This window comes from Nostoc sp. DSM 114167 (genome assembly GCF_052692655.1).
In genome coordinates this window covers 1,148,014-1,205,684 of sequence record NZ_CP195116.1, presented here as the reverse complement: position 1 = coordinate 1,205,684, position 57,671 = coordinate 1,148,014, and the positions used below count along the sequence as shown (strand labels likewise).

At 41.1% G+C, this 57,671-nt stretch carries 50 protein-coding genes and 5 pseudogenes (1 of these 55 running past the window's edge); 30 read left to right on the top strand and 25 right to left on the bottom strand.

Annotated elements, in window-relative coordinates; translation table 11 throughout:
* On the top strand, positions 1-988 hold the 3' portion of the coding sequence (locus NSTC731_RS05010; protein ID WP_445629877.1) for an aldo/keto reductase. The gene continues 194 nt to the left of window position 1, outside the view; the window shows 988 of its 1,182 coding nt (coding positions 195-1,182); its start codon lies off the left edge, out of view; the stop codon is at positions 986-988.
* Between the two features lie 102 nt (positions 989-1,090).
* Here NSTC731_RS05010 and NSTC731_RS05005 read toward each other — a convergent pair whose 3' ends face one another.
* The gene (locus NSTC731_RS05005) at positions 1,091-2,419 is read right to left on the bottom strand and encodes a hemolysin family protein (protein WP_445629876.1); all 1,329 of its coding nucleotides are present in this window, start codon (positions 2,417-2,419) and stop codon (positions 1,091-1,093) included.
* Positions 2,420-2,659: 240 nt separating this feature from the next.
* On the opposite strand from NSTC731_RS05005, the gene mfd reads away from it, so the two are divergent.
* Complete coding sequence (mfd, locus tag NSTC731_RS05000; RefSeq protein WP_445629875.1) at positions 2,660-6,265, top strand: transcription-repair coupling factor; 3,606 nt, start codon at positions 2,660-2,662, stop codon at positions 6,263-6,265.
* A 297-nt stretch (positions 6,266-6,562) separates the two neighbouring features.
* Complete coding sequence (locus NSTC731_RS04995) at positions 6,563-7,705, top strand: IS4 family transposase (protein ID WP_445629874.1); 1,143 nt, start codon at positions 6,563-6,565, stop codon at positions 7,703-7,705.
* Between the two features lie 40 nt (positions 7,706-7,745).
* On the opposite strand, the gene NSTC731_RS04990 is transcribed toward NSTC731_RS04995, so the two are convergent.
* Complete coding sequence (locus NSTC731_RS04990; protein ID WP_445629873.1) at positions 7,746-8,657, bottom strand: AIPR family protein; 912 nt, start codon at positions 8,655-8,657, stop codon at positions 7,746-7,748.
* 209 nt (positions 8,658-8,866) lie between these two features.
* On the opposite strand from NSTC731_RS04990, the gene NSTC731_RS04985 reads away from it, so the two are divergent.
* From NSTC731_RS04985 to NSTC731_RS04975, 3 genes and pseudogenes are all read left to right on the top strand, one after another.
* The gene (locus tag NSTC731_RS04985; RefSeq protein ID WP_445629872.1) at positions 8,867-9,085 is read left to right on the top strand and encodes a hypothetical protein; all 219 of its coding nucleotides are present in this window, start codon (positions 8,867-8,869) and stop codon (positions 9,083-9,085) included.
* Complete coding sequence (locus NSTC731_RS04980) at positions 9,082-9,351, top strand: ParE family toxin-like protein (RefSeq protein WP_292817369.1); 270 nt, start codon at positions 9,082-9,084, stop codon at positions 9,349-9,351. The genes NSTC731_RS04985 and NSTC731_RS04980 overlap by 4 nt, the downstream gene beginning before the upstream one ends.
* A 60-nt stretch (positions 9,352-9,411) precedes the next feature.
* Positions 9,412-9,792: pseudogene (locus NSTC731_RS04975) on the top strand (type II toxin-antitoxin system HicB family antitoxin).
* A 37-nt stretch (positions 9,793-9,829) separates the two neighbouring features.
* On the opposite strand, the gene NSTC731_RS04970 reads toward NSTC731_RS04975, so the two are convergent.
* From NSTC731_RS04970 to NSTC731_RS04960, 3 genes are all read right to left on the bottom strand, one after another.
* A complete protein-coding gene (locus NSTC731_RS04970) occupies positions 9,830-10,261 on the bottom strand; it encodes an NUDIX hydrolase (RefSeq protein WP_445629871.1) in 432 nt (143 codons plus the stop codon).
* Positions 10,262-10,269: 8 nt separating this feature from the next.
* A complete protein-coding gene (locus NSTC731_RS04965) occupies positions 10,270-10,722 on the bottom strand; it encodes a DUF3531 family protein (protein WP_445629870.1) in 453 nt (150 codons plus the stop codon).
* Positions 10,723-10,820: 98 nt separating this feature from the next.
* On the bottom strand, positions 10,821-11,777 hold the full coding sequence (locus NSTC731_RS04960) for a Sll0314/Alr1548 family TPR repeat-containing protein (protein ID WP_445629869.1): 957 nt from the start codon (positions 11,775-11,777) through the stop codon (positions 10,821-10,823).
* 306 nt (positions 11,778-12,083) lie between these two features.
* Here NSTC731_RS04960 and NSTC731_RS04955 point away from each other — a divergent pair, with 306 nt between their 5' ends.
* On the top strand, positions 12,084-12,758 hold the full coding sequence (locus tag NSTC731_RS04955) for an ABC transporter ATP-binding protein (protein WP_445629868.1): 675 nt from the start codon (positions 12,084-12,086) through the stop codon (positions 12,756-12,758).
* A 66-nt stretch (positions 12,759-12,824) separates the two neighbouring features.
* Complete coding sequence (gene rsmG, locus NSTC731_RS04950) at positions 12,825-13,559, top strand: 16S rRNA (guanine(527)-N(7))-methyltransferase RsmG (protein WP_445629867.1); 735 nt, start codon at positions 12,825-12,827, stop codon at positions 13,557-13,559.
* Positions 13,560-13,594: 35 nt separating this feature from the next.
* On the opposite strand, the gene NSTC731_RS04945 is transcribed toward rsmG, so the two are convergent.
* From NSTC731_RS04945 to NSTC731_RS04920, 6 genes and pseudogenes are all read right to left on the bottom strand, one after another.
* Entirely contained in the window at positions 13,595-14,476 is an 882-nt protein-coding gene (locus NSTC731_RS04945) for an FG-GAP-like repeat-containing protein (protein ID WP_445629866.1), read from the bottom strand.
* A gap of 376 nt (positions 14,477-14,852) precedes the next feature.
* On the bottom strand, positions 14,853-15,632 hold the full coding sequence (locus tag NSTC731_RS04940) for a superoxide dismutase (protein WP_445629865.1): 780 nt from the start codon (positions 15,630-15,632) through the stop codon (positions 14,853-14,855).
* A 111-nt stretch (positions 15,633-15,743) separates the two neighbouring features.
* Complete coding sequence (locus NSTC731_RS04935; RefSeq protein WP_445629864.1) at positions 15,744-16,865, bottom strand: ABC transporter ATP-binding protein; 1,122 nt, start codon at positions 16,863-16,865, stop codon at positions 15,744-15,746.
* A 52-nt stretch (positions 16,866-16,917) separates the two neighbouring features.
* A pseudogene (locus NSTC731_RS04930) lies at positions 16,918-17,144 on the bottom strand (type II toxin-antitoxin system HicA family toxin).
* Positions 17,144-17,362 (bottom strand): type II toxin-antitoxin system HicB family antitoxin, encoded by a 219-nt coding sequence (locus NSTC731_RS04925; RefSeq protein WP_445629863.1) that lies wholly within the window; start codon positions 17,360-17,362, stop codon positions 17,144-17,146. The pseudogene NSTC731_RS04930 and the gene NSTC731_RS04925 overlap by 1 nt, the downstream one beginning before the upstream one ends.
* 25 nt (positions 17,363-17,387) lie before the next feature.
* Positions 17,388-18,116: a GUN4 N-terminal ARM-like repeat domain-containing protein gene (locus tag NSTC731_RS04920; protein WP_445629862.1), complete on the bottom strand. Its 729-nt coding sequence runs from the start codon at positions 18,114-18,116 to the stop codon at positions 17,388-17,390.
* 274 nt (positions 18,117-18,390) lie between these two features.
* Between NSTC731_RS04920 and NSTC731_RS04915 the strand changes: the two genes are divergently transcribed.
* Both NSTC731_RS04915 and NSTC731_RS04910 read left to right on the top strand, forming a co-directional pair.
* Positions 18,391-19,812 carry an NADP-dependent isocitrate dehydrogenase gene (locus tag NSTC731_RS04915; protein ID WP_445629861.1) on the top strand — a complete coding sequence of 474 codons (1,422 nt, stop codon included), beginning with the start codon at positions 18,391-18,393 and terminating at the stop codon, positions 19,810-19,812.
* Between the two features lie 465 nt (positions 19,813-20,277).
* Entirely contained in the window at positions 20,278-20,538 is a 261-nt protein-coding gene (locus NSTC731_RS04910) for a hypothetical protein (protein ID WP_445629860.1), read from the top strand.
* 244 nt (positions 20,539-20,782) lie between these two features.
* Here NSTC731_RS04910 and mtnA read toward each other — a convergent pair whose 3' ends face one another.
* Together mtnA and NSTC731_RS04900 are read right to left on the bottom strand one after the other, a co-directional pair.
* Positions 20,783-21,862, bottom strand: coding sequence for an S-methyl-5-thioribose-1-phosphate isomerase (gene mtnA, locus NSTC731_RS04905; protein WP_445629859.1), 1,080 nt, complete (start codon positions 21,860-21,862; stop codon positions 20,783-20,785).
* A 386-nt stretch (positions 21,863-22,248) separates the two neighbouring features.
* A complete protein-coding gene (locus tag NSTC731_RS04900) occupies positions 22,249-23,433 on the bottom strand; it encodes a photosynthetic/respiratory NAD(P)H-quinone oxidoreductase subunit H (protein WP_445629858.1) in 1,185 nt (394 codons plus the stop codon).
* Positions 23,434-23,763: 330 nt separating this feature from the next.
* Here NSTC731_RS04900 and NSTC731_RS04895 point away from each other — a divergent pair, with 330 nt between their 5' ends.
* Positions 23,764-25,680 carry a M48 family metalloprotease gene (locus tag NSTC731_RS04895; protein WP_445629857.1) on the top strand — a complete coding sequence of 639 codons (1,917 nt, stop codon included), beginning with the start codon at positions 23,764-23,766 and terminating at the stop codon, positions 25,678-25,680.
* Positions 25,681-25,851: 171 nt separating this feature from the next.
* Positions 25,852-26,736: a 16S rRNA (cytosine(1402)-N(4))-methyltransferase RsmH gene (rsmH, locus tag NSTC731_RS04890; protein ID WP_445629856.1), complete on the top strand. Its 885-nt coding sequence runs from the start codon at positions 25,852-25,854 to the stop codon at positions 26,734-26,736.
* Between the two features lie 3 nt (positions 26,737-26,739).
* Here rsmH and NSTC731_RS04885 read toward each other — a convergent pair whose 3' ends face one another.
* Together NSTC731_RS04885 and NSTC731_RS04880 are read right to left on the bottom strand one after the other, a co-directional pair.
* A complete protein-coding gene (locus NSTC731_RS04885) occupies positions 26,740-26,964 on the bottom strand; it encodes a DUF6887 family protein (RefSeq protein WP_322639032.1) in 225 nt (74 codons plus the stop codon).
* Entirely contained in the window at positions 26,961-27,137 is a 177-nt protein-coding gene (locus NSTC731_RS04880; RefSeq protein ID WP_445632019.1) for a DUF6888 family protein, read from the bottom strand. Before NSTC731_RS04880 ends, NSTC731_RS04885 begins: the two co-directional genes overlap by 4 nt.
* A gap of 264 nt (positions 27,138-27,401) precedes the next feature.
* Here NSTC731_RS04880 and NSTC731_RS04875 point away from each other — a divergent pair, with 264 nt between their 5' ends.
* The 4 genes and pseudogenes from NSTC731_RS04875 (at position 27,402) to NSTC731_RS04860 (ending at position 31,095) form a co-directional block, all read left to right on the top strand.
* A complete protein-coding gene (locus NSTC731_RS04875; RefSeq protein WP_445629855.1) occupies positions 27,402-28,055 on the top strand; it encodes a MotA/TolQ/ExbB proton channel family protein in 654 nt (217 codons plus the stop codon).
* A gap of 147 nt (positions 28,056-28,202) precedes the next feature.
* Entirely contained in the window at positions 28,203-28,409 is a 207-nt protein-coding gene (locus tag NSTC731_RS04870) for a glycogen debranching protein (protein WP_194046500.1), read from the top strand.
* Between the two features lie 382 nt (positions 28,410-28,791).
* Positions 28,792-29,351 (top strand): annotated as a pseudogene (locus tag NSTC731_RS04865) (methylmalonic aciduria and homocystinuria type D protein).
* Positions 29,352-29,976: 625 nt separating this feature from the next.
* A complete protein-coding gene (locus NSTC731_RS04860; protein WP_445629854.1) occupies positions 29,977-31,095 on the top strand; it encodes a glycosyltransferase family 4 protein in 1,119 nt (372 codons plus the stop codon).
* A gap of 351 nt (positions 31,096-31,446) precedes the next feature.
* Here the strand turns inward: NSTC731_RS04860 and NSTC731_RS04855 are convergent, their stop codons facing one another.
* A complete protein-coding gene (locus NSTC731_RS04855; protein WP_322694563.1) occupies positions 31,447-31,719 on the bottom strand; it encodes a DUF3143 domain-containing protein in 273 nt (90 codons plus the stop codon).
* A gap of 31 nt (positions 31,720-31,750) precedes the next feature.
* Positions 31,751-32,275 carry a J domain-containing protein gene (locus NSTC731_RS04850; protein ID WP_445632018.1) on the bottom strand — a complete coding sequence of 175 codons (525 nt, stop codon included), beginning with the start codon at positions 32,273-32,275 and terminating at the stop codon, positions 31,751-31,753.
* 139 nt (positions 32,276-32,414) lie between these two features.
* On the opposite strand from NSTC731_RS04850, the gene NSTC731_RS04845 reads away from it, so the two are divergent.
* Positions 32,415-32,717 carry a type II toxin-antitoxin system prevent-host-death family antitoxin gene (locus NSTC731_RS04845; RefSeq protein ID WP_445629853.1) on the top strand — a complete coding sequence of 101 codons (303 nt, stop codon included), beginning with the start codon at positions 32,415-32,417 and terminating at the stop codon, positions 32,715-32,717.
* Here the strand turns inward: NSTC731_RS04845 and NSTC731_RS04840 are convergent.
* Together NSTC731_RS04840 and dnaK are read right to left on the bottom strand one after the other, a co-directional pair.
* A complete protein-coding gene (locus NSTC731_RS04840; RefSeq protein ID WP_445629852.1) occupies positions 32,706-33,701 on the bottom strand; it encodes a DnaJ C-terminal domain-containing protein in 996 nt (331 codons plus the stop codon). The two genes, NSTC731_RS04845 and NSTC731_RS04840, sit on opposite strands and share 12 nt — an antisense overlap.
* Before the next feature lie 141 nt (positions 33,702-33,842).
* The gene (gene dnaK, locus NSTC731_RS04835; RefSeq protein WP_445629851.1) at positions 33,843-35,912 is read right to left on the bottom strand and encodes a molecular chaperone DnaK; all 2,070 of its coding nucleotides are present in this window, start codon (positions 35,910-35,912) and stop codon (positions 33,843-33,845) included.
* Positions 35,913-36,238: 326 nt separating this feature from the next.
* Here dnaK and NSTC731_RS04830 point away from each other — a divergent pair, with 326 nt between their 5' ends.
* From NSTC731_RS04830 to NSTC731_RS04820, 3 genes are all read left to right on the top strand, one after another.
* The gene (locus NSTC731_RS04830; protein ID WP_445629850.1) at positions 36,239-37,087 is read left to right on the top strand and encodes a M28 family peptidase; all 849 of its coding nucleotides are present in this window, start codon (positions 36,239-36,241) and stop codon (positions 37,085-37,087) included.
* A 96-nt stretch (positions 37,088-37,183) separates the two neighbouring features.
* Positions 37,184-38,632, top strand: a complete 1,449-nt coding sequence (locus NSTC731_RS04825) for a site-specific DNA-methyltransferase (protein WP_445629849.1) — start codon at positions 37,184-37,186, stop codon at positions 38,630-38,632.
* Between the two features lie 5 nt (positions 38,633-38,637).
* Positions 38,638-39,681, top strand: a complete 1,044-nt coding sequence (locus tag NSTC731_RS04820; RefSeq protein WP_445629848.1) for an XcyI family restriction endonuclease — start codon at positions 38,638-38,640, stop codon at positions 39,679-39,681.
* 19 nt (positions 39,682-39,700) lie between these two features.
* Here NSTC731_RS04820 and NSTC731_RS04815 read toward each other — a convergent pair whose 3' ends face one another.
* The 5 genes from NSTC731_RS04815 to NSTC731_RS04795 form a co-directional block, all read right to left on the bottom strand.
* Positions 39,701-40,606, bottom strand: a complete 906-nt coding sequence (locus NSTC731_RS04815; RefSeq protein WP_445629847.1) for a bestrophin family protein — start codon at positions 40,604-40,606, stop codon at positions 39,701-39,703.
* 448 nt (positions 40,607-41,054) lie between these two features.
* A complete protein-coding gene (locus tag NSTC731_RS04810; protein WP_445629846.1) occupies positions 41,055-41,462 on the bottom strand; it encodes a VOC family protein in 408 nt (135 codons plus the stop codon).
* Between the two features lie 687 nt (positions 41,463-42,149).
* Entirely contained in the window at positions 42,150-42,971 is an 822-nt protein-coding gene (locus tag NSTC731_RS04805; protein ID WP_445629845.1) for an SIMPL domain-containing protein, read from the bottom strand.
* A gap of 175 nt (positions 42,972-43,146) precedes the next feature.
* The gene (locus NSTC731_RS04800) at positions 43,147-43,521 is read right to left on the bottom strand and encodes a hypothetical protein (RefSeq protein WP_445629844.1); all 375 of its coding nucleotides are present in this window, start codon (positions 43,519-43,521) and stop codon (positions 43,147-43,149) included.
* 508 nt (positions 43,522-44,029) lie between these two features.
* Positions 44,030-45,118, bottom strand: a complete 1,089-nt coding sequence (locus tag NSTC731_RS04795; RefSeq protein ID WP_445629843.1) for an NAD(P)/FAD-dependent oxidoreductase — start codon at positions 45,116-45,118, stop codon at positions 44,030-44,032.
* A gap of 127 nt (positions 45,119-45,245) precedes the next feature.
* Here NSTC731_RS04795 and NSTC731_RS04790 point away from each other — a divergent pair, with 127 nt between their 5' ends.
* From NSTC731_RS04790 to NSTC731_RS04765, 6 genes are all read left to right on the top strand, one after another.
* Entirely contained in the window at positions 45,246-46,088 is an 843-nt protein-coding gene (locus NSTC731_RS04790; RefSeq protein ID WP_445629842.1) for a hypothetical protein, read from the top strand.
* Positions 46,070-47,503, top strand: a complete 1,434-nt coding sequence (locus NSTC731_RS04785; RefSeq protein WP_445629841.1) for an O-antigen ligase family protein — start codon at positions 46,070-46,072, stop codon at positions 47,501-47,503. Before NSTC731_RS04790 ends, NSTC731_RS04785 begins: the two co-directional genes overlap by 19 nt.
* A gap of 702 nt (positions 47,504-48,205) precedes the next feature.
* Positions 48,206-48,727, top strand: a complete 522-nt coding sequence (locus NSTC731_RS04780) for a Ycf51 family protein (protein WP_445629840.1) — start codon at positions 48,206-48,208, stop codon at positions 48,725-48,727.
* A gap of 639 nt (positions 48,728-49,366) precedes the next feature.
* Positions 49,367-49,522: a hypothetical protein gene (locus NSTC731_RS04775; protein WP_445629839.1), complete on the top strand. Its 156-nt coding sequence runs from the start codon at positions 49,367-49,369 to the stop codon at positions 49,520-49,522.
* 45 nt (positions 49,523-49,567) lie between these two features.
* Entirely contained in the window at positions 49,568-50,758 is a 1,191-nt protein-coding gene (locus NSTC731_RS04770; protein ID WP_445629838.1) for an iron-containing alcohol dehydrogenase family protein, read from the top strand.
* Complete coding sequence (locus tag NSTC731_RS04765; protein ID WP_445629837.1) at positions 50,755-51,987, top strand: aspartate aminotransferase; 1,233 nt, start codon at positions 50,755-50,757, stop codon at positions 51,985-51,987. Before NSTC731_RS04770 ends, NSTC731_RS04765 begins: the two co-directional genes overlap by 4 nt.
* Positions 51,988-52,885: 898 nt before the next feature.
* Here NSTC731_RS04765 and NSTC731_RS04760 read toward each other — a convergent pair.
* Entirely contained in the window at positions 52,886-53,290 is a 405-nt protein-coding gene (locus NSTC731_RS04760) for a hypothetical protein (protein WP_445632017.1), read from the bottom strand.
* A gap of 196 nt (positions 53,291-53,486) precedes the next feature.
* On the opposite strand from NSTC731_RS04760, the pseudogene ppsA reads away from it, so the two are divergent.
* The 4 genes and pseudogenes from ppsA to NSTC731_RS04740 all read left to right on the top strand — a co-directional run bounded on the left by ppsA (position 53,487) and on the right by NSTC731_RS04740 (position 57,542).
* Positions 53,487-55,987, top strand: a pseudogene (ppsA, locus tag NSTC731_RS04755) (phosphoenolpyruvate synthase).
* Between the two features lie 45 nt (positions 55,988-56,032).
* Positions 56,033-56,425, top strand: a pseudogene (locus NSTC731_RS04750) (element excision factor XisH family protein); the annotation flags it as partial.
* Entirely contained in the window at positions 56,395-56,781 is a 387-nt protein-coding gene (locus tag NSTC731_RS04745; RefSeq protein ID WP_445629836.1) for a XisI protein, read from the top strand. The pseudogene NSTC731_RS04750 and the gene NSTC731_RS04745, both read left to right, overlap by 31 nt.
* Positions 56,782-56,918: 137 nt before the next feature.
* Positions 56,919-57,542: a GNAT family N-acetyltransferase gene (locus NSTC731_RS04740; RefSeq protein ID WP_445629835.1), complete on the top strand. Its 624-nt coding sequence runs from the start codon at positions 56,919-56,921 to the stop codon at positions 57,540-57,542.
* Positions 57,543-57,671: the final 129 nt, after the last annotated feature.

Sequence of the window (57,671 nt, the reverse complement as noted above, 5' to 3'; positions counted from 1 at the left end):
CACTTCTGAAATGCAATTGGGGAGAATATTGCCCAAGTTTCCCCGCGAAAAGTTGATTGTTCAGACAAAAATCAATCCAAAGGCAGATGCGAAAGAATTCCGAGAGACGTTTGAACAATCTTTGAAAAATCTCCAACTAGATTATGTTGACCTTTTAGGGTTGCACGGCATTAATCATCCTGAGTCGTTAGAGGACAGCATCCGTCCCGGCGGCTGTTTGGAAGTAGCGCAGCAGTTGCGAGCAGAAGGAAAAGTTAGATTTATCGGCTTTTCCACACACGGCTCGACAGATATAATTGTGCAGACAATTAATACCAATCAATTTGATTACGTGAACCTGCACTGGTACTACATTAATCAATGGAATTGGGCGGCAATCGAAGCAGCTAAACGCCACGATATGGGGGTGTTTATTATTAGCCCTTCTAATAAAGGAGGTTTGTTGTATGAGCCTCCCCAAAAATTAGTCAATCTTTGCGCCCCATTGAGTCCAATGGTGTTTAATGATTTGTTTTGTTTGAGTCATCAAGAGGTACATACTCTGAGCTTGGGAGCAGCAAAACCACAAGATTTTGATGAACATCTGAAGACTTTAGAATTACTAGATCGAGCATCAGAAATTTTGCCGCCAATTTTAGCAAGATTGGAACAAGAAGCGATCGCTACTTTGGGAGAAGATTGGGTAAAATCTTGGGAAACAAATCTACCAAATTTTGACGAAACCCCTGGTGAGGTAAATATTCGGGTGATTTTGTGGCTGCGGAATTTAGCGATCGCCTACGATTTAGTAGACTACGCTAAAATGCGCTACAATCTGCTTGGTAATGGCGGCCACTGGTTCCCCGGCAACAAAGCCGATCGGCTAGATGAATTAGACTTGCGGCAATGTCTCGTCCATAATCCCTACGCTGAAAAAATCCCCCAACTTCTGGAACAAGCTCATCATTTGTTGGCGGGTGAAGCTGTCAAACGTCTATCTCGCACTTGATATGCATAAATCGGGCATTGGTTATGGCGTATGAGAAATAGGAGACAATAATTATTAATGCCCAATGCCCAATGCCCAATACCCAATGCCCAATGCCCAATGCTAATCAGATTTTTTCGTATCTGCTGATTTAACTGCCTTCGGTACGACTAGCACCTTATCAACGCGATTACCATCCATATCCATCACTTCAATTCGCATACTTTGCCATTCAAAATGATCTGCTGCGGCAGGAATACGACCTAAATGGGTAATCACAAAACCGCCTAATGTTTGATAACTGCCGCGTTCTTCAGATTCCCATTCTTCCATACCAAAAAGTTCCAAAAACTCCTCTACAGGCAACATCCCATCCAAAAGCCAGGAACCATCTTCGCGTTGTACAGCTTGTGGTTGATCTTGTCCATCCGTTGAAGGAACATCACCCACGATTTCACTCATGATGTCGTTGAGAGTAACTAATCCTTGAATTACGCCGTATTCATCCACTACCAGCGCCATGTGAGTGATAGTTTGCTTGAACAATTCCAAAACTTTCAAGCCACGGGTGCTTTCTGGCACAAATACAGGCTGTCGCAATCCGATGGTCAAGTCTAGTGGTTCCCCTCGGAAACTCCTGGCTAATAAGTCAGTGACAGGAATAACACCCAGCACATTGTCAAGTCCCCCCTGACAAACTGGATACCGAGAATAAGCACTATCAACCATTTTAAGGCGATTTTCTTCGGCAGAGTCGTCTAAGTCTAGCCAAACAATATCAGGACGGGGTGTCATTAAGTAACTAACAGGGCGATCGCCTAAACGAAAGACTCGCTCTACCATATCCTGTTCAGCTTCCTCAAAGGTTCCCGCCTCAGTGCCTTGCTCAATTAAGATTTTAATTTCTTCTTCGGTGACTTGCGGCTCAGTAGAAGCTGTAATTCCCAGCACTCGCAAGATCAAATCTGTAGAAGCACTTAAAAGAAAGACTACTGGAGAAGCGATCGCAGCTAAGGCTTGCATCGGAATCGCTACAATCGAGGCAATCCTTTCTGGATTATTTAATGCCAGACGCTTTGGTACCAATTCGCCAACAATGAGTGACAAATAGGTAATGATCAAAACCACTATTCCAAAAGATATCGGTTCGCTATAAGGTGCTAACAAAGGTACAAGTCGCACATAGACTGCCAGTCGGTTGGCAATTGTTGCTCCTCCAAAAGCACCAGTTAAGATACCGATTAAGGAAATACCCACTTGAACAGTTGACAGGAAATGATTGGGAGACTCTGCTAATTTCAATGCTGCCATTGCCTTGGCATCTCCTTGATTGGCAAGCTGTTGTAACCTTACTTTCCGTGCCGAGACAATCGCCATCTCAGACATAGAAAACACGCCGTTGGCAATAATTAGCACCAAAATGATTGAAATTTCAAAAGTGATGGGGGACATGTTTAAAATTGCCGCTTATCAGAGCGAATGTAGCTCAATACCTAGTATCTAGTATTAAAGGTGCTTCGATAAATACTTTGACTATACACAAAGTAGTAGTTATAGTTCTTAAGTTTATTAGTCACTGTGCATTATTCTTCTACCGCAAGAATAAGAAAGCTGTTAACACTTTTAAAATAGTTGACATAAACTGCCTCAAGATTTGCTGATCCACAAAGACTCTCATCGCTAGTAGTACTTATGTCATTTTCTTCTATTGTGCGTGCCTTAGGCCGATCGCCGCTCACCACTGAATTTATTTCTAAGCTGAATCGACAACAAGAATTGCGGTTAAATGGCATTCCCAGGCTGCCCAAGACTCTAGTGGCTTCGGCATTAGCGCAGTCTCAGGGTAAAGATTTGTTTGTGGTTTGCGCCACCCTAGAAGAAGCTGGACGCGTTTACGCACAACTGGAAGCAATGGGATGGCAAACAGTACATTTTTACCCCACCTCCGAGGCTTCTCCCTACGAACCTTTTGACCCGGAAACTGAAATGAGTTGGGGGCAAATGCAGGTATTGGCAGATTTACTCAAAAATCAAGAGTCATTAGTCACTTGTACTGAGCGTAGTCGAAGTATTAGTCAGTTGTCATTAGAAACAAACCAAGAACAAATGACAAAGGACATAGACGCGCTAGCGGCTTCCCGCAGGGTAGGACAAAAAACAAATTTAGCGATTGTGGCTACTCAAGGGGCGCTGCAACCTCATTTACCTCCGCCAGAAGCTTTTGGACAATTCTGTCTTACCCTAAAAAAAGGTATGGAATTAGACCTGAATAGCTTCAGTGAGAAAATAACTATTTTGGGGTATGAAAGAGTTCCTTTGGTGGAAATGGAAGGGCAATGGAGTCGGCGGGGCGATATTGTTGATGTGTTCCCGGTTTCCTCAGAATTTCCAGTCAGGTTGGAATGGTTTGGTGATGAAATCGAGCAAATGCGGGAATTTGACCCAGCAACCCAACGTTCCGCCCTTGACAAAGTTGAGCAGTTAATTCTTACCCCCACTAGCTTTACTCCCATCGTGATGGCTGCACTGAAAAATAGTGCCCAGTTCCAAGTGCTGAGTGCTGAGTCAGAATTTAACTCAGCACCCAGCACTCAGCACTCATCGCTGATTGAAGGTAGCCGTCGTTTTTTGGGGTTAGCATTCGAGCAACCAGCATCTCTGCTAAACTACTTAGCAGAAAATACCTTGATTGCCATTGATGAGCCAGAACAGTGTCATGCTCATAGCGATCGCTGGGTAGAAAATGCCCAGGAACAATGGGGAATGCCGTATGGGGAAGAATCAACTCCCCTAACATTGCCGAAAATTCACCGTTCGTTTGATGAGTGTTTGGCTGATGTTGCCAGATTTAAAACATTATATTTGTCGGAACTGTCAGAGGAAAATGATGGGATCAATCTTGCCAGCCGTCCTGTTCCAGCTACGCCACACCAATTTGCTAAATTAGCTGAAACTATCCGCCAAGAACGCGATCGCAATTTCTCGATCTGGCTGCTTTCTGCTCAACCTTCCCGTTCTGTCTCGCTGTTACAAGAACATGATTGTCCGGCTCAGTTTATCCCCAATCCCCGCGACTACCAAGCAATAGATAAGCTGCAAATCAACCATACTCCTATAGCCTTAAAATATTCTGGTTTGGCGGAATTAGAAGGTTTTATCCTGCCTACATACCGAATCGTAATCGTCACAGATCGGGAATTTTTTGGGCAGCATTCTTTGGCGACTCCCGGCTATATCCGCAAGCGCCACAAAGCTACTTCTAAGCAAGTCGATCCCAATAAGCTGCGTCCAGGCGATTATGTGGTTCACAGAAATCATGGTGTTGGTAAATTTGTCAAGCTGGAAAGTTTGACGATTAATAACGAAACCCGTGATTATTTAGTGGTGCAGTATGCTGATGGGTTACTCAGAGTCGCAGCCGATCAAGTAGGTGCTTTATCCCGGTTCCGCGCCGGAGGTGATAAAGCACCGGAACTCAACCGAATGACCGGTAAAGCTTGGGAAAACACCAAGAACAAAGTCCGCAAAGCGATTAAAAAATTGGCAGTGGACTTGTTGAAACTGTATGCAGCGCGATCGCAACAACAAGGTTTTAGCTTTCCAAGCGATATGCCTTGGCAGGAGGAATTGGAAGATTCTTTCCCCTACCAACCGACGACAGATCAACTCAAAGCTGTACAAGATGTAAAACGCGACATGGAAAGCGATCGCCCAATGGATCGCTTAGTTTGTGGCGATGTCGGTTTCGGGAAGACGGAAGTGGCGATTCGTGCTGTTTTTAAAGCAGTCACCGCCGGTAAACAAGTGGCACTCCTTGCGCCAACAACTATTTTAACACAGCAGCATTACCATACACTCAAAGAACGTTTTGCACCCTATCCCGTGAATGTCGGTTTGCTCAACCGTTTCCGTTCCGCCGAAGAACGCCGCGATATTCAAAAGCGATTGGCAACGGGGGAATTAGATGTAGTGGTTGGTACACACCAACTTTTAGGTAAAGGCGTGACATTCCGGGATTTAGGACTGTTGGTAGTAGATGAAGAACAGCGCTTTGGGGTAAACCAGAAAGAGAAAATTAAAAGCTTGAAAACTCAGGTGGACGTGCTTACCCTCTCAGCCACACCTATTCCCCGAACTTTGTATATGTCCTTGTCGGGAATTCGGGAAATGAGTTTGATTACCACACCGCCCCCAACCAGACGACCGATTAAAACTCATCTATCGCCAATAAATTCCGAAAGTATCCGCACTGCGATTCGTCAAGAATTAGACAGAGGTGGACAAGTATTTTACGTAGTTCCACGAGTAGATGGTATTGAAGAGACAACAGCCAATTTACGAGAAGTGATACCGGGAGCTAGGTTTGCGATCGCTCACGGTCAAATGGATGAAAGCGAGTTAGAATCAACCATGCTCACTTTCAGTAATGGCGATGCAGATATCCTCGTTTGTACGACAATTATTGAATCTGGCTTAGATATTCCGCGAGTCAACACGATTTTGATTGAAGATGCTCACCGCTTTGGATTAGCACAGTTGTATCAATTACGCGGTCGTGTAGGACGTGCGGGTATCCAAGCTCATGCTTGGTTATTTTATCCGAAGCAACGAGCATTATCTGACGCAGCACGGCAACGATTACGAGCGATTCAGGAATTTACTCAGCTAGGTTCTGGATATCAGCTAGCGATGCGCGATATGGAAATCAGAGGCGTGGGTAACTTGCTAGGTGCAGAACAATCCGGTCAAATGGATGCCATCGGTTTTGATTTATACATGGAAATGCTTGAAGAAGCAATTCGGGAAATCCGAGGACAAGAAATTCCGAAAGTGGAGGATACCCAGATTGACCTCAACTTGACAGCATTTATTCCGGCAGATTATATCACCGATTTGGATCAAAAGATGAGTGCATACCGAGCGGTGGCCACAGCTAAATCTAAATCAGAATTAAAGCAGATTGCAGCCGAGTGGAGCGATCGCTATGGTAGTTTACCAGTCCCTGCAAATCAACTTTTGCGAGTCATGGAACTCAAACAGCTAGCGAAAAAACTCGGATTTAGCCGAATTAAACCAGAAAACAAGCAGCACGTCGTTTTAGAAACACCGATGGAAGAACCCGCTTGGAATTTATTAGCGGCGAATTTACCAGACAATCTCAAAACGCGCTTTGTGTATTCTCCAGGGAAAGTGACAGTACGCGGATTAGGAGTTTTTAAAGCAGATCAACAATTGCAAAATTTGATTGATGCTTTTGGGAGAATGCAGGGTGCGATTCCAGAGGCGGTTGGTGTTTGATGATTTGAATCAAAAGATATCTGGTAAAAATCAATGTAGAGACGTAGCAATGCTACGTCTCTACAAAGGTTTCGGGTAACGCAGAATTAATTTCATCAGATGTCTAAACTAAAAGCATTTCAAGGGGCGACAATCGCCTCTAAACCCAGCCAGATAAAGGTTTAGGAGGCACAGACCCCTAGAACAATTAGGGTACTTATTGAGAATGAACTGTACAGTTATTAAGCAGCTAACTATAGGGTACAGTTTAATGGTAAAAAAGAACGGTCTCGTAATTTGACCAAGACCGTCATAATAATGCTGGCATCATTCTATCAAAACTTCTTAGAAAAATATCTAAATAAAGCGCAGTTAATCACGCTAAAGATGTTGGTGTGGTTATTACAAAATCAGAAGCAAGTCAGGATAGAAAGACTGGCAGCAACGTTACCATTACCAATACAGCAAAACAGTCGGAGGCGACATTTACAAAGATTTCTAACACTAAATGCCTTGAGTGTAGTATTGTTGTGGTTTCCGATTATTGAATCAATAATTAACCAACATTTTAAACTGGGGTCACAATTAACTATAGCGATGGATAGAACACAGTGGAAAGAAAATAATGTGTTGATGGTGAGCGTGATTTATCAAAAAAGAGCTTGGCCAATATATTGGTGTTTGTTAGAGAAAGATGGTAGTAGTAATCTAGAAGAACAGCAAAAAGTATTACGTCCAGTAATCCGTTTATTAAAAAAGTTCAAATTAGTAATTATCGGGGATAGAGAATTTCATAGCGTTGAACTGGCTCAGTGGCTCCACAAGCAGAACCAGAGTTTTGTATTTCGTCAAAAAAAGGATACTACTTTTCAAGAAAAAAGACAGAAATTTCAGCCTTTAAGTAGTATTGAAATTTACCCAGGTATTCGTCAGTTTTATCCCAATATTAAGTTTACTCAGAAAAAAGGGTTTGGTCGGTTTAATTTAGCAGTTTACTGGAAACGAAAGTACCGAGGTAAACAGGATAAAGAAGCTTGGTATTTATTAACTAATTTGCCTGATTTAAATACTGCTCTTAAAATATATGCTCAACGTTTTGGCATTGAAGCAATGTTCAAAGATTGTAAAACTGGTGGTTACAATCTAGAAGCTTCGCAAGCTAATCCTGATAGACTTGTACGAATAATATTGTTAATTGCTTTAGCTATGACCAGTGCTTGGTTGCATGGACAAAGAACTAAATTTCAATCTCAAGAATCTTATATTTGTCGTAGGCAAGAAAAAAATCGAACTCAAAAACGTCACAGTAATTTCTGGATAGGTTTATATGGTCAAAATTGGATAGAAGCTTTGCATGAGTGTCAAGCATGGGTCGAGGAACTGGTCGGTTTCATTCGCAATAAGCAAGCATATTATCAGCGAGGTTTAAGGGCTATGAAGCTTATACAGCAAGCACTTTAGTTCGCTTGTCGCCCCTTGAACTAAAAGCATCAAATTACTACTATGAGGTCAGGATACCCCGTTGAGCCAACTCCATAACTATGACGCTATAGCAACCACGATAGGCTGCTTCTTTACGACCTACTTCAGCAGGTTTACCCTTGTTGTCTTCATTTTCCTTAAGTACGATTTCAACCATTTCGTTGATCGTAACTTTTAGTAGTTCTTCAGGTTCGACTCGCCATTCTAGCTTGCCTTGCTGCCAAGCCTCACGAGAAATATTTGCTCTGAATGCTGCCACCATAGGGTAGAGCCACCCAAGGTGTAAATGCCCATTAATTACCCCACCAGCAAAGTGAGCTTGTCGCTCTTTATTATTGCGCGAGCGAACGCGATTATTTTTCTTTGTGTTGCTGACTTTGAGCTTGCCAGGAAATTTTGGAGATGCTAATTGCTGTATCCGATCTGTTAGAACCAGAATTTCATGTATGTGAGGTACAAGTCGCTTAAACACGCCCCTGTTTTCATCCAAATCCTTGGTAAAGGTGTCAAGAACAGCTTTGGGCTTACCGAAAATTGTATGAGGATGCTTCTTTCGGTCAGGAAACTGTTCTAAATTAAGGAGATCCATATAAGTCAGAACTTGCTCAATATCCACTTCTCCGGAATCACCCATCTTATAGGCGATTTGGTCAGATCCTTGTTTTCCTTCTAGATAATCCTTAATTTCATTAAACGAGCCTTGCAGATTCTCAATAGAGGTATTGTCTACTTGCAATGAGCGGTTCAATCCTTCGGCAATATCAGCAATGAGATATGAGTCAATATCATTATCTTCCATTACTAGAATGTGAAGGCGAACATACGCATCCCAAGGATTGGGACGTTCGTCGTCTTGAGCTACCTCACGAATTGCAAAGAAAGTGTGACCCCCATTAACCAAATCAGTTTCGTATAAGCTTGGTGAAGGCATTGGTATCTTTGGGTTTGTTTCAGGTACACCCATTAGGTTAGTTCAATCTCAACGTCTTTGCTTTTATTGTAGAACTGTCTCAAACTCTACTAATTCTGCTATTGAGAGCGATCGCGCTTTGCTCTCACCCCAAGTATCGCACCCTAACAACCCCAACAGAGTGCAAGCAGAGATAATTTATAGTATGACTTTCGTAATGATTAACAGCTATGACTGAGCTACTTGAACAAGCGATCGCTAAACTAAAAAACTTGCCTGCCAATGAACAAGATGCGATCGCGGCGATAATTTTGGCAGAACTAGAAGATGAACGCTGTTGGGATGAAGCTTTTGCTCGTTCTCCAGATATGCTTGCCAAACTTGCAACCGAAGCAATGGCTGAATACCGTGCAGGAAAAACTCAAGAGTTAGATCCAGATACATTGTGAAGTCACGTATAACCGCTCAATTTCGTCAAGGGTTTGCCGATCTACCTGAGCAAGTTCAAGAGCAAACGCGTGAGGCATACCGCCTCTTCAAACAAGATCCGAGCCATCCCAGCTTGCGCTTCAAAAAAGTACATCCAGAACTACCAATTTATTCAGCACGGATTAGCAAAAATTATCGAGCGGTTGGCCAGTTAGATGGAGATACTGTTATTTGGTTTTGGCTTGGTTCACACGCAGAGTATAACAAGTTGCTTTCTCAGTTGTAGCGACACAGTGCGATCGTGTACAGCAAATAGTTGAACTATTGAATTTAGAAGAGTGGATTGATGAAGACACTGAACCAGAAAAACCAGCAGATTGAGAAGCCGTCTTTAGAATATTATTTAAATATTCAGTATCCTGTAACACTTTACCCTGGCCCAGAGAATGGATATGTAGCTCAAATTAAAGATTTACCTGGATGTCTTACCTAAGGCGAAACTCTTGAAGAAACAATGGCAAATCTCAATGAGGCGCGGGAATTGTGGATTGAGACAGCTTATGAAGCCGATGATAATATTCCCTTACCAAGTAGTAATGATAGCTATAGCGGTAAACTACTAGTACGGATGCCGAAATCTTTACATCGACGTTTAGCTGAGACTTCTGAACGGGAAAGCGTTAGTCTCAACCAGTATATTGTGTCTTTGCTGAGTTCGGTAACATAATTAACAGCAAAGCACTCTTAGTAAAGTTCCATATTATTTATAAATATTCAAAAAATACTTCAGGTACTAATCTTAATTCTCCAGATTTCAAGCGAGAGATGTCTATCCATAAGGCTCTATGTTTATGATGTGGTGATTCAGAAAAAACTAAATTTTCTAGTTGATAAAATTTGGAATCAGCAAAGTCACACTGATAAAGCTGAATAATTTCATGACCTTGCCTACCATTAAATATAAATAGGTTCTCTATACAACCTAAATATTTAATATTCGTTAATTCTGCCTGAATTTCCTCTTGAAATTCCCGTTTTAAGGCGGCGTGGCTGGTTTCGCCAAATTCAACACCACCGCCTAAAGCACGATAAAATCTTTCTTGTTTTGCGGGATCGTAACCTTCAGAAAGAAATATGCGATCGCCATTCCGAATTAATCCCAAGGCTATTACCCGAATTTCGCCAGCTTTATTCATTTTTATAACTAATTATCATAAATAGACTGAGGACGACTTTCGCTATCCTCAATAGGCCAATCTGGATTTTCACCACCGATGTACAATTCTTCAATGGTGACATATTCCTGACTTAGCTGGGTGAGAGCGTTGATTAAAATATCCAATGCGATCGCATCACTGGTTCCTAAGTCAAACCAACAACGCCCCCACTGACCCTCATATTCAAACTCACCCATGTTGTGCATCAGTGCTAGCAAGCTTTTGTCATACCCTTGTGCATCATAATTCATGTAGCTGATATCGAGTCCAGTATCCTGCACTTGGAGGTTTTCTGCATTAAATGCACCCAATTTACCTAAATAAAACCAGGAATTGAAGACTTCTTCTACATACTGCTTTTCACGCGCAGAAGGATTTGTGCTGAATTTCAGCCAAATCCACACATCAAAAGGATTAATTTCGCGGAACTGAATCTCCATTTTGGTCTAATATCTCAAGTACTCTTCTGCGAATAAGCATATCAAAGTAGGGAGTGGGCTTGCCGTGAGCGTAGCCGAACGGGAGTGGAGAATGGGGACTAAGGATTCTTCAGGCTAACAGCACTTCTGCGTTCACGCTCAATTTGTTTGACTAAATCGCCTGGGAGTTGAGATTTTTTAGTCAATGCTTTGTCAAAATTAGCGATCGCTTCCTGGATCATCTGCTGGCTTTTTTCTCTTTGCCCCAGTCGCTTTAGTATTTGGGCTTTAAGATAATAAATTTCTGGATTATCGGATGTCGTTTTGATCGCCCGGTTGACATACTCTAGCGCCTGTGGATACCGTTTTAAATCCCGGTAAGCAAGAGCAATACCCCGATCCACTAGATATTGAGGAGCAGCATTTTTTTCTAAGCGTCCAATTGCCTGATCTGGACTAGCAAAAGGCAAATTAACCGCTAACAATAAATCCATATAACCCTTGATTAAATTCAGTTCTGGATCGTTGGCAGAAATTGCTTCGGCTTTGTCTAAATATTCATAAACTTGCCGCAACCGACTAAAGGCTTGTGGCACACCATTGACAGTACCCTCACGGGTGATAACTACTGCTCCCTCTAAAAAATGACCAACAGCAGTGTATAAATTACCACGCAATGGATCGCTAGAAATCAGTTTTTGTCCAGTTTCTAGAGTTTTTTGGCTGTAGGTATCTAGTTTAGCCCAATCCTTATTTCCGTATGCTAAAGATGCGCTCATGGCATAAGCTAGAGGTTCATTTGGCTCTTTGGATAGTGCTTGTTCCAGATAACGCTGTGCTGCTGGATAGTTGCCCTGTTGGAAAATTGCTTTAAAAGCTGCTTCTGTTTGGTCGCCAATTTGATGAGGTTCGCTATTGCGAAACGGATCGCCAGCCAGAGAAGGATTTACCCAGACATTAAGTGCGATTGCCCAAGGGGCAACGCCAAAGGCGAACGCACCTGCAAAAGCAGTCTGAGCAAGGGTAGTGAGTTGAGCAGACACTACGAATTGAGGCGAAAAAAACCTTTTAATCATTTTTACCCTCAGAATAATTGCGGTTGAAATAGTTGTATGTGTTACTTAGAATGCAAAAATGGTTAATTTCAACTTGCCTTTGCTTCAACCAAAATTTTCTTATATATTGGTAATCTTTCCATGTTTCCAGGCTTGCTCTAGCCATTATTTCAGGCTTAGTCTGCCACAATGGAGAAAAAGTGGATAATTCTTGCTGCTAAATTAAGCTGTTAATTCAGGTAATACGCTGTAAATTTTTCTAGAATTTTCCAGACACTCTCAGTGTAGCTAATCAGTAATTTGCTGACTTTTTGGTAATCTTAACAAATGCTTTATCTCCGAAATGTAAATTATCATCCCACAGCGTGCCCAACAGCGATTCTCAAATCGATCAATTTAGAATTAGCACCCCAGCAGCTAGGTCTGATTATTGGCCCGAGTGGTTCCGGTAAAAGTACCTTACTAGAAATTTTGTCGGGACTAGCCGAACCCACTACTGGCGCTCTCTTCTGGCGGGAACAAGAACTTCTAGCCGAACAGCTACAACAATTAGCCGGGTTAGTATTTCAGTTTCCAGAGCGGCACTTTTGCGGTGGTTCGATTTTAGAAGAATTGCGTTTAGGACATCCTGAGTTAGGGTCAGAAAGAGTCAGACAGGCGCTAAGTGAAGTGGGATTAGAGCATTTATCGCTTTCTGCTGCCCCTTATGCTTTGAGTGGTGGTCAGCAACGACGTTTAGCTTTGGCAGTCCAATTAATTCGCCAGCCAAATTTACTGTTATTGGATGAACCAACAGCTGGTTTAGATTGGTCAATGCGTCGGCAATTGATAAATTTATTAGCAAAACTCAAACAAGATTGGACATTGTTAATTGTGACACACGATGCTGGGGATCTGTTAGCGATCGCAGACCGTTGCTGGACACTCAACCACGGTGAACTAGAATCAGTAGACCCAAAGTCACTAGAATCCAAAGTTAAAGAACCTCTACCAACGGTGTGAGAGCATGGGGAGCAGGGGAGCAGGGGAGGCAGGGAGCAGGGGAGAATAACTAATGACAAATGACAAATGACAAACTTATTGCCTGAGATGGCAGAAATCTGGCAGAAAACTCTCAATTGGCAACCAACTCTTCAACAACAAGCGCAATTTCAAAAGCTTTATGAGTTAATCCTAGAAGGTAATCGCCAACAAAATTTAACTCGGATCGTTGAACCTCAAGAGTTTTGGGAAAAACATCTCTGGGATTCTCTGCGAGGAATTGCACCTCTGTTATCAGCAAATTTCTCCCCTGCTTCCCCTACTATCATCGATATTGGTACAGGTGCAGGTTTTCCAGGTATTCCAGTGACAATTACAGTACCTAATTGCACAATTACTCTTCTCGATTCCACTCGGAAAAAAATTACTTTTCTCGACAATATATTAACTGAACTTGCCCTTATCAATGCCAAAACTCTTGTTGGTAGGGCTGAAGAAATCGGTCAGCACCGCCAGCATCGACTAGCTTATGATATTGCATTGATCCGTGCTGTAGGGGCAGCCTCTGTCTGTGCAGAATATACCCTACCACTGCTCAAACAGGGAGGTTTAGCTATAATTTATCGCGGTAATTGGACTGAGGATGAAACAGCTGCTTTAAAGAATGCTGTGAACCAGTTGGGTGGCGTGATTGAATCAATCGAACAATTTACGACACCTCTGAGTCACAGCATCCGCCACTGTGTGTATTTGCGTAAGGTAGCTACCACTCCAGCTAATTTTCCTCGTGCTGTAGGTGTACCGACTCAAAAGCCTCTTTGAGGGGTAAGTGTGGGAAAAAGGACAAAGTATTAGCCCTAATTCCCAAAAATATACCAAGTGCCATTACTCGGTCGCCAAACTGCGAAGTCATTCCTAATAGAGAAATCATAATTGCCAGGGGTAGGAATATCACCACCGACGCCCCATTGTCTAGTAACTGCTACACCTGTTGAACTGTTAATCACATACCAAGTTCCATCACTTGGTCGCCAGACTGCAAAATCAGTTCTACCATCATTATCGTATTTGCCAGGGGCGGGAACATCGCCGCCGACGCCCCATTGTCTAGTAACTGCTACACCTGTTGAACTGTTAATCACATACCAAGTGCCATTACTCGGTCGCCAGACTGCATAATCAGTTTTACCATCATTATCATAATCGCCGGGAACAGGAATATCGCCACCGACGCCCCATTGTCTAGTAACTGCTACACCTGTTGAACTGTTAATCACATACCAAGTGCCATTACTTGGTCGCCAGACTGCATAATCAGTTTTACCATCATTATCGTATCTCCCAGGTGCAGGAACATCACCAGCGACGCCCCATTGTCTAGTAACTGCTACACCTGTTGAACTGTTAATCACATACCAAGTTCCATCACTTGGTCGCCAGACTGCATAATCAGTTTTGCGATCGCTATCATAATCGCCGGGAACAGGAATATCGCCACCGACGCCCCATTGTCTAGTAACTGCTACACCTGTTGAACTGTTAATCACATACCAAGTTCCATTACTCGGTCGCCAGACTGCATAATCAGTTCTACCATCATTATCATAATCGCCAGGAACGGGAATATCGCCACCTACACCCCATTGTCTAGTCACTTCAGCTTGTGCTTTAAAATTTAAAATTCCAAGAAGTAATGGAACAGTTAAAGCAACCGTAAATAATTTGCAACCAATCTTCATAAGAACATCCTCCTTATAATCAAATTCAAATTCAAATTCGACATTTAAAGAAAGGTTCTAAATTTCATGTACTGTGATGATGAAATTTGAAATTGCAATCTTATATAAATTTTGTCAACATCAGTAGTTTAGCACTATAAAAGTAAGATTAGTTACAAGATTTATTGAGATATATTCTTATTTTTAACGGAAAATCAAGCTATATTAAATCTCAAAAAAGAAAAAAAATACCTGCAATAATTGAAGAATAATTATTAAAGCAAATTATTTTCAAAAGATGAATAATAATTAGATTATTACATCATAAAACTGGCAACAGAATATTGTTTCTGTCGCCAATTTTTAAGCGCCTATAACTCTAAATTTTTGTCTGGTTTCAGGCAAATTTACTTGCTGCTGCAAACCGCTTGTTAATCTCATCCCAATTAACCACGTTCCACCAAGCATCTAAATAATCAGCGCGGCGATTCTGGTAATTGAGATAATATGCATGTTCCCATACATCATTACCCAGGATGGGATATTTACCTGCACTTAAGGGAGTATCTTGGTTAGCTGTAGTTGTCACTTCCAACTTGCCACCCTTGTTACGTACTAGCCAAACCCAACCACTACCAAAACGACCAGCGCCAGCTTCATTAAACTGTTTTTTGAAAGCTGCAAAAGAGCCAAAATTTTGATTAATTGCGGAGGCGATATTTCCTGTTGGTTCTCCCCCACCTTTTGGCTTCATAATTTGCCAGAACATTGAGTGGTTCACATGACCACCGCCATTATTACGTACTGTTTTGCGAATATCTTGTGGTACATTGTCAAGTTTTTGCAACAGTTCTTCAACTGTTTTACCTTTGAGTTCTGGATGTTTTTCTAAGGCTGCATTCAGGTTTTTCACATAAGTTGCGTGATGTTTATCGTGGTGAAATTGCATCGTTTTGGTATCGATGTGTGGTTCCAGTGCTTCGTAGGCATAAGGTAAAGGCGGTAATTGGATAGCCCCTGTTGTATTTGCTGTTATATTGGGTGTTGTATTTGCGGTTGTATTTGGTGTTGCAGTATTTCCATCAGGAGATTTCTCTGCCAATGCACAAGCGTCTAATGCAAAAACACCGGCACCTGATGTCAGTAAAAACAAGAAATGGCGTCGATTAATAGTCATATAAGTTTTTGCAGCTAATCCATGAAGTATCTATTGCAGTTTTTATTTTCTTAGATTCTGGCTACAAAAAATTAGAATTTAGCGATTATTTCTGGCAGTTTAAGAAACTCTTTATAAGATTCTGTCCCCAGTTTTGGGATCGAATACAAATAACTGATTTAAATCCAGCTGTAGAGAAAGGCGATCGCTTCGACGAAAACGCACATCAGAGCCTACTTGAATATTCAGCATCACCGCCGAACCGGGTAAACCAGCACGAATCAAAGTTTCTCTTCCCAAAGGTTCTACAACTTTAACTTCAACCGATAATAATCCTGAGTTTTGAGTACTGTTAGCGGTAACTGGGCGTTCAGGCCGTTCTGAATTAGTGTTTATTTTTATATGCTCTGGACGAATCCCCAAATCATAACTATGTCCTTGACGCAACTGTAATTTTCCTTTCACAACTGCTGGGATTGCTAATAACTGTCCGCTCACATCGAAACCATTATTTTCATAGATTGCAGGTAAAATATTCATTGGCGGACTGCCCAAAAAACTTGCCACCATCTGATTAGCAGGATTTGCATAAATAGTTTGAGGATCGCCAATTTGTTGAATCCGTCCGCGATTTAGCACGACAATTCGATCGGCCAAAGTCATGGCTTCAACTTGATCGTGAGTGACGTAAATTGTTGTAATGCCTAACTCTTGATGTAGCTGTTTCAATTCTGCCCTGGTATCATCGCGCAGTTGGGCATCTAAATTAGATAAAGGTTCATCAAGTAAAAAGACTTGGGGTTCGCGAGCGATCGCTCTCCCTAATGCTACCCTTTGTTGCTGCCCCCCAGAAAGTTGTTTCGGCTTACGATCCAGCAAATGATCTAGAGAAAGCGAGCGCGCCACATTCATTACTCGTTCTTGAATAATTTTTCGGTCAACTTTCCGCATTTGCAAGCCAAAAGCGATGTTTTGGGCCACAGTCATGTGAGGATAGAGAGCGTAGTTTTGGAACACCATCGCCACATCCCGTTGTCTGGCTGGAATATTATTTACCAAGCGATCGCCAATGTAGAGTTTGCCAGATGTAGCGGTTTCTAAACCGGCGATCGTTCGCAAAATTGTAGACTTACCACAACCAGATGGCCCAACTAAAACCCAAAACTCGCCATCAGGAATTTCAAAAGTAATGTCCTCAATCGCAGTGACATTATTGAATCTACGTTTAATATCTTCTAGACGAACATTTGCCATTATCTAATTTAAGATTGTGGATTTGGAATTAGTGGAAAACTTCCCAACTCTATTATTCCAGCAAACCTATAAACTCTTCCCTTGTAAGTTCAATATCGCGTAGTATTTTGCGTAGTAATCTTTTACCTATTGTTTTACCAGCATGAATAGGAATAGTTACTAACCGCCCATCCTCATGTTGCATTTTACATGAGATCCTTTTTGACGTACCGCCTGAAAACCTATTTTTTCAAGGGCGTTAATAACTGTTTTACCTGTTAAAACTGGTAATTTTGGCATTAAATTACTACCTTTTGAATACCTATAAATTCTGGTATTTCTTCATCACTTTTTGTTTCTAAGCAAAGTTCAATTACTTCTTTCATATTAGCCATCAACTCATCAATTGTTTCTCCCTGACTGTAACAGGCTTTTAGCTGAGGAACTTCTCCAACATAGTAACCATCTTCATCTCGTTCAATGATGACGTAGAATTCTCGGTTGGTGGGATCGATCATAATCTGTTTGTCCGTAGGCTCAAAATCATTTTTCTGGATTCTTCAACCAAGCTGGATGAGAAAGTAAAGAAGCAAATACTCGTACTCCCCGGAGTTGATTAGAGAGGGGTAAGTGACCTTTAGGCGCACTCAAATCCCAGGTAAACCCGTTAGGATATCGCGTCCAGTTATTACCTGCTTTCCAGCCAATTTTCGGCCAGAAATTTTCCCAATTTTTACCCAAACTTAACCAAATTTCTCGCTGCACTGAAAAGCCAAATTTACCTTCCGAGTAGACTAACCAGAGGTTGTTAATGGTTTGCAAGTCAACAGCAGAAATATTTTCTACCTCAGTAAAGTACAACCATTTTCGTTGTACAGCCGTAGGCCCTGACAGTTCGCACATTTTTTCGATGGTGAGGCGATCGGCTGCTTGGAAGTCTTGAACAGCTAGTAGCTGTTGCAAAGAATTGTAGTTAATCCCCAACTCTGATTTTAGAGGTACAATTCCTTCAGGAAAACAGGAGCGCAAAAATTCTTGGGCTTGAGGTGCATCAGAACTGTAAAGGACTTGGTAAGCTTTGCCATCAATCCAAGTAGCTGGGTTCTCACGTCGTTTCAGTAAAAATTCCATCAACACGTCTAATCCCTCATTACCTAACTCGGCTAACTGTGGGATTATCTGCTGTTGGACTTTTTCAGACCCAGCCATTAACGGTTGTCGGAGGGAGTCGATGTCATTTGCAGGGCCTGATAAAATCATTGGGTCTGTCATGCCATTCTTGTGTTAACGGTCAGTGAAAGAGCGGTAAGCTATCGGGCATTCTCTAAAGTGAAGCATTGATAGCGAAAAGTAGTTTACTATTTTTGATCGTACAAAATTGCGATCGCTTCACTGAATCCCACAGTTAATCCCCAAATAATGTACAAGGGGAATAGGGGGAAAATCTTTGCCTTATGGCTTGGTGAACAGAAGACATAGCAAAATATACAAGCCTGCCACATAAGGTTTTTTGAATAGCAGCGTATCGATTAGGAGTGTGTGAACGATGTACGAAAAGATTACCCCCCCCGCAACCGGAGCAAAAATCACCTTCAAAAATGGTGAACCAATCGTACCAGACAATCCAATTATCCCCTTTATTCGTGGCGATGGTACAGGTATAGACATCTGGCCTGCTACCCAAAAGGTGCTAGATGCGGCGGTAGCCAAAGCATATAAGGGTCAGCGTCAAATTAGCTGGTTCAAGGTTTACGCTGGAGACGAAGCTTGCGATTTATACGGAACTTATCAGTATTTACCTCAAGACACTTTGACGGCAATTGAAGAGTATGGTGTAGCTATTAAAGGGCCTTTGACTACTCCTGTTGGCGGGGGAATTCGTTCTTTAAATGTGGCGCTGCGGCAAATTTTTGACTTGTATGCCTGCGTGCGTCCTTGCCGTTACTATGCGGGTACGCCCTCTCCCCACAAAAACCCCGAAAAGCTGGATGTAATTGTTTATCGGGAGAATACGGAAGATATTTATTTAGGCATTGAGTGGCGACAAGGTAGCGAAATCGGCGATCGCTTAATTAAAATTCTCAATGAAGAACTAATCCCCGCTACCCCAGAACACGGAAAAAAACGCATTCCTCTTGATTCTGGGATTGGCATCAAACCCATCAGCAAAACTGGTTCCCAGCGTCTAGTCAGACGTGCCATCAAACACGCCTTGCTATTGCCCAAACACAAGCAACAAGTGACTTTGGTGCATAAAGGCAACATCATGAAGTACACCGAAGGCGCTTTCCGCGATTGGGGTTATGAACTAGCAACCAGCGAATTTCGCCAAGAAACTGTCACCGAACGAGAATCTTGGATTTTGAGTAACAAGGAAAAAAATCCGAATATTTCCTTGGAAGAAAACGCCCGCGAGATCGATCCTGGGTTTGATAGTCTCACGGATGAGAAAAAAGCGCAAATTGTCAAGGAAGTTGAAACTGTTCTTAACTCAATTTGGTCAACCCACGGCGATGGCAAATGGAAAGAGAAAGTTTTGGTGAATGACCGGATTGCTGACAGTATTTTCCAACAAATCCAAACCAGACCGGATGAGTATTCGATTTTGGCGACGATGAACTTAAACGGCGATTACTTGTCTGATGCTGCTGCTGCTATTGTTGGGGGTTTGGGAATGGGGCCAGGGGCAAATATTGGCGATTCTAGCGCCATATTTGAAGCTACCCACGGTACAGCACCCAAACACGCCGGCTTAGATCGGATTAATCCTGGTTCAGTAATTTTGTCTGGTGTGATGATGCTAGAATTTTTGGGTTGGCAAGAAGCCGCAGACCTAATTAAGAAAGGTTTAAGCGATGCGATCGCCAGTAGTCAGGTGACTTACGATTTAGCCCGGTTGCTGGAACCGCCTGTTGAACCCTTAAAATGTTCTGAATTTGCTGAGGCAATTATTCAACATTTTGGTTAATTCTATTAGGGTTAAGTCAAATTACCCCACCCTAACCCTGCCCCCTTCGACAAGCTCAGGGCATCGCTTATAAAGGGGAGCCACTGCGTTGGGCGGCTTCGCCGACTTGAAGCGTGTGGCGTGAGGGAACTGGATTTATTTCTTATTTCCCCCCTTTACAAGGGGGGATTAAGGGGGGTGGTTTCATACGAAAAAAGAAAAATACATAAGTCTTGATTTCTCATGTATAACCATAGATTTTGACCCCTCTCCAAACCTCTCCCCGAAGCGGAGAGAGGCTTTGAAACTCAGTTTTATTTTTTCTCTGCTTGTATGAAACCACCCTGCTTTACAAGGGGGGATTAAGGGGGGTAATTTAACTTGTGTATACAACCCTAGCTTTTTTAAGGGGGATTAGGAGGATGAACAAATATTTAATACTCCTCAGACATCCTCTGAATAAATCAACCATTTTAAAAAAACGAAATGGCATTTGATTTGCAAAAACACCAAAATCAAAAAGCAAACTGGAGTTTGAGTAAGTCAAAGCTTCTTTTACTTGCGGAAAACACCAAAATGAGTAAGCAAAAGCTTCTTTTGCTTGCGGAAAACACCAAAATGAGTAAGTCAAAGCTTCTTTTGCTTGCGGAAAACACCAAAATGAGTAAGCAAAAGCTTCTTTTGAGAAAGTCAAAGCTTCTTTTGCTTGCGGAAAACACCAAAATGAGTAAGCAAACCGGAGTTTGAGAAAGTCAAAGCTTCTTTTGAGAAAGTAATTGCGGATTTTGCTTATTGAATTTAGTCATAATATAAAGTTTAGATAAAATTATTGAAAAAATTACTGATAAATTTTGAGCCGTTAGATTTTAAAGTAGTCAAAAAACAAAGTCCCCGGCTTTTCTGAAAAGTCGGAGATTTTTTTGGGGTAATCTTGTATAAAGTTTCCGTTATTCGGATTTAGAGTTATCGAAGACTCGGTGCAAGTTCTCCATTAATTCGGATTTAACCCAATCGGTACTTGCTTTACCTGTGATTTTGCTAATTTATCAGGTGCGATCGCTCCATTCTCTGTAATGATGGCTGTAATCAACTCAGCCGGGGTGACATCAAAAGCTGGGTTGTAAAAATCTACACCCGCAGGTGTGAGAATGGTATCGCCAACTTGATAGATTTCTGTTGGTTCGCGTTCTTCAATGGGAATTTGGCTGCCATCAGCTAATTCAAAATCAACGGTAGAAAGGGGTGCAGCCACAAAAAAGGGTATATTATGAGCTTTAGCTGCGATCGCTACACTGTATGTACCAATTTTATTGGCAGTGTCACCATTAGCAGCAATGCGATCGGCACCCACAACTACAGCATGAATCAAACCCTGTTTCATGCAATGGGCTGCCATATTATCAGTAATTAAAGTAACTGGAATACCTTCTTGCACACATTCCCAAGTGGTAAGTTTTGCACCTTGCAAACGAGGACGGGTTTCGTCGGCAAATAAACGTTCTAAACGTCCTTCTCTCCAAGCAGAACGCACAACACCTAAAGCAGTGCCATATCCGGCTGTAGCTAATGCCCCAGCGTTGCAGTGAGTCAGTAACCTTAGCTTTTCTGGAGTATTAGGCAACACTGCCAAACCATTGTCGCCAATCGCTTGACAGGTTTGCAAATCTTCAGCGTTGATAGCTTGGGCTGTTTGGAAAAGAATTTGCTTAATTTCTTCTACTGTTCCCAGAGTTTCGTAGGCGGCTTTTAGCATCCGGCTAATTGCCCAAAATAAATTTACCGCCGTCGGACGAGTAGAACGCAACAACTGGGCTACTTTATCTAAGTGTTGCAAAAATTCGGTGCGATCGCTTGTCTCAATTTCCCTTGCCCCCAAATACATTCCATAAGCCGCAGCCACACCAATTGCAGGCGCACCTCGCACAATCATTGTTTTAATTGCCCGCGCCATATCTTCACTGCGGTGAATTTCTACAAATGTATATTCGTTGGGTAAGCGAGTTTGGTCAATTAGTGACACTGAGTCGTTGTGCCAAATAACGGGATAAACCTGGTTTGTGGAAGGTGTCATAGAAAAAGGTCGTTAGTAAAGGGTCAATATTTTTTACTTTAATGCACACTGATGATTTCATTCTTAAACTGATTAAACGTTCTGAGTATGGATTTAAAAGCTTTGAAAATTTTAGAGTTAGATGCTCTGATGAAATTGGTATTTTATTTATTAGTTTGGTATATAGCGTTTCCCGACCTGCTGAGGTACTGAGTAAATCACTAATAAAATTAGGTAAACCTCTGCGTACCTTTGCGTTTGACTCTGCGCTCCTCTGCGTTTAAAAACATTATTTCTGTACCTCACGTAACTAGGAATTGCTATAGTCAAATCCTGAAGAATCAAAAAAATAGAGCAGTTGCACTGTAATACAACTGCTCTAAAAATTACTGAGATAGATATTTACTCTACCTATCCACAGACCCCATAATTACGTCAACACTACCGAGAATCACCACAATATCTGCAACCTTCATCCCGCGCAGTAAATGTGGAACAATTTGGAGATTGTTGAAATCTGCGGCGCGAATCTTCCAACGTGCAGGGAAGACGTTATCATCGCCAACCAAATAAATTCCCAATTCACCTTTGCCACTTTCTACACGGGCGTAGATTTCACCCTTGGGCATCTTGAAAGTGGGGGAAACTTTTTTGCCGATGAATTGGTAATCAAATGCGTCCCACTCAGATTTTTTACCTGCGGCTAAACGCTTGGCTTCCAGATTTTCGTAAGGGCCGCCAGGAAGTCCTTTAATTGCTTGGCGAATAATTTTTACAGATTCGCGCATTTCCCGCATCCGCACTATGTAACGGGCAAAGCAATCACCGGCAGTTTCCCACTGCACATCCCAGTCGAAATCGTCATAGCATTCGTAATGGTCAACTTTCCGCAAATCCCATTGCACGCCAGAAGCGCGTAACATTGGGCCAGAAAGTCCCCAGTTAATTGCTTCTTCTCGCGTGATAGTACCAATACCCTCAATACGCCGCCGGAAGATGGGGTTATCAGTTACTAAACGTTCGTACTCATCAACTTTGGGTATAAAGTAGTCGCAAAATTCCAGACACTTATCTACCCAACCGTAAGGTAAATCAGCCGCTACTCCACCAACGCGGAAGTAGTTGTTATTTACCATTCGATAACCTGTGGCTGCTTCCCACAAATCATAAATCATCTCCCGTTCCCGGAACTGGTAGAAAAAGGGAGTTTGTGCGCCTACGTCAGCTAGGAAGGGGCCAAACCAAAGCAAATGGTTAGCAATGCGGTTCAACTCCAGCATGATGACGCGGATGTAGCTAGCACGTTTGGGAACAGCGACACCTGCAAGCTTTTCTGGGGCGTTAACAGTAACCGCTTCGTTGAACATTCCCGCAGCGTAGTCCCACCGACTAACGTAGGGGACGTACATTACATTAGTGCGGTTCTCAGCAATTTTTTCCATTCCTCGGTGCAAATAGCCGATGACTGGTTCACAGTCAACAACATCCTCGCCATCCAGAGTCATGATTAGCCGCAGAACCCCGTGCATTGAGGGGTGGTGTGGCCCCATGTTTAGCACCATTGGTTCAGTGCGGGTTTCTAGTCTGGTCATAGATTTCGTGTTCTCCGTTCGTGAAAATATTGAATTCAACCGCGCAGATGCCAACTAGACCCAATTTATCTTGTTTGTCAAGCCAAAGTGAGGGTTGTGGGAAGAGAGATTTGATTTGATGTTTAATTTTGTTGCACTTCTTCAACTATTATATGGAAGCTCGATATGCACTTAATTAAGGCATCGAATTTTTTTATCTCATGGTGCTGGGAGAACGGGGTGAAAGAAGATGCGTTTTTTTAATGATAACTATTGACTTCTGAGTTTCTACGTAAGCTATAGAGATATTGTGTCAGCTATATTACAGTTTTATGAGGCTGATACATATTTATGGCTTTCAATCAAGAGTGTTTCGATCGGTTAATTCAAAAGTTAGAAGTTTTTGCTCACAAACAACCACGTCTTTATAAATTGCACGTTGCTTTTTTGGCTACTTTAGGGTATGCATATATATTTTTGGTTCTAGCTATAACATTAACTCTGCTGGTAGGTATTATTTTTGGGATACTTAATACTCAGTCAATTTCTAACTTATCTTTGACAGGTCTTCTGTTTTGCCTGACGTTAGCATTCGTATTAGTGCGATCGCTTTGGGTTTCTTTCCCTCCACCAACAGGTTTACCATTACAATCCAAAGATGTACCCAATCTCTATTCTTTAATTAACGAAATCTCATCGAAGCTAAAAGCTCCACAGTTTCACCACATCCTGCTGACCAACGATTTTAATGCAGGGGTTGTCCAAATACCACGCTTAGGTTTGCTGGGATGGCAGCAGAATTACTTAATTGTGGGTCTACCACTGATGCTAGCACTGCCGCCCGAACAATTTCGTGCTATCTTAGCCCATGAACTGGGACATTTATCAGGAAATCACAGCCACTTTAGTGGTTGGATTTATCGCCAACGCGAAACTTGGTATCGCATTCTTAAGGGACTCCAACAAAGTGGACACGATCTATCATTGTTAATTTTTCAACTGTTTTTGATATGGTACATTCCATTTTTTAATGCCTATTCTTTTGTATTAGCACGAATGGATGAATATGAAGCAGATAGATGTGCTGTTGATTTAACGGGAGAACAAAATATTGCTAAAGCTTTGATAAGTTTTCATGTCAAATCTAGATTTTTAGAAAGATATTTTTGGTCTAGTATTTATAAACAAATCCAGACAGAGATTGAACCACCAAAAATGACTTATATGGATATGAGGCAGGCTTTAAGCCAGAGACTTCATCAGGAAATCACAAGTACTTATTTAAGTGAAGCTTTATCGGAAAAAACCAACAATGCTGATACTCACCCTTGCCTGACAGATAGATTAAAAGCCTTGGGATATATCGCCGATACTCAGCAGGAATTAGCTATTTTTTCATCAATTGAAATTAGTGCTGCCCAAGAATTTTTAGGAGATAAATTAGAAAGTTTTATTGATTATTTTAGTCAAAATTGGCGAGAAAAGATAGCAACACCTTGGCGACAAAAATATGCTCAGGTTCAAAAATCGATAGCTACATTAAAAGATTTAAATCACAAATCGCAAAAACAACAGCTAACTTTAAAAGAAGCTATTCAGCGAGCATTTTTGACATTAGAACTTGAGGGCGAAGAAGCTGTTATCCCTCTATTACAAGAAATTATTCATCGTGATGCTTATCATGCATCAGCTAATTATTTACTAGGTGAAATATTATTAAAAAAACAAGATGCGACTGGAATAGAATACATTGAGAAGGCAATAGAGCAAGACTCAAATATAGTTATAGTAGGTTGTCAGATAATTTGCGATTTTCTGAAAAACCAAGGTAAAAACAAGGAGGCGAAGTTTTATCAAGAACGTGCAGAAAATCATCATAAATTAATTTTAAAAGCACAGAAAGAGCGCTCTAGTTTGAAAAACAATGATAAATTTGACTATCATGATATCTCTGAGATAGAGGTAAATAAGCTTCGTCAGCAGTTATCTCATTACCCGCAGATAATAACTGCTTATTTAGTTAAAAAGAATCTGCAATATTTTCCTGAAAAACCACTTTATGTTATAGCTGTGAAGCGTGGATTTAGTTTTTGGGAAGGTAGTCGTATTTATGAAAACGATAACTCTAAAATTGTTCAGGGCTTATTAAAGGAAAATGAATTGCCCGATAATGTATTCATTTTTATTTTAAATAGATATTTAAATATGGAGAAAAAATTAAAACGGATACCAAATTCGATGATTTACCAGAAAAAAGGTAAAAAATAGTACTACTGATGCTTAAAGCTCAACATTCAAAGCTGACGCTGAGTGTTGAGTTTATGATATTTTCTTTTGTGTCTTAGTGGTTTAAAAACTATTTTTTAGCTAGGAACCACAAACACACAAACAAAAGAATACATAATTAAAGTTCATCTGTGGTTTTTTGCCCTAAGTCTCATGAATCCTCAGCTAGCTATTGAAGAACCGATATTTTCTCATCTACCAGTGTTACCGCAGGAAACGATCGCAGGTTTAGCGGTATCTCCAGGAGGTCATTATCTTGATGCAACGGTAGGCGGTGGAGGTCACAGCCGTTTGATTTTAGCAGCTGCGCCAAATGTGCGGGTAACGGCGATTGACCAAGATGAGGAGGCTTTAGCAGCAGCGAGGAAAGAATTAGCTGAGTTTGGCGATCGCGTACAATTTATTCATCGCAATTTTGCGGATTACGAATTTCCCCCCAACACTTTCGATGGTATTTTAGCCGATTTGGGGGTAAGTTCTTACCATTTAGATCGTGCAGAAAGGGGTTTTAGCTTTCGCCAAGCTGCAAATTTGGATATGCGAATGGATCGGGGGCGATCGCTAACTGCTGCTGATGTGATTAATAATTGGGATGAAGCGGAATTAGCTGATATTTTCTTTAAATACGGTGAGGAGAGATTATCGCGGCGCATTGCTAGACGCATTATAGAACGCCGACCGTTGCACACGACTACAGAATTAGCTGATGCGATCGCTTCTTCAGTTCCTCCAAAATACCGTTATGGCAGAATTCACCCTGCTACTCGTGTTTTTCAAGCTCTGCGAATTGTCGTCAACGATGAGTTAAAATCCCTAGAAACCTTTTTGGATAAAGCCCCAAATGCCCTTGTCCCTAGCGGTAGAATTGCGATTATCAGTTTCCACAGTTTGGAAGACCGCCCGGTGAAGCATGGTTTAAGAAATTCACCGTTATTAAAGGTCTTGACAAAAAAGCCGATTATTGCTCAAGAAGAGGAAATTGAGAAAAATCCGCGATCGCGATCGGCCAAACTGAGGATAGCAGAAAAACTGCTGTAAGCCTTAAACTGCTCCATCTCGTGGTTCAGAACTGCTGCGAATACGCTCTATGAACTGAGGATAATTTTCTAAATCTTGTTCTGACTCTAACGGTGGCATTTCAATCCAATTACCTTCGATATGCAGCTTATCCACATAAGCATAGAAGGCTTCCCGATCTTCCCGATGAGCAAGAACGTAATCATGTAACTCTTTCTGGCTCATTGTATGAAAATTAGGCTTGCTCATCCTATGTATCTCGATTTACCGTTAGGGTATATTTCTATAATATTTTCCTCACCTGCCAAGAAAAATAGATTTTTTGTCCGTTCATCCATACGAACAATATAAATAGGCAAGTAAAGCTTAGTAAACCAACAGCACAATATGTAACACTGTGTTTTTTGTTCTGGTGTAGGAATAATCTAAACTCCTTAAGGCAATTTCCGTTAATAAATCTACCGCCGCCGTTGGTTTCGACTTCGCTCAACCAACTAAGGGATCGAGAGTTGAGCGAAGTCGAAACTCGTCAACCTGGGTATTCAAACATCTATGCAGCTTGGGCAAGCCATACTTGCTGCTAACGCTTTAAAAGTTTCAGAGCAATTCCTTTTGAGAAATGATATCAACTTCGCTCAAACAACGATCTGTTAATCTAGCGTTGTTGAAGAGTTGAAAAATAATAAATGGAAATTAGTAATCTGTTTGCAGCAGGTGGCGTGGTCATGTGGCCTCTGCTGGCATTTTCTTTGTTAGGAGTGGCGCTGATTATCGAACGGATCATCTTTTGGGTAAAGATAAATAATCGGCAAAACAAGGTGGTGCAAGAGGTGCTACACCTTTATCGCCTTGATAATGTAGTTAGTGCTTTAGATAAATTGCACAAAAATGCTGATTTACCCCTAGCTCGAATTTTTTTAGCAGCTTTAGAATTGCAAGAGGCGACACCAGACGAATTTCGTTTGGCATTAGAAAGTGAAGCACAAGCCGAAATCCCTTTACTCAAGCGCTCGCAAAATATTTTTGAGACAATTATTGGTCTTGCGCCTTTGTTAGGACTTCTCGGCACTGTATTAGGATTAATTAACTCTTTTGCTTCTCTGAATATCGGAGATGTGGGAGGTAGTAAAACAACAGGTGTGACAGCTGGAATTAGTGAAGCTTTAGTATCCACAGCATCAGGGTTGGTAGTGGCAATCTTTACACTATTATTTGCCAATACCTTCCGCGGACTCTACCAGCGCCAGATTGCTTGGATTCAAGAATATGGCGGACAGTTAGAATTACTCTACCGTCGTCGCTACGAAAGAGGAGATAAATCATATCCGCCAAATAAATGAAGCAAAACTGGGTAATTGTAAATTAGCAATCAGTAATTGGGATTAGTTCACTATTTGTTACTGAATTTTGCTCTAAAACTTTTGACTCTAATAGTATTCTAAAATGACGAATAGCTTTGTTCGCTACAGTTATTGAGGAAATATTCCATGACTATTTGGGTAAATGAGCAAATCGATCCGTCTGGGATGATTCATGCCTGTATTGCCACTCGTAATGAATCTCAAGCCAAAGATTGCCATGATTCATTTCAGAATAATTTGACTGAGAGGCAAAAAGCAGCAGGTTGGGTGGCACGATTGCGGACAGTCGATTCTTGGGATGAAGTGCCGGTGAATTCTTTAAAACTCAATTAATTGGGTGTTATAGAAATTAGGCTGCATAGCTGAAGTATTTCCTGGCAGACATAATTACTTTTGTTATTTTCTGCTTACTTCAACCTGCTTTGCTTTTTTGGGATTTCGATCTAACATATTTCATCCACGTAGGCGTAGCCCGCCATCGGCATCGCTTGTCTAACACACGCTGCATTTCTGCCAATACCTACAGCGATCGCAGCAAATTCTATGAGAACAGGTTAATAAAGGATAAAATTCGGATTAAATTTCTCAAATTATTATTAACTGCTTCCAAAAAAAGTAACATATTATAGAAAAATGATGATTTTTCTTAACTTTTAAGAGGTATCATCTATACCGGAGATTAAATTAAAAAATTTGTATAAGCCGAATCAATTTAGTGAACTATCCCAAAGTTTACACTTCGGAGCAAGCCTGTCCCATTAATTTAGTTGGCGAAACAGGACAAGCGGTTCAAATTTCAATTCATGCTCCCAGTCAATATATCTGTGCCAACTGCGAACGGATATTACCAGATTGGAAACGGCAGCCATTTTTACGAGTAGTGATTGTCTTACAACAATCGCGTTATCAATTAGTCGAAAAGACACTAGAAGTAGAGTCAGAGAAAGAACGCTTACGAGAAAAGTTTATGAGATTTGGCTGTGATTTAGCATTTAATCTGCGCGATATCGCGGCTATTTAACCGATCTGATTGACCCTCGTACAGGCTATCCCTTACTCTCCCATCCCGGAGCAATTCCTCACGACGACACAGCAGTTGTCAAAGCTTTGCTAAACTATCCGGTAATTAAAAATCAATGCCGTGTGTTAGTTCATCCCGATTGGGGTGCAGCAGTTTATCCTAGTATTTTGATATCAGAAGCTCCCCCAATTGCGATCGAATGGGTTACAAAAGGCGTAGCATCCATGCATGGGTGGAAAGAAATTAATTATTAGTCATTGGTCATTGGTCATTGGGTATGTAAAGACGTATATCAGCACTTGTGTCTCCAAAGAAGTTTTTCTAAGAAGCTAGGATAGTCGAAGTGGTAGTGCGGCTTGTTACTTCTCTCTCATAAGTAGATGCTACGAAGTCAAACCGAGAAGAATGGCTTTTGGTTCCTGTTTGAGTAACATCTCAGGCTGATCGGTAGGTATTTCAAATTGATGATAATTTTACCCAACTACTGTCAGACCAAACTTTTAGCCTGTAGCGAAGAGAATGGTACTTTAGCAGCATCTACGGGAATTATATAACTATAACTATCGGGAAAAATCCTGTTTCCAACTTTCTGCATATAACTGCATATAAGTAGATGGGTGAGAAAATTTATAACTATGGCTGTAGCGAGGATTGCGATTGCAAAGCGTGTCTCGTTGGGACTCAACGAAGTGTTTGCGTAGCGTCTCGTAGAGAAGCGATCGCAGGGGTTTCAAGCTTTTTATATCTCGTTGGATAGTTAGATTTATTTCTGCTTACCTAACTTAGACACCAAGTTGATTCTGAGCAAAGTGAAATACTTGTTTCATAGTTATGCTCAACCACAATTCCCATAAATACAAAATTACCTATACTTGATGTATGAAAATATTAATTCAACACCGTCATTATGATAATGAAATTAGTGGAGTTTTAACTTATATTTATTCTATTATTCCTGAATTGGAAACTAGATTAATTGAAGTTAAAACTATTTCGACCAGACAAGATAATATCGCAAAATGGTTTAGTTATATTGCTTGGGCAGATATAGTACACATGAATTCTAATGACTTATTGTTTACTTTGTTATGTAAACTCTTGCAAAAAAAGATAATTATTAAATATCATTATTCTCTTTATCAATCTACTCATACTAGTTATGAGCAGATGAACTTGACGCAACGTTTAAAAGCTGAATTGAAACACACATTGCCAAAAGCTAATTATCCATTAAAGTGGAAATTACACACTTCGATCAAATGGGCACGGCTAACCACCCGGCTTTCTACTGCCTTCTTAGCCGATTATCATACAGCTTGTAGTAACTTTTTAGGAGAATCTTCTGCTTTTCCTTGGCCAGTTGATACGTTATATAATCCGATTGAAATCAAGTCGGAAAACCAGCTTAAAACTTTAGAAAATTTATCTCAACCATATAATTTTATTTTTGTCGGGAGATTAGCTACAGACAAAGGTGTAGATATTTTATTAAAAGCAGCGCGGATTTTACAAGATGAAAAGCAAGAATTTAAAATTACTATTATTGGCGATGGCGAACAATCTCAGCAATTAAAACAGCTAACGTCTGATTTAGGAATTGCCAACAAAGTTAATTTTTTAGGTAAAGTTCCTCAAAAAGAAGTACTTCTAAAAGTTCAAGATGCTTTAGCTTTAATTGCTCCATCTCGTTGGCAAGATCCAGCACCTTACGTAGTGCAAGAAGCTTCTAGCGTTCAAACCTGCTCGATTGTCTCAAAAATGGGAGGATTGTCAGAAGTAGCAGGGCCGCACAGCCTATTTTTTGAAAATGAAGATGCAGAAGAATTGGCCAAATGTATGCGATATTGCCTAGATAATCCAGATGAAGCAATTAATCGGGGTTTTCAGTCCAGCCAATACGTTGCAGAAAAGTTTTCAGCAGCGCGTGCAGTTAATAGATTACTGGAAATTTGTAGCCAACTTACTACTAAAGCATTGGTAACAAAAGCTGATACATAATTTTTGTTATAGAGCAGCAACCTTGTAACTGAGTTATTAGAAGCTCTACCAGTTAGAATCCCTACTTTTAGGTTTAATCTAATATAGCGTCAGTTCGATGAACCTCTCCCTCCCAGCCTCCCTCTCCGAAACGGAAAGGGAGGAGCAACGAGAAATTACGGTTTTGGCTCCCCTCTCCGTGTCGGAGAGGGGTTGGGGGAGAGGTCAAAAAAGGTCTTGTCGAACTCACGTTAATATAGGACTTACGCACACTCTACGATTCTTCTCTACGAAACGCTATGCGTTGGTGCAAACAGATTACAGATCGGGCGGTTTGATACAATTAAAATCCCATAATACATAAGCACTTCCTTATGGCCCAGAAAACACAGCTTCTTCTACATCATTCCGACTAAGAGAATACTTGAATGAGCGTTGGATATCTTGTCCATTTTCCCCAGATTGGATATATCGCACTACGATTTGCTCAACATCAAGCCATAATTCAGCTTGCCAATTGGGTCGCTGTACACGCCAGCAATGCCTTTGTGTTTCGTCTTGTTGACAGCCTTGGTCTTTTAGCCACTGCTCAATTTGTGGCAGGGGATGATTATATAAAGGAGTATCAGAGGGAAGAAGAGCCATAGGAATTTTTGATTTTGGATTAGGGAATTGTTTAATTTTTAATTATCGGATGAGCAATTAGTTGCGATATATAGCTAATTTGCTGTTGTACAGATGTATTTGGTTGCAGCTCATGGGTTGGGAAAGCAGCCTCGCCACGAGTTAAGCCAATGGCAACTGCTAATAACAGACAACCTACAAATGTTAACACCAGCATAAATAAAGCAAATATTTCGCCAGATGATAAGGGGCGATCGCTCGCATCGAGGTAAGCTGATTTTGACCAGTCATGAGAATGCGAGACGGGATGATTCAAATCAGGGGGTGGTTGAATCACTCCAAAGCGGGAATAGCCAATTTTCAAATCGTAGCTTAATCGGCGTTCTGGATGGCTAAGGGTCGCGTAAGCTTCGTTGATTTGCTGAAATTTGGGAGTGGCGATCGCAGTCGGCAAGTCTGTAGTATCAGGATGATAGCGTTTGCTCAGTTGCCGATAAGCGCGACGAATGTCAATTACCGATGCCCAGGGATGCAGTCCTAGCAGGGAGTAATAAGTTGGTTCGCTGCTTTGTGGCATTGCCCCGTTTTGATTCACATCTGTTTGAGTCACTTTGCTCAAAGATATTTTTTATATTTTAAATCCTTTGTGAATTTCAGAAGACACAGCAGGTCTAGCATCTGATAAAATATCTTAATCAAGCATTTAATTAGATGCGATGCAGATCAAAATTAATCTCGAAAATATTCAAACTCTTACCGATTTTAAGCGCAATGCCAAAGATTACGTAGAGAAGATCAAGGCAACAAAGTCTCCGCTTGTACTAACGGTGAATGGGAAAGCTGAGGTTGTGGTGCATGAAGCGCAAGCGTTTCAACAGATGATAGATGAACTTCAGCGCCTTGAAGAAGAACTGCAAAAACTCAAGTTAGAAGGATTACGCAGTCAGATTGACGTTGGTATTAAGCAACTCGACAGTGGACAGTATACTGAATATAACGACGAGTCACTAACGTATTAAATCAGCACGGGGTTTAAAGGTTTCAATTTGCCGTAACTTTTCGTAAAGCTCCCGTTCTTCTTGACTAATATTTTTCGGTGTAACTATTTGAATTTCTACTAATTGATCGCCACGTTTGCCGGCATCGTTAGGATAACCTTTATTGCCTAGTCGAAATTTTTGACCAGACCTAACTCCAGGAGGGGTGGTCATTTTTACAGGCCCATCAAGAGTAGGTGCTTCTACCTGTCCTCCTAAAACTGCCTCGCTGGGAGTAACAGGTACTTGGCAGACGATATTTAAACCTTCTAGCTTAAATAATCGATGAGGTTCAACGGTAATTTTTAAGTAGAGATCCCCACCACCAACGCCTTGGTTCCGCAAACGGATGGTTTGACCTGTTACCATCCCTGGAGGCATATTAACTTCTAGCGATCGCCCATCTTCCAAACGAATGCGTTCATTACCGCCTTGATAAGCTTTTTCTAGTGGAAGCGTTAATCTGGCTTCTATATCTCGGCGGGTGTTGCGAGGCGGGGGATTAACTGTGTAGGCAACTTTTGTTCTGGGAGAACGGAACGGATCGCTATTATTGCCATTACTGGAGTTATTTGCCGCACTTTTATTTTTAACACCAATAACTTGATTAATAAAGCTTTCAAAGTCGGAGAATTGGCTAGGATCTACATCTTGATTCCCGTTGCGATCGCTAGCGCCACTCTGCCAAGTTTTAGTCTTTGGTGTCTGTTTGTTGCCTGCAAAGCCTTTTTGCTTCCAGTAGCGGCTAAACTGATCGTACTGCGATCGCTTGGCTGGATCGGAAAGAACTTCATAAGCCTCGCCGATATCCTTAAATTTTTCCTCAGATTCTTTGTTACCCGGATTCAAATCGGGGTGATATTGCCTTGCTAACCGTCGATAAACCTTTTTAATTTCCTCAGCAGAGGCATCTTTAGATACTCCTAAAATTTCATAGTAATCGCGAAAGTTCGGCAAATTTTGCATAGTTCAATTATTTAAATTTTAGATTTGAGATGAATTAAAAGTGAGGAGTTATGAGTTAGGAGTTAGGAGTTATGAGTTGAAAGATTTATTTTTAACTCCTGGAAAGACTTGGGTTAATCGCGTCTCTACTCCTAACTTTTCTTATAACCAATCATTGTCTTCTTCATCATCCCAGTTATCTTGGTAGCTGGGGCGGGATTTGCGTGGAGGACGGCTTTCATAAGAGGAAGAACGATTATCGCGGTTATAATCTCTGCCATAGTCTCTGCCATAATCTTTACTGTATGAGTCGCGTTCTCGATATGTATCTCTGGGAAATTCGCGTTCTCGTTCCTTATCACCGCCAGTAAAGATATCACGGATAGTTCCAAACAAGTCATCGTCTTCATCTTCAGCATAAGTCTGGCGGACTTCCCGATTTAGCTCGTAGAGAGCATCTTGTAAGTCGGCGTAGGCTTGATCGATACCGCGATCGCTATTTTCTTGAAGACTCTCCTTCAGTTGTCGGCAAATATTATCAATTCTCTGGCGGCGGCTGCGGGCAAACTGCATACCAAATTCCAGCGCAACTTCCCTTAGTTGTCGTTCTGCTTGGAAAATCAACGCCTCAGAACGAGTCCGCTTTTCTATTCTTTCTTTACGTTCGCGATCAACATCGGCGTATTTTTGAGCGTCTTGAATCATCCGATTCACTTCCGACTCGTTCAAGGTGGAAGCGCCTTGAATGGTGATACTCTGCTCTCGTCCAGTGGTTCTATCTAGGGCTGTTACCTGTAAAATCCCATTAGCATCAATATCAAATGACACCTGAACTTGGGGAATTCCTCGTGGTGCGGGTGGGATGCCGTAGAGCTTGAACCGTCCTAAAGACTTGTTGCTTGCTGCCATTTCCCGTTCGCCCTGGACTACGTGAATTTCCACAGTATTTTGGTTATTTTCAGACGTGGAAAAAATATCAGAACGACGTACTGGGATAGTGGTGTTGCGGGGAATAAGTTTTTTCATCACGCCGCCGATGGTTTCCAATCCCAAAGATAAGGGTGTGACATCCAAAAGCAACACATCTTTGAGTTCGCCTGCAAGAATACCTGCTTGAATTGCTGCACCTACTCCCACGACTTCATCGGGGTTAACGTTTTCGTTCGGTTCTGTACCAATCAAGTCCCGTACAAGCTGCTTTACCATTGGTATTCGTGTAGAACCGCCAACTAACACCACTTCTTCAATGTCTCTAGGTGAAAGTCCGGCATCTTTGAGGGCGCGTTTTACTGGTGTCCGCAATCTTCCCACTAAATCACCACACAAACCTTCAAACTGAGAACGAGTTAAACGAGTTTCGAGATGTTTAGGGCCATCTGCCGTGGCAGTGATGAAGGGTAAATTAATCTCGGTGACACTGACAGCAGAAAGCTCAATTTTGGCTTTTTCCGCCGCTTCCATCAGACGTTGTAAAGCTTGGCGATCGCGTCTTAAGTCTACCTCTTCTGTTTCCAGAAATTGCTCTGCTAACCAATCTACGATTATTTTGTCAAAGTCATTCCCACCAAGTTGCGTATCACCACTGGTAGCTTTGACTTCAAAGATCCCATCACCTACTTCTAATATCGACACGTCAAAGGTGCCACCACCCAAGTCAAATACTAAAATAGTTTCCGTGTCACCCCGATCCAATCCATAAGCCAAAGATGCCGCAGTCGGTTCATTGAGAATCCGCAACACTTCTAAACCGGCAATTCTGCCAGCATCGCGGGTTGCCTGCCGCTGAGAATCGTTAAAATAGGCGGGTACTGTAATCACTGCCCCTGTGACTGGTTCACCCAAATAGCGACTAGCATCGTCTGCCAATTTTTTCAGCACCATTGCCGAAATTTCTTCTGGCGCAAAATCTTTATTCAGACGAGGACAGGCAATCTTAATATTACCTACTTCGTCTTTGCGGATGGTGTAGGGTACACGCTTGGAATCTGCATTTAGTTCGCCATACTTCCGCCCAATGAAACGTTTAACTGCAAAAAAGGTATTTTGAGGATTGAGGACGGTTTGTCGCCGTGCCATTTGCCCAACCACCCTTTCACCTTCTTTGCTGAAGCCAACTACGGAGGGGGTTGTTCGCATTCCTTCTGCATTGGCAATCACCACCGGCTTGCCACCCTCCATAACGGCGACTACTGAGTTGGTTGTACCCAAGTCGATGCCGACTACCTTGCCCATGCGTTACTCTTCTCCTAAAGTGTCTTATATATTTATTATGATTGGGCGGAACTACCTCTAGCTTTGTGCTACAAGATAAAAACACCTCAATGTATAATACTCAAATACTCATCATTAAGGCAGTAAGCTAAGAAGTGCAGCTAGAGGAGATAGTTGCAAGACTAGGATAGCATTGAGACGGTTGGTGTGCCCAAGCAGCCTCAATTCTTGATATCCGCCTATTTCTGTTTAAGTTATCTGCAAATTGGTAAGTTAAACTTAACAACGCTGGCTCTGCTTTTTTGAGTACCTGAAAATTCTCATATTATTGCTACTACTTAAAAGATTTGAATTTAACAGAGCGATTACAGACTTCCCTGAGTGAGATCGCGCGAGAACGCGATCCTTATATGGCAACGGCTGGACATTTTTTTGTCCAAGAATATATCCGCCAGCAATTTTCCCAATGGGGGAGTGTGGAAATCCACACCTTTGAAGTCAGAGGTAAAACTTGTAATAACTTGATATTAAATTTACCATCTCAAGCTAAAAGGCAAAAAAAGGATTTGCCACCTATTTTAATTGGCGCTCATTATGATGGGGTTCCGGGAACAGTTGCGGCTGATGATAATGCTACAGGTGTAGCGGTGTTGCTGGAATTAGCGAGAAAGTTTGCTGCCGAACCTGCGAGATATCCCTTAAGACTGGTTGCTTTCGATATGGAAGAATACGGCTTACTGGGTAGTGCTGATTATGCAGCTTTGTTGCATCAACAAAAGCAACAGCTACGCTTAATGATCTCCTTAGAAATGCTGGGCTATAAGGATTCTACACCTGGTTCCCAAAGTTACCCCCCTCCTCTGGAACGCTTCTACCCAGATACGGGTGATTTTATTGCTTTAATTGGTAACTTGCGGACATTGCCTGACTTAATTGGGATGAGCCGTAATATTCGCAAAGCTGGCGTATCTAGTCAATGGCTACCCGTGCCAAATCGAGGTTTAATAGTTCCCCAAACCAGACTTAGCGATCATGCTCCATTTTGGGATTTGGGTTATTCGGCAATGATGGTGACAGATACGGCATTCTTGCGAAATCCACATTATCACAAAGTTAGTGATGCGATCGCTACTTTGGATTTAGATTTTCTGACTCGTGTATGTGAAGGGTTGGAAATTGCGATTCGGAGTCTATAAAAAGTTAGTAGTTAAGAATGATTAGTGAAAACAATAATAAATAAGTAATAAATATTAATATAATTATCAATTATGTAGATTTTATTCAGTAGTTGAATGCAACTTCAATCATTTTCAAATCAAAGAAACAAGCTTTACGAAAAATTTAAATTAAAGATTCTTCATAATTCTTGTTTAGATAGAACCTTAGTTAGTTACCAGGGTAATAAACAAACTCCATTTTCTTCCTGGTTCAAATATAGAGAAGGATTTTCGGAACGTCTAGTTACCTATCTTCTTCAAGAATTTAAACCAGAACCAGGCGTACTGATAGATCCATTTTCAGGAGTTGGCTCATCTTTGTTTGCTGCAAGTGCGTTAGGGTGGCAAACTACGGGAATTGAACTGTTACCTGTTGGGCTTTTTGCGACACAAGCTCGAATCATCGCTCAGAAAATAGATGTAGATTCATTAAATTTAGAAATTACAAAGTTAAAACAAATCAATTTTCATGACTATTACGATCAATTATTTACATTTAATCATTTAGCAATAACCCGTGGAGCATTTTCTTCCATAAATGAAGAACAACTAGCTGGTTACATATCTTATTGTAAGAATGTTATTCCAAATAAAGATATCAATACTTTATTTATATATGCTGCATTTTGTATTTTGGAGGATATTAGCTATACTAGAAAAGATGGACAATATCTTCGGTGGGATAGTCGTTCAGGTCGCTCAAAGGTAAATAGTAAATTTAATAAAGGAGAAATTTTATCTTTTGAATATGCAATAAATCGAAAACTAAAGCAAATTATATCAGATTTAAATATCAGTCCTGTCCAACTAAATTTATTTAGCGATAATTTACTATTAGAATTGGCAACCACTAAATCTAGTATTATCGAAAACGTAGAACCTAAGCTTTATGAAGGTTCTTGTTTAGAAATTCTCCCAACTATTCAAAAGAATAGTATTGATTTTGTGATTACGTCTCCACCCTATGTTAATAGATATGATTACACTCGCACGTATGCTCTTGAACTTGCATTTTTGGGATGTAGTGAAGAAAAAGTAAAGTATTTACGTCAGCAAATGCTATCATGCACTGTAGAAAACCGTGACAAGCGTAATTACTTAGAAAAATATTATACTGCTAAAAAACGATATCAGGATTTCTTAAAAATAGATTTTACCTTTAAAAATCAGACTGCTTTACAAGAATTATTAATAATATTAGAAAATTATAAAAAACAAGGTAAATTAAATAATGATAACATTGTCAGAATGGTAGATAATTATTTTTACGAAATGTGCTTTGTAATTTATGAATTAGCTCGTATTCTCAAACCAGGTGGTATAGTCGCAATGGTAAATGATAACGTTAGATATGCTGGAGAAGAAGTTCCTGTAGACCTAATTTTATCAGATATAGCAGAGTCTTTTGGACTGAAAACGCGATATATTTGGACATTAGGAAGAGGCAAAGGAAATAGTAGCCAGCAAATGGGAAATCATGGGCGCACAGAACTACGTAAATGCGTTTATATTTGGGAAAAGTAAGTACTGTGCCATTAGATGAAACAAATCTCTTAACTGAGGCGCATCGTATAAATTATCGGTTGCGTTCAACCTTCTTTTATCGCAAGCTTAAGGAATACAAAACGCTATCTTTGCGAACCAAAATTAATGCATTATTACCTGTTAATAATTTATACAAGTGGGAAAATTGGGTAGAATGGGGTATTGGAGAAGAAGCATTTACCTATATTAATGAACATCCAAAGTTGCAACTAATTCAGGTATTTTGCCATCCCAGGTTAATTCGAGAACACTCTTCATTGTTAGCTTACTATCGTAATATTGCAGCACTTTCTCAGAAAGCTGTTAAGTATTTAGCAGCAATTGATGTAAAGAAAATTGAACTCGATCAAGAAAATAAATATCCTCTAGGAGAAGATAGAGCCTTAGCGCTTTCCCGACTTTTTAATGAACATATATCGCTGATAATTGATAGTTCTATAGAAAGTTTGACTGAGGAAGAACTATATGGAATACTACTAGCTTCAACAGGAACACAAATAGACGGTTCTTGGCGTAATGCTATTGGGGAAGAAGCAGAAAAAGTTGTACAGCGACTTCTTATCAAAGAGGTTAAAGAACGCAATCTTCTTGCTGCTTTTATTTCCCGTCAGGGTACAAGAGTTGAAGTATATAATCCTAGCAGACTTGAAGAACAACTAGGAAATATTGAGGATTATCGGGGCGTAATGTTGGCTAATCAAACCTCTATACTTTTTTCTAGTGAACCAGATATTTCACTTTTAAACAATCAAGGTACAACAGTCGGTATAATTGAGATAAAAGGAGGAACTGATCCTGCAGGAGCACTAGAACGTTACGGTGCTGCTAAAAAATCCTTTGAAGAAGTTTTTCGGAGGAACCCAAAGGTTAAATCTATTTTAATCGCCAGTTGTATCACGGCTGAAGTACGCACCCGTATTCAGAATGATCCAATAATATCCATATATTTCAACTTGACAGAAGTACTGAGCGAAGACTCAAGAATATATGACCATTTTGTTAAAGAAGTATTTTCAATATTACAATAATTTATAATGTCTACTTTTATCATATATTTTCTGTGTGCGCTCGCGCATTAGGAGTCAAAGTAATTAAATCGTCAATATTACGCTTCATTGTCTCGCAAATTGCATCTAATGGTAAATCATTAGCGTCATAACCAAAGGGGTTTTCTATCTCTAAGCCAATGGCTTCAATGCCAAACACAGTGAACCCAACCAAAGCAGAAATTAAACCTGTCCACCAACCGAGACTATCTACTATTTGAAATGGTAGCAGAAAGCAATATAGTATCAGCAATTGCTTCAAATGAATAGCATAAGCAAGCGGCATAGGCGTTTTTAAAATCCGTTCGCAAGCACCTAAATTATCCACAAGATTATTCAATAATTCTTGCATAGATGTTAGTTGGTAGCTATTAAGGCAATTACGATTATACTGTTCCTGTAAATAATCTCCTATCCAAAAGGCAACTTCTATAGGGGGATTATTCATAATCTTCAGTTTTATATACTTAGTAGATGGCATTAAGTCTTCTAACTCGCTATTGACAGCTTCTCCTCGCAAATGTAATTTAGTTGTTACCGCAAAAGCTGCCAATAAGTTTAATGCTGTAATTTTCTTATCTTTATCTTCTGGTGAAATTTCATCAACTGATACCCAAATTTGCCGCGCTAGATTTCGGACGTTATTTACTATAGATCCCCAGCATTTTCTCCCTTCCCAAAATCGTTCATAAGCAGTATTTGTCCGAAAGACAAGTAACAAACCTAAAACAATACTAGGAATAACACTTCCTAAAATAGGTTGAGATACAGGCTTGTCAAAATGGTGAAGCAAAGAAATTAAAAATCCGAAAGCTCCACACCATAAAATATGTTTGAAAATTGCTTTCGTCACTGAACCTTTAGGCTGTAGTGCTGTGCGTAACCATTTGATTTTTCCGGTTATCATGTAGTCACCCTAACAAAATATTTATTGACCCGATACACTTAATATTTATTACTTAAAAATCATGATTATCAAATTAACATAATTAATAAATATTTAAAAAGATATTTTTGCTAAGAACATAATAGACTGGCAACAATGTATTCTAGCTTTTGGGATACAATATTAACTCTGGTTAAATCAGGATTTCCACAGAGAGTTTTTTGATCGTCAATTAGATGGACATTATATAAAGGTCAAAAGCGATACATAAGCAGCAATTGTAAACAAATGTAAAAATTTTTCTGTGGCTGCATAAGCTCCACATTTTATCCCGATAAATCTATGAAAGAAAAGGTATATTCCTATCGATAATGTTTATACAGCATTAGTCGGTATTATGTACCTTAGTAAATCAAAAAGTTCTAGCCTGTCAAAATCCTGCCCTGTACATTAAACATCTAGACATAACTTATTGGGTTATGTCTTTTTTGTTGTCCTTAGTCTCGAAACGTTGAATTTCAATCAAATAACCATCAGGATCGCGGAAAAAACAATGGTAAATGTTGTACTTTTCATTTAGTGTCGGTGGCTTTTCAAATTCGACGCCACGTTTTTTGAGATATTCAAACCATTCATCCACCTGCTGTGTTACTAGGGTAAAAATAACACTTGATTGCTTATCGCTTGCAGGAGCCAACGTTTCGCTTGCTTGACACAATCCTAAGTATCCAGAACCACTAACAGTATAAATTCGGCAGGTTCCTTGGTCAAGCCATAACTCCAAACCTAGCTTTTGTTCGTAGAATTCTGTAGATACATTGAGGTTATGGGTAGAAAAGAAGGTAACTTGTTGGTCGATTTGCGGATGAGTAGACATAAAACACATTTGAGTATATACCCTAACGACATCGGGCGATCGCAGATGTAAAAATTGATTGATGTTAGAAACCTGTTACTGCTCCAGAATGCCTTAAGTGCATCTGGAGTTTTTTTTTGAAAAAAGCTATAAAAATTTTCCCAATCATCCTGATATGGCAAAACATAGCTGAATAAGGATGCATACTGAATTATCTATATTTAACATGGGCATCACTTATTGATGTACCCCTCCTACCAAACAACTCTCGCAAAACAGCCTCAGTTTATCTGGGGCTGTTTTGCGTTACTTCCGATAAAGAACGAGTGTAACGAGAATCCTCAAACACTTTTATCTGTATTTGAGTGTATACCCTGATGACGTAGGTTTTTCTCAAGGTGAAAATTTGGTATAGGTAAATGCGTATCTTTCCTGGCTCCAGATTTGTCATAAACATTTCTGGAGTTTTTTCACTATTGAAGTTTGATATCAGCAATCTAATCTAGATTCAAGTGAATATTTGATTTTGATTATGAACACGCATATTATAGCTGTGCAGTAAAATAAATATAAATTAGTCATAAATATGAAGTCAACAATAAGTGCGATCGCACCTATCCTTCTTGATTCGACTCAGAAGAAAAAAGTTAAGCGATCGCACTTTCAATTTTGACTAAATCAAAGTGCGATCGCCCTAAATATAAATGTTTATTTCGTTGTATATGTTACAAAAATATCCTTTTTCATTTCAACTTCTGCCGGTGCTTCTGGATCGTAAGCTGGTGATAATAAAAAACTAGCAAACGATGGCAAAGGAACTCCAGTTTTAGAACTACATGAGGGATAAAATAATGTGTAAAATGGCTCCGCGACAGAAGGAGTACTAAGCTTAACTTCCATTGCAGTTGCTAAAGCCTGAGCGCGGCTTTGAGCATCTTTCATCGCTGATTGATAAACTGAACTTTGCAAAGCCTGACAGTCATTTACCGCGTACTCAACACCCACACTCTTGACAGAAAGGTTTTCGAGTTCACTCGTTGTTTTGTTCGCTGTAGCCACAATTTCCTGAACGCGATCGCGCGTTGGTTTTTCTAGTTTTACCAATATCTTGGCGTTATTTTCGTTGGAATTAGGATTAATCTGCACTTGAATTTGATCAACACTAATGCCTTTAGCAACTAGGCTATTAACTACAGGCTGAAGAGTTGCTTTAGTTAGGGATTTTTTGCTTGGTAAAGATTCTACTGCTGTTTTGTAATTTAAAAGTAGAATTTGTGAGGATATGGGGCGGGTTTCGGGTAGAGATGATGGTTGCGTTTGTAACTCATCATTGCTACCTCCGCTACTGAATACCAATTCAATATCCGCTGTATCTGCTGGCACTCTCACTACCCCTTGACCAATTACCATTAATGAATGGCGATCGCTTGCTGGTGGATAAAACAATTGGGCATTAGTGACTTTGGGTGTTAATGCTTCCATCCCGATACTCACGGAAATACTTAGCATTAGAGCAGTTATTTTTCTCATATCCTGGGATATCCTTTGAACTTAGTAATTGTCAAAGTTTACACCTCAAGAGGAATATACTTAAAAAAATTTTGAGCTAATCCCACGGCTAAAGTCTGTGGGATTAGCTCAAAAATTCAAAATTCACTACGGACGTTATGATATCTCAGCAACGAGCCAAATCTTGTTAGAACTATTAACCAAACCAGTGAGAGGGTTCACAAGCTGGTTGAACTGTTTCACAAACACGATGGCTAATCCAATCTGACTTTTCTTGAACGATTAGACAAATGCCTTGGTGAATCAAATTCTGTAAATGTAGTTGCTGCTCTAAAGGTTTACGAGGCAATTTGTAATAAGCCAAGCTTCCTTGTTCAGCCTCCGCTGGAATCTGTTCATCAGACACGACGCTGTAAAAGGAGGGAATGCGGTTGAGGACGAAAGTAATTAGCTCTTGGCGTAAATCAGGAATCGCAAAGGCTTGTTGATATGGATGGGATGGATATGTATTCAAAATACTTTCAATTTCTCTCACTATTGATTGTTGTGTTAAATTGACTACCGTTTTCATGGTTTTTAAACTCCTTTTTTAATCAAGTCAATGCTTGGTGGAGAGAATGACTTTTTTAGATGGCAACTTCGTGATGACAATCAGTTAAAAGTAATTTAACTTATAGATGCAATCAACCCCGAAACTAGCCTTTTATCTTGGTACAATCTCAGACATTTGGCTTTGCTTATTTTAGTTAAAGTTTATACTGTTTCACAGCATGACTTATTAAAACAGCGTCCAATAAGCTGGTAAGTTACCGACATTTTATATTTATAATCCTAATTATTTCAAATTTCTGCCTTTTTGGCAGAAATCTACATAAAACGCAGCATAAAGGCGAGGGGATCAAGATTAACACCAACAAAACCACTTGAATTAGGAACAAGTTTTTCCTGAAGTTAAGCTTTTTGGGTAATTGGCATCACTTTTTAGGTTCGCAGCAAAATTTGCTATTTCATCTAAAAAACTTATTTGTTGCACTTTGATTTAGTCAGTCAGAAAAATAGCGACTCACAATAGTGCAGGATCAGTCTAGCGACAGATGAAATGATTGGGCAAAAACGTTTAAAAAGTTCACATTATCAAAAGATAGATGACGTAACTGATGATTAATTTCATCAGCCGCAGCTAATCCAGAAAGCATCGCACCTTCGACAAGATTGCCGCCACACCAATCACCACAGCAAACTAAAGGTAAGGGAGTTTCGGCAGATAAAAAAGCTTCGTGCCAAGGATGGCTAGGAAAGGCATAACGCCAACGATGTACTTGCATCCATTCGGGAGTATTCAGCCAAGGAAGGGACAGAGATTCAGCTGCTCGTTGCAACATATATTGTCCCGCAGGTAGTAAATCCTGTGATTCTAGATGACGTTGGGCAAAATCAGCGCTACTTTGCACCACAAAATGTGGTTGTTGAGGGTTAGGACGCTTGCTACTATCCAAACCAATCCATGCTAAATCAGCATTATCCACAAAAGTTAAAGCTTTCCACTGAGGGAGGGGTTGGGATGTAGAAGGATATCCCGCGATCGCACTAATTGAAGGATAAAATTCTACAGAACGCAAGTTATCAAAAAAGGCTGCATCCAATACACTCTCACCCAAAGATTCCAATAACATCACAGCTTGGGGTGCAGGAATAGCGACAACTATAGCTTTTGCGGTTAATTCTTCATTACTAGATTCCAGAGTCAAACGCCAGCTATCTTCGGCAGTTGGGGTAATAGCTATGACACGCTGATTCAGTAATATTTCTAAACCTGGGGCGAGGGATTTAGCGATCGCACTCATCCCCCCAGGCGCAACATAACGCGGGCTGCGGTTTTTCGGTTCAGATAAAGGAGCGCCTGTTGTAAGTTCGTAAACCTCATCTGTCCAAACTTCGAGGATATGGCGATCGCGCAATATTTCCACAAAACGTTCCAATAATTCACCCTTTGGTTTCAGGTAACAAGCCCCATGATCTGCCAAAGTTCCATGCAAGCGGCGTGTAGCTAGTCTTCCTCCCAAACCACGGGACTTTTCCACCACTACCACCGAATATCCAGCTTGACTTAACTGCTGGGCACAGACTAAACCGGCAATTCCGGCACCAATCACTGCAATATCAGTCATGAGTCAATAGTCTTTAGTTAGTTATTGGTCATTAGTTATTATCAAAGGACAAAATTACTACTAATGACTGCTGAAAGCTAATAGTAGAATAAGGTACAGAAAGCTGCACGGAAGGGAGGAAGGGAAATTGGATGAAATGAGGGCGGCGCTAGAATTAGCGACCGAAGAAGAATTGCAAGATTTAACGGCAATTCTATTTAGTCGTAAGTTCAATCCCTTAGACTATGTACACACACCCGAACCCATCGAAGTGCAAAGCCAAGACCGCAAAGCTTGGTTAGATGCACTAGAGGGCCGCTTTCGTTTTTTGGCGGCAGATGGGATGACAGTATTACGAGGACGCACAGGACAGGTAACTTACCGACAAGCGTTAGTTCAAGTATGTAAGTACCTCAAAATTCCCTATTCTAATCAGCTGGCAACCATTGATTTAGAAGCAGAAGTATTTTTACATCTGTTAGGACAGGTGTGGAAAAAGTTGCCGGAACAGGAAAAACAAAAATTGACTCTCCGAGTGCAGCGTCACCTGATCAAATCAGAACTAAAAGAACCGCTACCACTTTTATTGCAGCCCGATCCCTTGGGGTTGCTTTTCAAAGGCGGTAGTGCGATCGCGGTTACTTCTGTTCTCCAGCCACTTGTACTTAAGCAAATTGCCCGTCAATTCGCCATCCACTTTGCTACTTATGAAGTAGCCAAACAAGCGGCAATTACAGGCTCGGAAGCAGCTGCAACGCAATTTCAAAGCTATGTAGCAATGCAAATGGCACAACGGGGTATGACAGTGAGTGCAGCTCGTTATGGGGCAGCCCGCACGATGTTTGCCGTGATTGGACCAATGATGTGGACTTGGTTTATTGCAGATTTGGGCTGGAGAGCGATCGCTACTAACTATGGTCGAATCATCCCCACCATCTTCGCCTTAGCTCAAATTCGCCTCACTCGTGAGGAATGTTGGGAGCCAGCTTGAACAAGGTTTTTGAATATTTCAAGTCTCGTTGGCAATCTTCTTGGAACTACTCTCTATGGGCACTGTTAATCTTCCCATTGAGTCCTTTTGTGGGGGCTGTAACTGTAGGTTTTGTCTCATTAATAACTTGGCTGAAACAATCCCGCAAAATTAATCGCCGCCCCCTCAATTGGGGATTTGCCCTGTTGAGTGTATTACTGATCGTGAGTGCTGGGTTTGCCCAAGACAAAACAGCAGCTTTCCTCGGTTTATTTAATTTATTACCATTCTTTTTACTTTTCGCTGCCCATAGCGCTCTGATTCAAACATTTGCTCAATTGCGGCAAATGGCTTGGGCTTTAGCGATCGGTTCCATACCAGTAGCGATTATGGGCTTGGGACAATTATTTTTAGGCTGGAGTTTCAAGTTCCAGTTTGTCTGGGTTGTATTTAGTTGGACAATTAGACCAGGCGGAAACCCACCAGGTCGTATCGCTTCCCTTTTCTTGCACGCTAATACCTTCGCAGCTTATCTAGTAATAGTTTTCATCCTTAGTCTAGGGTTGTGGATCGAACAATGGCGATTAGGGATGAGGTATTGGAAATTGAGCATAAGAGGCACAGGGGCAGCACAACTCTTAGAGAGGCTGCGCCAACGGCTACGCTCAGTGACCGAGGGGCAGAGGGGCAGAGGGGAAAGACTTACTGTGCCCCAGTCTCCTGTTCCCTTTCTCTTCCTAACGTTGGCGGTAATTACAAATTTCATTGCCTTAATTTTCACCAACTCACGTAATGGGTGGGCGATCGCTATTTTTGCCTGTTTAGCTTATGCACTCTACCAAGGTTGGCGCATTCTTGTAGGTAGCGTTGCTGCGATCGTCTCTAGTATTCTTTTGGCGGCTTTTGCTCCCTCATCAGTCGCTCACATTTTCCGCTTCGTAGTTCCTGCCTTCTTTTGGGCAAGGTTAAATGACGATATGTATCCAGATAGACCAGTCGCTTTAATGCGAAAAACTCAGTGGGAGTTTGCCTGGTCTTTAGCTCAACAACATCCTTGGACTGGTTGGGGATTACGCAGTTTTAGTACACTTTACAAAGCAAAGATGCAGATTCCCTTGGGTCATCCCCATAACTTGTTTTTGATGTTATCTGCTGAAACTGGTTTTCCCAGTACTTGTTTATTTTGTGGCTTACTAGCTTGGATTTTGATTATAAGTGTCCAATTACTGCAAAAGTCAAAAGATATAGATACAGGAGACAAATTGATATTTTTCAGTTATCTTCTGTCCTTTGTTGGGTGGCTTTTATTGAATACAGTAGATGTAACCCTCTTTGATTTTCGTTTGAATGCGCTTTCATGGCTAATTTTGGCTGCTATTGCTGGAGTAATACATCGTTATCAGGAAAAAGACAGGCTTACATCTCGTCAAAATTAGGTATTAGTTTTTTCAGTGTATGCACTGGGGACTTAAGAGTTTTAAGTTAATAAGATTGTTATATTCACGTCTGTGAGTGTGACTAATACCTAATTAGTCACTGTTGCTGATTGTTGGGAAGGTGTAGGGACATCCCTTTGGGGTTTTCCTGCATGACGGGCATCTCTTGTAGATGCCCTTTTGTATATTTATTATTTTTATCCAGTTAAACACGATTAAAAAACACGATTTATCGGTTAAATATCAGAACTTAATTTAATGCAAAATAATTTAAATAAAAAATAATATTAAATTAGATATTGTTGTTGTTAAAGCAGACAATTTTATATTATTAAACCTGGGATATATCAAAATTTGATAAAACTTTTATTTGGGCTAATTTACTAGTTTAGGACTTTTTCCATCCCCTGATTATCGCTGCAATTGCTGCCAAAGAAAATGTGGTTTTTTGCCGACTTGACGACGCGGCGACTAAAATTAGGATTCGCTCTGAATGAAACAGAGATGCTGATTGAACGGCAATTATTGATAGTGTTCAGGTTAAAGGGAAAGGATCTTGAGTTTCTTTACCCTTTACCCCGACTTTTGCAAGAAGTCTAATATTCTGATTGGCATTAAAGACTACGATAACTCTTATGGTGTAAGCTCTCGGTAAAATGGGTGTGTCGGTAACGAAAAAAAGACGCCTCCATAAGCAACCTTATGCTCACAACAGCTAACTTTCTTCAGTACACCCAATGGTCAGGTATAGCTACCTTGGTATTTGCTGCCTTGACATTTTTGGCTTTTATTCTCAAATGGGGCATCCGCTTTCGGTTGGTGGGTACGACTGGCTTTATGCTGGTGGTGACTGCTGGTTTATTTGGACTCTCAATAGTTCCCTTGAGTCGGACTGTGATTCCTGGAGCAACCCGGTACACTCTAGTTTATGACAATGGCTCAACACAAGCGGTGATTGCCACATCACCCCAAATTACACCCACACAATTAGAAGCAACTTTACGTCAAGCAGCTAGCAATCTTTTTTCTTATGGTCGTTCAGGTACACGAGAAGACGGAAATTTGACAGTTCGCGCCCGTACTATTATCCACCCGGAAACAGGGATTTCTGTCCCAATTTATTTGGGTGAGGTCAAGCGCTCGCTCGCTTCTCATCAAAATTCCCCGGTAACAGTCAAAATTTACACAGAGAATTTCGCCAAATTGCCAAAACCTACTGCTTAGTAGGCAGAGAGCGGGGAAGCAGGGAAGTAGGGGAGCAAAGGGAGCAGGGGACAAGGGGGACAAGGGGGACAAGGGGGACAAGGAGGAATTATTGAAAATCTCTACCCAAGTCTCCCCTTCTTTCTTGTCTGTTTTGTCTCTTCTCTATGCCCCATGCCCCATGCCCCATGCCCCATGCCCAATGCCCAATGCCCAATGCCCCATGCCCAAAGCCCCATGCCCCATGCCCCATGCCCAGAGAACAAAAGTAATTTACCTGTTATCAGGATGACAAACATTATTTTGTATTTACTGATACATTAATGGTTATTTTTAGATTAAGATATTCACACTTTAGTGGTTATACTGTGGGAAAAAGTTAATCAGCGTGGGGTAATGGGTACTGACAGTTGTAATTTGTCAGTTGTTGTCCTAATTGCCCCTGCTGCCATTTTCAAAATTCTTTGCAGCAAATCAAGGTGTTGTAGGGAAATATATTTGCATACCTTTACATATATATCTGTAGCTAAAAATTGCATCAAATAATACGATCGCCTACACATTATCAATTCTCTATTGCTTTTCTTGAGAATCTGACAATGTTAATGTTAATTAATTATACGGTTATTCAAAACTTTGATAGTTCGGAATTTCAGACCAATGGGTATTTATAGATTCAAGCAATGTCGTCAAACTACTCAATCAGTCGGCAACAAGACTTGTCTATTTAATTGCTTGGTTCAAATCCAAATCGGCCGCGTGTCAGGTTGGAGCCATCCAAAAACCAGTTTGGCAACAAGTATCCTCGATCGCTAGTCTATATTTATTAAGAAATATCAAGGTTTTGGTAAACGAGATTATATGCCCAATAATTTTTCTACTCAACCTTCTTTGTCTACTCAAACCTCTAGTTCATTCTTTACGCTCACAGTTTCCCCCGCAAAAGTAATCCGTGGTTCTGGGGTGTTGCAAACAGCCGCAGCAGAGATTGCCTGTTTGGGAATTCGTCCCTTAATTGTGGCAGGTAAGTCTACTCTCGCTATCAGCCAACAAAATTTACAACCAGTTTTAGAAGCGCAGCAGTTACATACTGTCCAAGCTTCTTATGGTGCAGATTGCTGCGAAGCTAGCCTAAAATCTTTACAGAAAAAGGCAAAAGAACATAAAGCTGATGTAATTATCGGTGTTGGTGGCGGCAAAGCCCTAGATACAGCGAAATTAGTTGCACAGCAGTTACATTTACCAGTGGTGACAATTCCGACTTCCGGGGCTACTTGTGCAGCTTGGAGTGCCTTGTCAAATGTTTATTCGGAAGATGGGGCTTTTCTCTACGACGTGGGGCTATCTCGTTGTCCCGATTTACTGATACTCGATTATGACTTGATTAAAACTGCACCGCAACGTACCTTAGTAGCTGGAATTGGTGATGCGATCGCTAAATGGTACGAAGCCTCGGTTAGCAGTGGACACTTGCAAGACACTTTAATTATTGCTGCGGTGCAACAAGCACGAGTTTTGCGAGATATCTTGTTGCAAAAGTCAGCCGCCGCCCTGGAAGAACCAGGTAATGAGGTTTGGCGAGAAGTGGTAGATGCCACTGTTTTACTCGCTGGGGTAGTTGGGGGACTTGGAGGAGCGCAGTGTCGCACAGTTGCCGCCCATGCCGTGCATAACGGTTTAACTCATATTTCTGGACATGGCAGTATTCATGGCGAAAAAGTTGCTTTTGGGATTTTGGTGCAACTACGTTTAGAAGAAATGCTACAAGGCAATCAACTAGCAGCATCAGCACGGCAACAGTTGTTAAAGTTCTACACAGAAATTGGACTACCCCAGAAATTAAGTGATTTAGGATTGGGCAATATTACATTAGGTGAATTGCAAACAGCCGCCGAAATGGCTCTAGTTCCTAATTCTGACATCCATCGACTACCGTTTAAAGTCGCGCCAGAACAGTTGATGGCGGCAATGGTTTCTACCACTGCACCTATAGATAGTAGAGATACTACAAATCGAGTTTCGCCCAAGGGAATGAGTGACGAGGTTTTATGAGTTTAAATTGGATTGTCCCAGCAGAACGCATACAAAAACTACCACCTTATGTATTTGCCCGTTTAGATGAACTGAAAGCTAAAGCACGGGAACAAGGGTTAGATTTAATTGACTTGGGTATGGGAAACCCCGATGGTGCAACGCCAGCACCAGTTGTTGAAGCGGCGATCGCAGCTTTAAAAGATTCTGCCAATCACGGTTATCCGCCCTTTGAGGGGACGGCTAGTTTCCGCCGTGCTATTACCAACTGGTATCGTCGCCGTTATGATGTGATTCTCGATCCTGATAGTGAAGCTTTGCCACTGCTGGGTTCTAAAGAAGGATTAACCCATTTAGCGATCGCCTACATTAACCCTGGCGATCTAGTTCTTGTTCCTTCCCCAGCTTATCCAGCACATTTTCGCGGCCCGGCGATCGCTGGTGGGAAAATCCATAGTTTGATTCTGAAACCCGAAAATGACTGGTTAATTGATTTAGCTGCCATTCCTAACGAAGTTGCAAGACAAGCAAAGATACTCTATTTCAACTATCCCAGCAATCCCACCGCCGCCACCGCCCCCCGCGAATTTTTTGAAGAAATCGTCGCCTTCGCCCGCAAATATGAAATTTTGCTGGTGCATGATTTGTGTTATGCCGAGTTAGCTTTTGATGGTTATCAACCCACTAGCTTATTAGAAATTCCCGGTGCGAAAGATATTGGTGTGGAATTTCACACCTTATCTAAAACCTACAATATGGCTGGTTGGCGCGTCGGCTTTGTCGTGGGCAACCGCCATGTAATTCAAGGTTTGCGGACGCTGAAAACTAACTTGGATTATGGCATTTTTGCAGCATTACAAACAGCAGCCGAAACAGCCTTGCAACTGCCAGATGTGTATTTACACGAGGTACAACAACGTTACCGTACCCGCCGCGATTTCCTGATTCAAGGATTAGGAGAGTTGGGTTGGGATATCCCCAAAACCAAGGCGACGATGTATCTTTGGGTGAAGTGTCCCGTTGGTGTTGGTTCCACAGATTTTGCTCTAAACGTGTTGCAACAAACAGGCGTTGTGGTTACTCCCGGTAATGCCTTTGGGGTTGCAGGTGAGGGTTATGTCAGGATCAGTTTGATTGCAGACTGCGATCGCTTGGGTGAAGCTTTACATCGCTTCAAGCAAGCTGGCATCCGCTATCAACCTGAAGCTGTAGTCCCTGCTTCAGAAGCGATCGCCGATCTCGTTAGTTGATGAGAAAAAAGAAAACCAATATTACGCCCTTGCAGTTTCCCGACTTGTTCTTTTGGGAGAAGCAAGTGGCGTTTGAGGAACGTAGCAAGATTCCGTTCGCGTAGCGTCTCGTTGGCGCAGCCTCTCGTAGAGAAGAGAAGAGTAACCCAACATTTTCATAGGTTTGTTGGGTTGCGCTTTGCTTCATCCAACCTACAATTTTTCACAAAGCCAAGCGTATTGACTGCTGCTTTAAAAGAAATATCTGTTGAAGAACTAGCTTTTTCTCTTTTTAGGGAAAGTATTCAAAAAAATTTTGGGCAAATTTGCTATTCTACTTGCACAAGATACTACAACTAGACGATTTACTCAAGAGGTCGAGAGCCAATAACTTTGACTTGCCAAATTGCCAGCTTCCGCATGGTGGGGGAACACCACATAAGATTATACGAAGCGACAGCTATTGCAAGTGAACTCTCTAACGTAGACTTCCAAGTTGAGACAACCCGTAGCTATATTCAATAGACTTCTTGCAGAAGTGGGGGCAATACGGTTCGGATAAGCATTTTTCACTTTCCTTGTGGTCTGGGGAAAGGGTAAGGGGGAAAGGGTAAAGGATGTATGTATTAAAAACCTTTCACCTTTAACCTTTAACCTTTAACCTTTAACCTTTAACCGAACCGTATTGAAAGTGGGGGAAAGGGACAAAAGTATGGAATTTTCCTATAAGACTGCCTTCTGCTTGCTGTCTTTCTTAATAAATACCTAATCTTAAATCCAATATCTAATTTTTTTGCTATGGTGATCCCAAAGGAATTGTTAAGTGCTTACGAGATGTAAATTAAGTGATTAACTACTCGTTAAGTATTATATAATACAAAAAGTGTAGATAATTTGTCTGTAAAATACATCTTTCTTGTTACTTAGTGGGTTGGGAAATACGCGTTTCAATATTTTCTAAGGTTTGTAATAATAAACGATTTGCCTGTAATTTCCAACCCCATTTCTGAATTCTATAAGCTAAGACAGTTCCAACTATGGACGCTAACAAGCCTATGGGTTGATTTAAAGAAATTCCTAATAGCAAACCCAATCCAGCAATTCCCCAAAATGGTAAGGCTACTGCTTGTCTTTGTTCTTCCACGACTTGGGTAATTATATTAGATTTCATCTTAGCGAGTAATGCCTCTTTCACTTGCTGCTGTTCTGTTGCGGATACTGTTAAACCTATTTTACGGCGTAGTTTTTCTATTTTACGGGCATCAGTACTGTATTCAGTTAGTTCATCTTCTGCCATTTTCAGGAGTCGTTCTAGCTGCACCATCATGTATTACATCCGGTATTTTAATCGAGTTATTAAACTGAATAATTGTGAATTTTTATTACTTATAGTTTTGGATTTCATCGCCAAATATCAAACTTCTCGACAGAACTAAAAATCTCAAGTTGAATATGGGAAAAATAAATATAGTAGCAGTTATGCATTTACAAATTGAGTATAAACTGAAAAGGTAATATTTATGACTACAGTATCTAAAAGCACTTTGTCTATATCTGCCCAAGAGCGATCGCTCATCTTGTGGTTTGATGAAATTGGGATTGCTGATATCCCTGTAGTTGGTGGTAAAAATGCCTCACTAGGGGAAATGATTCAACAGTTAACGCCCAAAGGCATTAACGTTCCCACAGGATTCGCCACTACTGCTTACGCTTATCGTCATTTCATTCAATCAGCTGGGTTAGAAGCAAAGCTACGCAAGCTTTTTGCTGACTTGAATGTTGAAGATGTCAAAAATTTACGAGAACGGGGAAAAAAAGCGCGATCGCTCTTAATCCACACACCATTTCCTGTAGAATTGCGCGAGGCGATCGCCACAGCATACCATAGTCTCTGCGAACGATACCATGCAGACACAGATGTAGCAGTCCGTTCCAGCGCTACTGCTGAAGACCTTCCCGATGCTAGTTTTGCTGGACAGCAGGAAACTTACCTCAACGTTGTCGGTGTTGAAGGAGTTTTAGCAGCTTGTCATAAATGCTTTGCTTCTCTATTTACCGATCGCGCTATTTCTTATCGCCACGCCAAGGGATTTGACCACTTTAGCATTGCTCTGGCTGTGGGTGTGCAAAAAATGGTGCGCTCTGACTTGGCAACCTCTGGGGTGATGTTCTCCATTGATACAGAAACAGGTTTTAAGGATGCGGCACTAATTACAGCCGCCTACGGTTTAGGTGAAAATGTTGTCCAAGGATCTGTCAATCCCGATGAATATTATGTTTTTAAACCAACTTTAAAAGCTGGTTTCCGTCCAATTATTGATAAAAGATTGGGCAGTAAAGAACTGAAAATGATTTATGATGACGGCTCCAAATTTACGAAAAATGTTTCGGTTTCACCCAGCGAAAGAGGTAAATTCGCTCTGAGTGATGAAGAGATTTTACAACTAGCAAGTTGGGCGTGTTTAATTGAAGACCATTATTCCCAAGTCCACGGCATTTTTACTCCAATGGATATCGAGTGGGCAAAAGATGGGATTACGAACCAACTTTTTATTGTGCAAGCGCGTCCCGAAACTGTCCAGTCACAGAAGACGGGAAATGTGTTGCGGAGTTATCGTTTGTTATTGGGGAATCGGGAATGGGGAATCGGGAATGGAGAAAATTCCCACTCCTCACTCTCTGATTCTCAATCCCCAATCCCTCTGGTTACGGGACGTGCGATTGGGGAAGCAATTAGTCAGGGAAAAGCACGCCTAATTTTGGATGTTCAGAAACTAGAACAGTTCCAAGTTGGGGAAGTCTTGGTGACAGAGAGAACCGATCCCGATTGGGAACCAATTATGAAACGCGCTAGTGCAATTATCACCAATTCTGGAGGCCGCACGTGTCATGCAGCAATAATTGCGCGAGAATTGGGTGTACCTGCGATCGTAGGATGCGGCAATGCTACGGACATCTTGAAACCTGGTCAAGAGGTAACAATTTCTTGTGCTGAAGGGGAAGAAGGAAAAGTTTATCCAGGCTTATTACCTTTTGAAGTTAAAGAAGTCCCTTTAGAAAACTTACCCCGCACCCGCACTAAAATTTTAATGAATGTGGGTAATCCCCAAGAAGCATTGAGTTTATCGGCAATTCCCAACGATGGCGTAGGTTTAGCGCGGACAGAATTTATCATTGCGAACCAAATTCAAATTCATCCAATGGCCTTGATTCACTATGACTCGTTAAAAGATGAATTTGTCAAAGCTAAAATTGCTGATATCACCACACTTTACGACGATAAACCCCAATATTTTGTAGATAAATTAGCTCAAGGCATTGGTAGAATTGCCGCAGCATTTTATCCCAAATCAGTGATAGTCCGAACCTCAGATTTCAAAAGTAATGAATATGCCAATTTATTAGGTGGACGACAGTTTGAACCTCATGAAGAAAACCCAATGTTAGGTTGGCGAGGGGCGGCGCGTTACTACGATGAAGGTTACAGAGAAGCTTTTGCCTTAGAATGTCATGCGATATCAAACGGGTACGGGAAGAAATGGGTTTGACAAATGTCATCCCCATGATTCCCTTTTGCCGCACTCCTGACGAGGGGCGTTTGGTTTTAGCAGAAATGGCAAAAAATGGTTTAGAGCAAGGTGTTAACGGCTTGCAGGTTTATGTGATGTGTGAGTTGCCCAGTAATGTGATTCTGGCTGAGGAATTTGCTGAGGTATTTGATGGGTTCTCAATTGGTTCTAATGATTTAACTCAATTGACACTAGGGATAGATAGAGATTCGGCGTTAGTAGCGCGATTGTTTGATGAACGCAGTCCAGCTGTCAAGCGAATGGTAAAAATGGTCATAGAAACAGCGAAAAAATGCGATCGCAAAATCGGCATTTGTGGACAAGCACCCAGCGACTATCCAGAATTTGCCCAGTTTTTGGTTGAACAGGGAATTGACTCGATTAGTCTAAATCCAGATTCGGTTTTAAAGACAATGCTGGAAGTGGCAAAAGTCGAGGGTAGTAATTCGTAATTTATGCCAGTTAGAGGCCGTTACCACTAGAACGTCAAAAATGCCCTAATCAAAGATGGCTGGACGATTACCGACGATCCATTTCATTTGAAGTGGGGAAAAAGGGATATGTATGTTGACCTGGGTGCAGAGAAATTGATTGCTGCTGAAAAGGAAGGACAGCAGATAGCCGTTGAGATTAAAACGTTTCGCAGCGTATCGGATATGGCTGATCTTGAACACGCACTGGGACAGTATCTTGCATACCGATCTGTGATGAGTATAACCAATCCCGATCGCGTCCTCTATCTCGCCGTTCGGGACGAAGTATATGCCGATATCTTTGATGAACCAATTGCTAAACTTTTGGTAGAAGATTACAAAGTTAATATTGTTCTATTTCAGCTAGAGCAAGAGGTTATTTTTAAATGGATACCTTGGAGCAATACAGGCAGTTGATTCGGAATATTCTGATTGAACATACAAAAATCCCCTTCAGCACTGGCGATATTCAATTTGAAACAGTTTTCGACGGCGAACAAGACCGCTACCTCTTGATGATTTTGGGAAGAGAACCAGCCTATGACTTGTCTCCTACTGTGACTCGTCGCGTTCACGGCTGTATGATTCACATAGATATTATTGATGGCAAAATTTGGATTCAACGTGATGGCACTGAAGAAGGGGTAGCAACAGAACTAGTTAAAGCTGGGTGCCGAAGGATCGGATTGTATTGGGATTTCGGTCTGAAGAACTGCGGAAAGATTCAGAATTTGCGTAGTTTACCGCCGCAGGCATCGCATAGCCAACGGTAATTAAACTTCTGGATAATTGCCTATAGCATAGCGATCGCCATATTTTGTTTGTGTAATTGTCTACAAAACTTTTGACTACTCAACCATAAGTATCTTAGTATTTTGCAGAATGGCAATTTAGTTTAGCCAAAAGCAAGATGACAAATCTTTTGGAAACCGAACGCTCGATCGTTCGCAGTTGGATACCCGAAAGCGATGCCGAACAAGCGTTTGCAATTTATAATGACCCTGAAGTTACGCGCTTTCTTGGTAAAGCTTCTCGTCCCGCAAGTGTTGAGTCACAGCGTCAGCGTTTGATTGAAGGTATCGAGCGAATGCACCAACGCAACAATGGTACTGGATCTTGGGCAATTGTTGAAAAGGAAAATACAACAATTGTGGGAACTATCCTTCTCAAACAATTGCCCGACAAAGATGGTTTACCTACTCAAGATTATGAGGTAGGCTGGCACTTGAGGCGAGCTTCTTGGGGTAAAGGGTATGCAACAGAAGCAGGACGAGCTATGCTCAACTACGGATTTAGTGTTTTGAACTTGCCAGTGATTTATGCCGTAGTGAAGCCAGAAAATCATGCTTCAATCCGTGTAACAGAACGATTGGGTATGAAACCAATAGGGCGGACAAACAAGTATTACGGCATTGAACTACTCCTGTTTCAACTAGATGCACCTGAAGAGTGGAGAGAGAACAGGGGAGCAGTTCTTGAGCAGAGGGTAGGGGGGCAAAGAAGTGGAGTTCAAAGACTCATTCACGAGTATTAAAGACTCGTCAGCGAGTATCAAAGACTCGTCAGCGAGTATCAAAGACTCATCAGCGAGTATCAAAGACTCGTCGGCGAGTATCAAAGACTCATCGGCGAGTATCAAAGACTCGTCAGCGAGTATCAAAGA

Bases quoted from the DNA above. Each gene is read 5' to 3' on its own strand.
- NSTC731_RS05005 (WP_445629876.1), bottom strand. From the start codon at position 2,419: ATGTCCCCCATCACTTTTGAAATTTCAATCATTTTGGTGCTAATTATT.
- NSTC731_RS04845 (WP_445629853.1), top strand. From the start codon at position 32,415: ATGCAGATCAAAATTAATCTCGAAAATATTCAAACTCTTACCGATTTT.
- NSTC731_RS04900 (WP_445629858.1), bottom strand. From the start codon at position 23,433: ATGACCAGACTAGAAACCCGCACTGAACCAATGGTGCTAAACATGGGG.
- NSTC731_RS04940 (WP_445629865.1), bottom strand. From the start codon at position 15,632: ATGACTATTAATCGACGCCATTTCTTGTTTTTACTGACATCAGGTGCC.
- NSTC731_RS04825 (WP_445629849.1), top strand. From the start codon at position 37,184: ATGCAACTTCAATCATTTTCAAATCAAAGAAACAAGCTTTACGAAAAA.
- NSTC731_RS04870 (WP_194046500.1), top strand. From the start codon at position 28,203: ATGACTATTTGGGTAAATGAGCAAATCGATCCGTCTGGGATGATTCAT.
- rsmG (WP_445629867.1), top strand. From the start codon at position 12,825: ATGACAAACTTATTGCCTGAGATGGCAGAAATCTGGCAGAAAACTCTC.
- NSTC731_RS04955 (WP_445629868.1), top strand. From the start codon at position 12,084: ATGCTTTATCTCCGAAATGTAAATTATCATCCCACAGCGTGCCCAACA.
- NSTC731_RS04910 (WP_445629860.1), top strand. From the start codon at position 20,278: ATGGCATTTGATTTGCAAAAACACCAAAATCAAAAAGCAAACTGGAGT.
- NSTC731_RS04895 (WP_445629857.1), top strand. From the start codon at position 23,764: ATGGCTTTCAATCAAGAGTGTTTCGATCGGTTAATTCAAAAGTTAGAA.
- NSTC731_RS04800 (WP_445629844.1), bottom strand. From the start codon at position 43,521: ATGAAAACGGTAGTCAATTTAACACAACAATCAATAGTGAGAGAAATT.
- NSTC731_RS04840 (WP_445629852.1), bottom strand. From the start codon at position 33,701: ATGCAAAATTTGCCGAACTTTCGCGATTACTATGAAATTTTAGGAGTA.
- NSTC731_RS04770 (WP_445629838.1), top strand. From the start codon at position 49,568: ATGCCCAATAATTTTTCTACTCAACCTTCTTTGTCTACTCAAACCTCT.
- NSTC731_RS04995 (WP_445629874.1), top strand. From the start codon at position 6,563: ATGCTGGCATCATTCTATCAAAACTTCTTAGAAAAATATCTAAATAAA.
- NSTC731_RS04795 (WP_445629843.1), bottom strand. From the start codon at position 45,118: ATGACTGATATTGCAGTGATTGGTGCCGGAATTGCCGGTTTAGTCTGT.
- mtnA (WP_445629859.1), bottom strand. From the start codon at position 21,862: ATGACACCTTCCACAAACCAGGTTTATCCCGTTATTTGGCACAACGAC.
- NSTC731_RS04785 (WP_445629841.1), top strand. From the start codon at position 46,070: ATGTTGGGAGCCAGCTTGAACAAGGTTTTTGAATATTTCAAGTCTCGT.
- NSTC731_RS04740 (WP_445629835.1), top strand. From the start codon at position 56,919: ATGACAAATCTTTTGGAAACCGAACGCTCGATCGTTCGCAGTTGGATA.
- NSTC731_RS04775 (WP_445629839.1), top strand. From the start codon at position 49,367: ATGGGTATTTATAGATTCAAGCAATGTCGTCAAACTACTCAATCAGTC.
- NSTC731_RS04855 (WP_322694563.1), bottom strand. From the start codon at position 31,719: ATGGCTCTTCTTCCCTCTGATACTCCTTTATATAATCATCCCCTGCCA.
- NSTC731_RS04925 (WP_445629863.1), bottom strand. From the start codon at position 17,362: ATGATCGATCCCACCAACCGAGAATTCTACGTCATCATTGAACGAGAT.
- NSTC731_RS04960 (WP_445629869.1), bottom strand. From the start codon at position 11,777: ATGATTAAAAGGTTTTTTTCGCCTCAATTCGTAGTGTCTGCTCAACTC.
- NSTC731_RS04745 (WP_445629836.1), top strand. From the start codon at position 56,395: ATGGATACCTTGGAGCAATACAGGCAGTTGATTCGGAATATTCTGATT.
- NSTC731_RS04805 (WP_445629845.1), bottom strand. From the start codon at position 42,971: ATGAGAAAAATAACTGCTCTAATGCTAAGTATTTCCGTGAGTATCGGG.
- dnaK (WP_445629851.1), bottom strand. From the start codon at position 35,912: ATGGGCAAGGTAGTCGGCATCGACTTGGGTACAACCAACTCAGTAGTC.
- NSTC731_RS04765 (WP_445629837.1), top strand. From the start codon at position 50,755: ATGAGTTTAAATTGGATTGTCCCAGCAGAACGCATACAAAAACTACCA.
- NSTC731_RS04860 (WP_445629854.1), top strand. From the start codon at position 29,977: ATGAAAATATTAATTCAACACCGTCATTATGATAATGAAATTAGTGGA.
- NSTC731_RS04965 (WP_445629870.1), bottom strand. From the start codon at position 10,722: ATGGAGATTCAGTTCCGCGAAATTAATCCTTTTGATGTGTGGATTTGG.
- NSTC731_RS04815 (WP_445629847.1), bottom strand. From the start codon at position 40,606: ATGATAACCGGAAAAATCAAATGGTTACGCACAGCACTACAGCCTAAA.
- rsmH (WP_445629856.1), top strand. From the start codon at position 25,852: ATGAATCCTCAGCTAGCTATTGAAGAACCGATATTTTCTCATCTACCA.
- NSTC731_RS04990 (WP_445629873.1), bottom strand. From the start codon at position 8,657: ATGCCTTCACCAAGCTTATACGAAACTGATTTGGTTAATGGGGGTCAC.
- NSTC731_RS04810 (WP_445629846.1), bottom strand. From the start codon at position 41,462: ATGTCTACTCATCCGCAAATCGACCAACAAGTTACCTTCTTTTCTACC.
- NSTC731_RS04935 (WP_445629864.1), bottom strand. From the start codon at position 16,865: ATGGCAAATGTTCGTCTAGAAGATATTAAACGTAGATTCAATAATGTC.
- NSTC731_RS04760 (WP_445632017.1), bottom strand. From the start codon at position 53,290: ATGGTGCAGCTAGAACGACTCCTGAAAATGGCAGAAGATGAACTAACT.
- mfd (WP_445629875.1), top strand. From the start codon at position 2,660: ATGTCATTTTCTTCTATTGTGCGTGCCTTAGGCCGATCGCCGCTCACC.
- NSTC731_RS04920 (WP_445629862.1), bottom strand. From the start codon at position 18,116: ATGACAGACCCAATGATTTTATCAGGCCCTGCAAATGACATCGACTCC.
- NSTC731_RS04945 (WP_445629866.1), bottom strand. From the start codon at position 14,476: ATGAAGATTGGTTGCAAATTATTTACGGTTGCTTTAACTGTTCCATTA.
- NSTC731_RS04780 (WP_445629840.1), top strand. From the start codon at position 48,206: ATGCTCACAACAGCTAACTTTCTTCAGTACACCCAATGGTCAGGTATA.
- NSTC731_RS04915 (WP_445629861.1), top strand. From the start codon at position 18,391: ATGTACGAAAAGATTACCCCCCCCGCAACCGGAGCAAAAATCACCTTC.
- NSTC731_RS04970 (WP_445629871.1), bottom strand. From the start codon at position 10,261: ATGAATAAAGCTGGCGAAATTCGGGTAATAGCCTTGGGATTAATTCGG.
- NSTC731_RS04850 (WP_445632018.1), bottom strand. From the start codon at position 32,275: ATGCCACAAAGCAGCGAACCAACTTATTACTCCCTGCTAGGACTGCAT.
- NSTC731_RS04985 (WP_445629872.1), top strand. From the start codon at position 8,867: ATGACTGAGCTACTTGAACAAGCGATCGCTAAACTAAAAAACTTGCCT.
- NSTC731_RS04875 (WP_445629855.1), top strand. From the start codon at position 27,402: ATGGAAATTAGTAATCTGTTTGCAGCAGGTGGCGTGGTCATGTGGCCT.
- NSTC731_RS04885 (WP_322639032.1), bottom strand. From the start codon at position 26,964: ATGAGCAAGCCTAATTTTCATACAATGAGCCAGAAAGAGTTACATGAT.